Consider the following 56,405-nt stretch of genomic DNA (forward strand, 5'->3'; position numbering starts at 1 on the left):
GCCCGCTTGGCCTCCGACTTGGCTTGCTGGCGATCGCGGACGTACAGTCGACACAGATGTCGCCTGACGAACCGCGATCGCCAGCAAGCCGGCTCCTACAGGGATTGCGTTTCTTCAGTCGCTACCAACCCGCCCCACTCACTGCCGCCTGCACCAGCGGATGCAAATCCGCCCCCTGATGTTCCGTCTGCCAGGCCAGCAATTCCTTGCGCATGCTCGGCGCCCAGAACATCTGCAGGTGATTGCGCACGCTGAGCACCGCCTGTTGCTGATCCGGCTGGCTGGCAAAGTACTGGGCGATCTGGTTGGCCATCTTGATCAGGTTTTCAGTGCTCATCGGCGCACCTCGGCTTTATCACCACGGGCGTGACGGCGATCCTTGAGCAAGCGGTCCTGTTCTTCGCTGAACTCCTGGAAGCGCTTTTGCCACTCCGAAGGGTGATACACGCGGCTGACTTCCACTGCCGTGACCTTGTATTCCGGACAGTTGGTGGCCCAGTCGGAGTTGTCGGTGGTGATCACGTTGGCCCCCGATTCCGGGAAGTGGAAGGTGGTGTACACCACGCCTGGGGCGACCCGTTCGGTGATCCGCGCACGCAGCACTGTCTGCCCGGCGCGGCTGCCGATACCGACCCAGTCGCCTTCGTTGATGCCACGGCTTTCCGCGTCAGTCGGATGGATTTCCAAGCGATCCTCGTCGTGCCAGGCGACGTTTTCGGTACGCCGGGTTTGAGCGCCGACGTTGTACTGGCTGAGGATGCGCCCGGTGGTCAGCAGCAGTGGGTAACGGGTGTTGACCTTCTCCTCGGTCGGCACATAGCCGGTGAGCATGAATCGCCCCTTGCCGCGCACAAACTCCTCGATGTGCATGGTCGGCGTGCCGTCCGGTGCCGCGGCGTTGCACGGCCATTGCAGGCTGCCGTGGCGATCCAGTTCGGCGTAGCTGACGTTGGTGAAGGTCGGCGTCAGGCTGGCGATTTCATCCATGATTTGCGATGGATGTTTGTAGTTCATCGGGTAACCCAGGGCATTGGCCAGCGCCACCGTACCTTCCCAGTCAGCCTTGCCGCCCAGAGGGTCCATGACCTTGCGCACCCGCGAGATGCGCCGTTCGGCGTTGGTGAAGGTGCCGTCTTTTTCCAGGAACGAAGCGCCCGGTAAAAACACATGGGCGAACTTCGCGGTTTCGTTGAGGAAAATATCCTGTACCACCACGCACTCCATGGCCGACAGCGCCGCAGTGACGTGCTGGGTATTCGGATCGCTCTGGGCGATGTCCTCGCCCTGGCAATACAGGCCCTTGAAACTGCCGGCCAGGGCCGACTCGAACATGTTGGGGATGCGCAGGCCCGGGTCGGGTTGCAGGGTGACGTTCCACGCCTGTTCGAACTGCGCCCGTACCACCTCGTTGGAGATGTGCCGGTAGCCAGGCAACTCGTGGGGGAACGAGCCCATGTCACAGGAACCCTGAACGTTGTTCTGCCCCCGCAGCGGGTTCACGCCGACGCCTTCGCGGCCGATGTTGCCGGTGGCCATGGCCAGGTTGGCGATGCCCATGACGGCGGTGCTGCCCTGGCTGTGCTCGGTAACGCCAAGGCCGTAGTAGATCGCCGCGTTGCCGCCGGTGGCATACAGGCGCGCAGCGGCACGGATGTCGGCGGCGGGCACGCCGCAGATCGCGCCAAGCACTTCCGGCGAGTTTTCCGGCCGGCTGACGAATTCGCTCCAGTTGGCGAAATCACTGCCTTCGCAACGAGCGTCGATAAAGGCCTGGTTGAGCAGCCCTTCGGTGACGATCACATGGGCCAGGGCGTTGAGCATGGCGACGTTGGTGCCGGGGCGCAGCGCCAGGTGATATTCAGCGCGGGCGTGCACCGAGTCCACCAGATCGATGCGGCGTGGATCGATGACGATCAGCCGCGCACCTTCCCGCAAGCGGCGCTTGAGCTGGGAAGCGAACACCGGGTGCGCGTCGCTGGGGTTGGCGCCCATCACCAGGATCACGTCGGCCTGCATCACCGAGTCGAAGCTCTGGGTGCCGGCTGACTCGCCCAAAGTCTGCTTCAGGCCATAGCCGGTGGGCGAGTGGCAGACCCGCGCACAGGTGTCGACGTTGTTGTTGCCGAACGCGGCGCGCACCAGTTTTTGCACCAGGTAGGTTTCTTCGTTGGTGCAACGGCTGGAGGTGATCCCGCCAATGGAATCGCGGCCATATTTCTGCTGCAAACGGCGGAATTCGCTGGCAGCGTAGGTCACCGCCTCATCCCAGCTGACTTCCTGCCAAGGGTCGCTGATGTGCTTACGGATCATCGGTTTGGTGATGCGATCCGGGTGGGTGGCGTAGCCCCAGGCAAAGCGCCCCTTGACGCAGGAGTGGCCGTGGTTGGCCTGGCCGTTCTTGTCCGGCACCATGCGCACCAGCTGGTCGCCTTTCATCTCGGCGCGGAACGAGCAGCCTACGCCGCAATAGGCGCAGGTGGTGATCACGCTGCGCTCGGGCTGACCCAGCTCGACCACGCTTTTTTCCATCAGGGTCGCGGTCGGGCAAGCCTGCACACAGGCGCCGCAAGACACGCATTCCGAGTCGAGGAAGTTATCCCCACCCGCGGCCACCACCCGGGATTCGAAACCGCGCCCGGTAATGGTCAGGGCAAAGGTGCCCTGGGTTTCTTCACAGGCACGCACGCAGCGGTTGCAGACGATGCACTTGCTCGGGTCGTAGTCGAAGTAGGGGTTGGAAGTGTCCTTCACATCGGCCAGATGGTTGTCGCCTTCATAGCCATAACGCACCTCCCGCAGGCCGACCTGGCCGGCGACGGTTTGCAGCTCGCAGTTGCCGTTGGCCGAGCAGGTCAGGCAGTCCAGCGGGTGATCGGAGATGTACAGCTCCATGACGTTGCGCCGCAGGGTCGCGAGCTTGGGCGTCTGGGTGTGCACGCTCATGCCTTCAGTCACTGGCGTGGTGCAGGAGGCTGGATAACCGCGCATGCCGTCGATCTCCACCAGGCACATGCGGCAGGAGCCGAAGGCTTCCAGGCTGTCGGTGGCACAGAGTTTGGGAATGGTGGTGCCCAGCAGCGCAGCGGCGCGCATCACCGAAGTGCCTTCGGGAACGCTAATGCTGCGGCCGTCGATGTTCAGGGTGACCTGCACCTGGCTGTCGCGGGCAGGAGTACCCAGGTCAATGTCTGTGTTCGGGTCGAAGAGAGTGATCATTGCTCGGCCTCCGAGGGCAACAAGCCGAAGTCGGCGGGGAAGTGCTTGAGGGCGCTGGCGACCGGAAAGGACACCATGCCGCCCAACGCGCACAGCGAACCGTATTGCAGGGTGTCGCACAGGTCCTTGAGGATGATCACCTGCTCATCGCGACCGCTCGGGTCTTGCGCGGCCAGCAGCCGATCGATCACCTCCACGCCCCGGGTCGAGCCGATGCGGCACGGCGTGCATTTGCCACAGGATTCCTCGGCACAGAACGCCATGGCGAAGCGCGCCATGTGGGCCATGTCCAGCGTGTCGTCCGCCACCACCACACCACCGTGACCGAGCATCGCGCCGATGCCGGCGAACGCTTCGTAATCCAGCGGCGTGTCGAATTGCGCAGGAGGCACCCAGGCGCCAAGCGGGCCACCCACTTGCGCAGCCTTCAGCGGCCGACCACTGGCGGTGCCGCCGCCGTAGTCTTCCACCAGTTCGCGTAGGGTCAGGCCAAAGGCCCGTTCCACCAGACCGCCGCGACGCACATTGCCCGCCAGCTGGAAGGGCATGGTGCCCAGGGAACGGCCCATGCCGTAATCGCGATAGAACTGCGCGCCCTTGGCCAGAATCAGCGGTACCGAAGCGAGTGTCAGCACGTTGTGCACCAGGGTCGGCTGGCCGAACAGGCCCTTCAACGCAGGGATCGGCGGCTTGGCGCGGACGATCCCGCGCTTGCCTTCAAGAGAGTCCAGCAGCGCGGTTTCTTCACCGCAGATGTAGGCCCCGGCACCGACCCGCACTTCCATATCGAAGGCCTGGCCGCTGCCGCCGACATTGGCGCCGAGGTAACCGTTCGACCGGGCAATTTCCAGCGCGTTGCGCAGGATGGCCACGGCATCCGGATACTCCGAACGCACATAGATGTAGCCGTAGGTGGCGCCGACGCAGAGGCCGGCAATGGCCATGCCTTCGATCAGCAGGAAGGGGTCGCCTTCCATCAACATACGATCGGCGAAAGTGCCGGAGTCGCCTTCGTCGGCGTTGCACACGATGTACTTCTGCGCCGCTTCAGTCGCGCGCACCGTGCGCCATTTGATCCCGGCGGGGAAGGCTGCACCGCCACGGCCACGCAGGCCGGAGTCGAACACTGCCGATGCGGTCTGCTCGCCACCAATGGCGACGGCCCTGGTTAAACCTTCGAAACCGCCATGGGCTCGATAATCGTCCAGCGACAGCGGCCGAGTGATACCGGCGCGGGCGAACAGCAGGCGTTGTTGAGTCTTCAGATAGGGCAACTCTTCCACCAGGCCCAAGGCCAGGGGATGAGCGGATGAATCGCCTTTCAGGGCTTCGAGCACAGATGGCACATCAGCAGCCGTCAGCGGGCCAAAGCCGATACGACCTTGCGGGCTGTCCACTTCCAGCAACGGTTCCAGCCAATACAGCCCGCGCGAACTGGTGCGCTGCAGCTCCAGCGGCAGATGGCGTTCGTGGGCCTGAGTGATAAGCGCTGTCACCACTTCATCGGCCCCCACGGCACGGGCCAGCGAATCACAAGGCAAATAAAGAGTCGGCATCAAGCGTCCTCCCGGCAAGCATCAAGCAAGGCATCCAGACGCTCGGCACTGAGCCGCGCATGCACCCGACCATCCAGCTCCAGCGCCGGCGAACAGGCGCAAGCCCCCAGGCAATACACCGGGCGCAAACTGATGCTGCCGTCGGCGCTGCTGCCGTGGTCATCCAGTTGCAGCCGCTCGCGCAACTGCGCAGCCAACTGCTCGGCCCCACGACTCCTGCACGACTCGGCCCGGCACAGCCGCAGGATATGCCGCGCGGGCGGCGCGGTACGGAAGTCATGGTAAAAACTGATCACCCCACGCACCTCGGCCTGGCTCTGGTTCAGCGCATGGGCAATCTCGGGGACGGCGGCATCGGGGATGTACCCAATGCGCTCCTGAATATCATGAAGAATGGGCAACAGCGCACCCGCAGAGCCCTTGTGGCGCTCCAGCAGGCTGTTGACCAAAGGCAAGTGCATACTCTCATCAGGCATTCAGCAATCCTCACGGTCACGGACAAACCAGATGGTTGTCGGTCGTCCGAAAGTGTCGGCTGCGGCACTCACACCACGTCACGGCATCGTGGCAATTTCAGGCCGTTGGCCAGGGCACCCTTTGCGGGCATCTTGTTGTGCCCGGCACGGTCTTCGCCGCACCTCTACTGGGCATAAAGGGCAGCTTGCCACGCCGCTATTGATCCAACTGCACCAAAACGACGTGTTCGGTTCTGCCTACGACTCTCCATTAAGTCTAGATGAGTGAGGCGTAGGGCGTTCACTCACCGGCCTAATGCCCGGAGGGCTTGTCGATGGCTGATGTATAACAAGCATTAGAGGTGAGAAGAAGCATCAGAACCGTGGGCAATTCTACGGAGCAGATGCACTGATCCATTGCGCCGAAAGCCTTCCCCTCTGCCCCAAATACGAATAAACCCCGAAAACCTCGAGGCCAATCCCAAATCCCAGTCACCACACAAAACCCACTGTGGGAGCCAGCCTGCTGGCGATAGCACCAGCCCAACCACCACCAATTCTGAAGCTGCACCCCAAACCCACTCACACCGCGGCCAAACCATGTCCGCCAGCCCACCACACAAAACCCCTGTGGGAGCCAGCCTGCTGGCGATAGCGCCAGCCCAGCCACCACCAATGCTGAAGCTAGTCACTACCCCTCAACCTCCGCCACCACCCGCATGTGTGTCACCACAGCCAGTGTTCTATCTGAAGTCGAAGTTGACACAACCATCAGGCTCCCACGGCATCAACCCCAATCGCCCGCTCCTCTGGTCCTGGCTCAGTCCGGCATTACGTTCGGGCCTTCTTGTTCATGAGACACAGAAGTCGCCCAAACCAATCCCCTGTAGGAGCGAGCTTGCTCGCGAAAAACCCAAGGCAACCACCAATCGCGCTGAATGCCCAAGCCCCGCAACCAAACCCGTCCCCACAAACGTCATGCCCGACGCCTAAAACCCAGAACCTACCCTTCAGCCTCCGCCGCCCGCTTGGACATCGGCGCAACCATCCGATCCCGCTCCAGCACCTTCACCGCATCATCCACCAACGCCTTACTCATCGAAGTCAGATAATGCGCAGCCCAGGCGTGACGGTCGGTATCCCTGGCATAGGCAGCATCTTCAGTCAGCGTCTTGGCCAGAAACAGAAAATCAGAAGCCATCGACAACGCATCACCGAGCGGAACGCCGCGAGTGACGTGGAACAGTGGTTGATCGGAGCAGTAGATGGCGGGGGTTAAGCCGATGGTTTTGAGTTCAGATTGTTCGGTCATTGGCCACCTCCGAGAATGGAGAGGCAACGGGGGAGGGCGTTACACGATTGGGAATCGCATAGAGAGAAAAGCCAAATTTCAAACGGATTGATACTGCGCATTATCCAACTCCTTGATATGAGGGAGCTGCCACGTTCGTTACCACACGAATGGGTGACAGCTGTGCGCAGGGTGGTAAACCGGGTATCAAGGAAACCGGCACGCCCGAGGGCGTCCCACGCACAGCCGCCATAACTCACGCCGCAGGCATAAAAAAAGCGCCTGATGACGTGATTGGGGCGCTGTTGCGCCTTGAATAACTCGGGTTACCACACCCGGTCGCTGAATTGGCAGCGACGGTGGGAGGTTAGCGTGTGGGCTTCTTTGCTGCAACCTCCAACATATTCCGACGCTAGCTCCTTTTCGCCTGAGGTGGCTGGATAAAGCTGCAGAGAGAATATCCCAGGCATTTGAAAGGTCCTGCTAAGCAAGACCTTTTCAAAGATCGTTGCCCCGACGGAGGCTGTCGGGTTCATATGTTACGTGGCTTGCAGTCAGACTATGTCGTCAGGGACAGGCTGGTGGCTGCTGTCTGATTTCTGTATTTCAAGGCTCCACCTCGCAAGTATCGTCAGCACTTTTGGTTTGCTCACCTGTTTCTGGGTCAAACTCCCCTAGGTGCTTTCCGCGTTTGTTGTATTTCTCAACAGCTCCATGCTGGCTATCCCACTCGAAAATAATCCCATCTCTTGTCTTCCATCGGCGCGGCACTGCATCGGTTTGAAACGGTGCAGTCGAGCAATTGCCAAAGTCGCGCTCGAAACGCAGTAGACGATCCACTTAGGGTTTCCCGATTTCAAATCGGAGAGCTTGAGGCGATCCAGATCGGGTGTAGTGAATGCGTTCAGTGGCGATCTGTTCTGCTCTGGTGTCAGGCTAGCGTCACTCGATTAGGGCAAATCGCTGGCGCTGTACTTGCTCATACTCTCGCATTCATTCCGCTATGCCCGTACTCCGATGAACAGGTCTAGCTCCGTGGGCAATTGCATGTTTACTGCTGCGGCTATCGCTTGTGCTTGCTCGCTGGTTAGCAACCATTCCCCGTTTGGGCTCTCTTCCAAATTTTTCCAGCCGAGAATTCCCAATACAGCGAGTTCATGTTCAGGCTGAACGATGAGGTCGTATTTCAACGAGTCATCCTCGACATCGCCTTTTAAAAATCCACTAATCCATAAAAGCATAATTGACCTCCTATTCTATTTTGGTGTGGTTCTACCTGGCTTCGCCGGCTTGGTTTGTTCGCCCGTTTCTGGATCGAACTCGCCAAGGTGTTTTCCTTGAGGATCGTACATTTCCACTCCGCCGTGCTGGCTATCCCACTCGTATATTCGGCCCTTTCGGTCTTTCCAGCGGCTTCGCCTACCTCCACCACCCTGAACGCTGCTTCTGGATTTAACAGGAAATGTATCTGGGAAAGCAGGTAGCCCCGATGGCGGCTTGTGATACTTGATATCACCACCGCCAGCAGGTTTTGAAAATACCAAGTGCAACGAGTTAAGGCCGGTGTCTGCCGGAAACACCAGAATACAGTCGTCGGTTTCAACGTCCTCGCCACCTGGATAAACCTCGATCGCCGAGACTGAGTTTTCCGATATGGGGTGAACCAGGATGATGGGATCGCTGCTGCGTTGCTCAGGATGGACCAAAGGCGGGAGGGCCAGCTTGCGTACTTTGATTCCGCGCAGCTGCTCATGCGCGGAACCTGTGCGGGTTCGGCGTTTTTCGATGAATACGACTAGTTTGAATGGACGACAGAATGAAACAAAACGCTTCGGCTTTTTTTTGACCCACAAAAAAGCTCCAGACCCAACGGCCTGAGGCTTTCTAGTTTATACGTATGGTGCCTAGGCGAGCCTCTAACCTGAATCTTAACTAATTGTATTTAAAGGCTTCTCTATATTGCATGTTTTTGTGACATACACGTCGGCATACACCGTGCTCGCTGCCGGACCCTTTTCTGATCAATCCTTGATCGCTTTTCTTTGCTCCATTTCGAGCCACCGGCCAACTCCCTGGCACCAGTTAAATGTGATCGAGGCCAACCGGTGTAGCTCCGCGTGAGGTGTGAAAACCCACCTTGGTTTGGTCGGTTTGAAACGGAATTCTAAACAGCGAATTTCTCAGGTTTCAAACCGGAGTATTCAGGCGGTGCCGGATTGGTCGTTCTACAGGTCGCCGCTCGACAGGCTCACAACTACATGCGGGATTGTCCCGTATGTACCCTGTGCCTCATTCCGCCCGGATCAGCGCGACCAGGTGCGATTTGAAATGGAAGCCGGCCCACCTGGCCAAAGGTGCCTCAGAGACAGATTTCCGGTTTCAACCGGAGTACTCCAAGTGACCCAGATCGGGCGCCGTAACTGTCTCCAGCTGCGAGCTGTTCTGAATTGCTGTTGGGGGAAGCCAATTGGATGGTTAGGCTTCTACGCCAATGAATAAATCTAGATCGCGGGGCAGCCGCTCATTAATCACGGTCGCAATTCGCTGGGACTGGTCGCCAGTTAGCAACCATTCTCCTTCTGGGCTTTCTGCAAGGCTTTGCCACCCCATTACCTCTAACACAGCTTTTTCAAAGCCTGACTGCACGTCTAGCTCATATTTCAGCGAAGTATCGTCGCTGTCGCCCGCTAAAAAACCTGTGATGCATAGGTGCATGATTTTCCCCTAGATTACTTTGGCGTTGTTCTGCCTGGCTCAGCGTCTTTTGTCCGCTCTCCCGTCTCGGGGTCGAACTCTCCCAGATGCTTGCCTTGCTTGTCGTATAGCTCAACCCTACCGTTCTCAGAGTCCCATTCATAGATCCGGCCTTTGCGATCTTTCCAGCGTCTGCGCAAGCCGCCCCCGCCCTTTACAGCGTTCTTGGACTTGTCCTTCACGGCATCAGGGAAGGCCGTCAGTCCTTTGGGGGCCGGGTGATAGCTGTGGTCGCCGCCAATAGGTCGAGCGAACACCAGGTACAGTGAACTAAGGCCGGTGTTTGCCGGAAACACCAGAATACAGTCGTCGGTTTCAACGTCCTCGCCTGCCGGATATCCCTCGAGCACCGAGTCTGTGTTTTCCGGTATGGGATGAACCAGGATGATGGGATCGCTACTGCGCTGCTCAGGATGGACCAAAGGCGGGATGGCCAGCCGTCCGCTGGGTGTCCACAAAATAGTGATGCCGTTCAAATCCGCTTCGAGCACGGTTTTGGTGGCATTCCATTTGACCTGCACCGTGCGTACGGAATCGTCGCCAGAGGGGCCGGTATGAATGCCATAGACCTGTATCACGCCTTCGGCATCACGGCGAAACTGAAAGCGGACACGGGTAGGTGCGTGGCTTACCAGGCGCAGATCGTCGTCATTGTAGAGCGTCCCATCGCCCATCTGGGCGGGGAGCATCCCCGCAATGAACACTCCGGCAGGATTGCCGCGCAAGGCCCCACCTGAATCCGTGTTGCAGGATGCCGCTACCGGCTGTGCGCCCCAGCACCGCGTCGAAGCCTACCGCGAGTTTAATCGCCTCGATTGAAGAGGGGACAAGCATAGGCGCCACCAGCATGACCTTGCCAAAGTCTGAGGCGGGGACGCTGGCTGTACCGGGTTTGGTGCTGCACCAGTTTCCAGAGGCGCAGGACTTGGCAAACACCCGGTCGGTGCGCGGCTTTGGCTCCGGCCAAGGCTCTTTGGGGCGGATGTAGATCGGTTCAGGTTCGGGCGCTGGACTGCGCCTGTAGCCGCCGCCGGAGCGGATGGGGATGTCTGAAACCAGCAGCCAATCCCCTCTCCTGACCGCCTCGACAATCTCGCTGTCCTGGGTGATGTAGGTAGTTCGCAGAAGCTCAGCCAGCCCTTGCAGGGAGTACCTCCCGCACATCAGGGCGCTTCTAACTTTTCGGGCGGCCACATGCGGGTCTTCGACACGTAGCAAGCCCCTGTCAGATCTCCTTATCAAGCGCATTGCATTCCCTCGGATCAAGTCAGGCGGGACATTCTGAGAAGGGCGCGTCGTACCCAGCAACAAAAAGACTTTTGCGACATTTGTCCGAGTAGAGGGTTGGGGTACCGAGGAGGCCGCATGAACTTACCTCTCCCTACCTGATGATCGCTTTACCGATGGCGACGCAGGTGGTCGGTGGTGCCTATCTGGCGCTCGAGTTGAAAAGAGTTGAAAAGCAAAAAATAAATCTGTCCCCTTTTTTCACTTTTTTCAATCTGTCCCCTTTTTTCGCCGTCGACTCAGATACTCGATCCCGCGCAAGCACCTTCACTGCATCATCCGCCAACGCCTTACTCATCGAAGTCAGATAATTCGCAGCCCTGGTGTGGCGGTCGGTGTCCCTGGCGTTGGCGGCATCTTCGGTGAACGTCTTGGCCATGAAAATCCCCATTCCCCTTGGTAACGAATTTTGGTAGTTCTTTTAATTTAAGGAGGTTCACAAAATGCGCAGCATGAATCCGGCTGAAATTTATGGAAGGCCTACGTCAGCCAGTGAATCATCAAGCACTGAATAATCTGAATAGCTTGAAACCCGGCGCCAAAAAAAAGAGAATGGCCGAGTGCCATTACGGCATAATTTCTCCGCTGTCCACGCTTTAGGAACGGCAGTAGCGACATGGAGCGGTAGGGGGGGGCGCAAACAATGCTATCCGCAGCCCTGTGGATGAACCCTGGAAGGACCTGCTCTAGTAGGACAAGGACCATAAGGAATGATGATGTTTCGAGTATTAGCCATATTACTGGGTGCAATAGCTCTCCAAGGGTGTGCGACTCACACCGGCAAGCAGTGCGAGGATAATTTCACAACGTCCGGAAGTTTTCTGACTGGGAAATCGTTTACCACCACCTCTGAACTGCCTACCACAACTCCCTCTGTAGCCTTTACGAATGCTTACAAGATGCTGTTACGTGAAAGCTTCCACGTCGAGAGCGCCGATCCCAAACGCGGTGTGATTTCTGCGTATCAGAACGTCAATCTGAGCAGTAAGACGGCCCCCCTAAACGTCATAGTTGAACCGGTCGGTGAAGGTTCCAAGATTACGTTTGTATTTGCTGCTGCGGCTGGCCTCTATACGCCGGAATCCGGAGCTAGAGACAAATTCTGCGAGATGATCGGCCAGGTTACCCAATAAGTCTCCTGGAAATGGCTGCTGATCCATCGAGAGCAGGTATCCATATCTTATAGCAACCCAGCCAAGGCATTGATTGACGATGCTTTGTCCGGCTGCGTTGTGCCGATTCAAACTGGTGGCATACTCAAGTTATATTGAGATCGCTTAAAACAACACTGAATACGGTGTGAAACATCATAGGGAGTGGTAAATGAAAGGTAAGGTTCTCGAGTTTGACTCAACAAGCCGTAGTGGTGTCATCTCAGGCGATGATGGTAACCGTTACACATTTTCCGTCGCGCAGTGGAAAAGTACAATTCTACCTAAGGCGGGTAGCCGGGTGGACTTCTCCGCTGATAACGGAACGGCTGAGGCGATCTATCTGGAGAGTGTGTCTCTGACCGGAAACTCTAAAAAGATCCCCGCTGCGTTGCTCGCATTCTTTCTTGGCGCATTTGGAGCTCACAAGTTTTATCTTGGTTACACCTCGCAGGCAGTGATCATGCTGCTGGTGTTTCTGTTTGGATGGCTTTTGCTCGGCGTTCCTTCCTTCGTTATCGGGATCATTGCGTTTGTTGAATTTATCATTTATCTGACCAAGTCCGAAGAGGACTTTGAGCAAACTTATGTGGTAGGAAAAAAAGGCTGGTTCTAATCCGTAAGATAATGCCTTTATGGACATGTTAGTTCAGAGAGTCAGCTGAGTTCGCATGATGAATACCCGCCTCGGCGGGTGTTCTTCTTTCAGGTTTCTTGACTCAGGAGTCACTTTGTTGTTAGTGATATTGGAGGCTGCATATGGTGCAAAAAAAAGCGTGTTGAGCCCTGGTTAAAGAGGCAGAAGAAGGCAGTTATATAGTCCCGTGGTCAATTCTACGGAGCGTCCTCAATGGCTTCAGCGGTCATCGGTCCATCGGTGAATTGCTCGAGAAGCTCTTTTCGGGACTTCCGGGAGCTCTCGCAACGCGGGTTTCTTCTTGGTTGGCATACATGCACCTCTTACTCATGTTATGCCCGAACAAAAAAATTCTGACACCCCCATCCCCCTTCGTTCATTGAATGTCTTTCAGGTACGTACTTAGCGCGATTAGCGGGGCATGGAGCTCCTCCATCATCTGAATCCCGGCACATTCCCCCGCCAACCTCCCCAACTCCCGCCCCAACGGCTTATCCGCCCCCCCAACCGCGTCCAGCGCCAACCCCACACACTCACCCACCTTCACCTGAATCCCCTCAACATCCCCCCGGCGCACCAGCAACTCAAACACATCCCGCTGGTAATCACCCATGACCAGATCGTCACGCAAAATCGGGCTTGTATCTTCCGATTCGTAAGCCAGTTTGAGGGAGAAGAGGGCGACGGTTTCCAGGTGTAATTCCATGGGGGGAATCCTTGTGAAATGTTCCGGCGGTGCGGGGGCGTGGAAGGGCAAGGGGTAAAAGCATCGCCAGCAGGCTGGCTCCCACAGGGTGTGTGGGGTGTCAGGTGCTTTTCTTTAGGCGAAAAAAAAGGCCTTGCTAAGCAAGACCTTTCTTAATTTTGGTGCCCCGAGGGAGACTCGAACTCCCACTCCTTTCGAAAACGGATTTTGAATCCGCCGCGTCTACCAATTCCGCCATCAGGGCAATGGCCGCGGAGTATAGAGATGAGATAACCGTCGGTCAATCAGGTACATGGAGAATTTTTGATAATTCCGCTAGACTTCCCGGCCCTGCTAGACGAACCCCATCATGCGCGTTGCTGACTTTACCTTCGAGCTCCCTGATTCGCTGATCGCCCGCCATCCTTTGGCCGAGCGTCGCAACAGTCGCCTGTTGACCCTGGATGGGGTCAGCGGCGCCCTGGCACACCGTCAATTTACTGATTTGCTGGAGCATTTGCGCCCCGGCGACTTGATGGTGTTCAACAATACCCGGGTGATTCCGGCACGACTGTTTGGCCAGAAGGCTTCCGGCGGCAAGCTGGAAATCCTGGTGGAGCGGGTGCTCGACAGTCATCGCGTGCTGGCCCATGTGCGCTCCAGCAAGTCGCCCAAGCCCGGGTCGAAGATCCTGATCGACGGCGGTGGCGAGGCCGAGATGCTGGCGCGGCACGATGCGTTGTTCGAGCTGGGCTTTGCCGAGGAGGTGTTGCCGCTGCTCGACCGCGTCGGGCACATGCCGCTGCCTCCTTATATAGACCGCCCGGACGAGGGCTCGGACCGTGAGCGTTACCAGACCGTCTATGCCCAGCGTCTGGGCGCGGTGGCGGCGCCGACGGCGGGGCTGCATTTCGATCAGCCGCTGATGGAGGCGATTGCCGCCAAGGGCATCGAGACCGCGTTCGTGACCCTGCACGTCGGCGCCGGCACTTTCCAGCCGGTGCGCGTGGAGAAGCTCGAAGATCACCATATGCACACTGAATGGCTGGAAGTCGGCCAGGACGTGGTCGATGCGGTTGCTGCCTGCCGCGCCCGCGGTGGTCGTGTGGTGGCCGTGGGTACCACCAGCGTGCGCTCCCTGGAAAGTGCTGCGCGCGATGGCGTGCTCAAGCCGTTCAGCGGTGATACCGACATTTTCATCTACCCGGGCCGGCCGTTTCATGTGGTCGATGCCCTGGTCACCAACTTCCATTTGCCCGAATCCACGCTGTTGATGCTGGTTTCGGCGTTCGCCGGTTATCCCGAGACCATGGCCGCCTACAAGGCCGCCGTCGATAACGGATACCGCTTTTTCAGCTACGGTGATGCGATGTTCATCACGCGTAATCCTGCGCCGACTGCCCCTAAAGAATCGGGCCCAGAGGAAACTGTATGAGTCGCACCTGTCGTATGTCTTTCGAGCTGCTGGCCACTGATGGCAAGGCTCGTCGCGGTCGTTTGACCTTCCCGCGCGGTACCGTCGAGACCCCGGCTTTTATGCCGGTGGGCACGTACGGCACGGTCAAGGGCATGCTGCCACGGGATATCGAGGCGACCGGCGCTGAAATCATTCTGGGCAACACCTTCCACCTGTGGCTGCGCCCGGGCACGGAAGTGATCAAGAAGCACGGCGACCTGCACGATTTCATGCAGTGGAAAGGCCCGATTTTGACCGACTCCGGCGGTTTCCAGGTGTTCAGCCTGGGCGCCATGCGCAAGATCAAGGAGGAGGGCGTGACCTTCGCTTCCCCGGTCGACGGCGCCAAGGTGTTCATGGGCCCGGAAGAGTCGATGCAGGTCCAGCGCGACCTGGGCTCGGACATCGTGATGATTTTCGACGAATGCACGCCGTACCCGGCGGATGAAGACGTCGCCCGTATTTCCATGGAATTGTCCCTGCGTTGGGCCCAGCGCTCGAAAAACGCCCATGGCGAGAACACGGCGGCGCTGTTTGGTATCGTCCAGGGAGGCATGCACCAGGACCTGCGCATGCGCTCCCTGGAAGGCCTGGACAAGATCGGCTTCGACGGCCTGGCCATCGGCGGCCTGTCGGTGGGCGAGCCCAAGCACGAGATGATCAAGGTGCTGGATTACCTGCCGGGCATGATGCCGGCTGACAAACCTCGTTACCTTATGGGCGTTGGCAAACCGGAAGATCTCGTGGAGGGTGTGCGCCGCGGTGTGGACATGTTCGATTGCGTGATGCCAACCCGTAATGCCCGCAATGGGCATCTGTTCATCGATACCGGCGTGCTGAAGATCCGAAACGCGTTCCATCGCCATGATGATTCGCCGCTCGATCCGACCTGCGATTGCTATACCTGCCAGAACTTCTCCCGCGCTTACCTGCATCACCTGGACAAGTGCGGCGAAATGCTGGGAAGCATGCTCAATACCATCCATAACTTGCGTCATTATCAAGTGCTTATGGCTGGTTTGCGCGAGGCTATTCAACAGGGTACATTGGCCGCCTTTGTCGATGCCTTCTACGCCAAACGCGGGCTACCCGTGCCGCCTTTGGACTGAGTTTTCTGACCCCAAGATTCAACATTTGCAACTGGAGTGCTAAATGAGCTTTTTTATCTCTAATGCCATGGCTGACGCGGCTGCACCGGCAGCTGCCGGCCCAATGGGTGGCGGCTTTGAGTGGATTTTCCTGGTCGGCTTCCTGGTCATCTTCTACCTGATGATCTGGCGTCCACAGGCCAAGCGCGCCAAAGAGCAGAAGAACCTGCTGGGCAGCCTGCAAAAAGGTGACGAAGTTGTGACCACCGGCGGCATCGCTGGCAAGATCACCAAAGTGGCTGACGATTTCGTGGTTCTGGAAGTTTCCGACACCGTCGAAATGAAGTTCCAGAAAGGCGCCATCGCCGCCACGCTGCCAAAAGGCACGCTCAAAGCGATCTAAGTTTCAACTTCTACTCAATCGACGGGGCGCGCAAGGCGCCCCGCGTCATAAGCGGGCGGCGTGATGCTGAACAAATACCCTCTGTGGAAATACATTCTGATCCTGGCGGTGCTGGCGATCGGTCTGATTTATTCCGCTCCCAATCTTTATCCTGATGACCCGGCCATCCAGGTCAGCGGTGCAAGCACTGCGCTGCAGGTCAACCAGGCTGATCTGGATCGTGTGAGCGCAGCGCTCAAGGAATCCGGGATCAACGTCAAGGCTGCCACGCTGGCAGCGGGCGGCAAGGGCGGTCTGATTCGCCTGACCAAGGCTGAAGACCAGCTGCCGGCCAAGGACGTGGTGCGCAAGGCGTTGGGTGATGACTACGTCGTTGCACTGAACCTGGCACAAACCACCCCGCAATGGCTGCGCAACCTCGGCGCGCACCCGATGAAGCTGGGTCTGGACTTGTCCGGTGGTGTGCACTTCCTGCTCGAAGTGGACATGGACAAGGCTCTCGACGCACGCTTGAAAGTGTACGAAGGCGATGTGAAGAGCCTGTTGCGTAAAGAGAAATTGCGTTATCGCAGCCTGCCGCAACTCAATGGTGCCATTCAGCTGGGCTTCTCCGATGAAGACAGCCGTGAACAGGCCCGCGCTCTGATCCGCAAGAATTTCAACGATTTCGACATTGTTCCGGCCGACCTCAACGGTCAACCGGTGCTGCGTCTGGCGATGACCCCGGCCAAGCTGGCGGAAATCCGCGAATACTCCATCAAGCAGAACTTGACCACGGTACGTAACCGCGTCAACGAGCTGGGTGTTGCCGAACCGATCGTCCAGCGTCAGGGCGCCAACCGCATCGTGGTTGAGCTGCCGGGCGTGCAGGACACCGCGGAAGCCAAGCGTATCCTCGGCAAGACGGCCAACCTGGAGTTCCGTCTGGCCGCTGAGCCTGGCGCTTCGAAAGCCACTTCCGAAGAGTTCGAGTTCCGTGAAGGCAAGCGTCCTCCGGCGCTCATCGAGCGAGGCCTGATCATCACCGGTGACCAGGTGACTGACGCCAAGGCTGGTTTCGGCGAGCACGGCACGCCAGAAGTGAACATCCGCCTGGATGGCCACGGTGGCGAGCTGATGAGCCGCGCGACCCGTTCGAACGTCGGTCGCAGCATGGCGGTGATCTTCATCGAGCAGCGCCCGGTGACCACTTACACCAAGCAAGTGGTTGATGGCGTCGAGAAAGACGTCGCGGTGCAGTCGTTCAAGGAAGAGAAGAAGATCATCAGCCTGGCGACCATCCAGTCGCCGCTGGGCGCGCAATTTCGCATCACTGGCCTGAATGGCCAGGGCGAGTCGTCCGAACTGGCGCTGCTGCTGCGTGCCGGTGGCCTGGCCGCACCGATGTACTTTGCTGAAGAGCGCACCATCGGCCCGAGCCTGGGTGCGGACAACATCACCAAGGGTATCGATGCATCGCTGTGGGGCATGCTGTTCGTCTCGCTGTTCATCATCGCCATCTACCGCTTCTTCGGCATTATCGCCACCGTCGCGCTGGCAGTGAACATGGTGATGCTGCTGGCCCTGATGTCGCTGCTGGGGGCAACGCTGACCCTGCCGGGCATCGCCGGTATCGTGTTGACCATGGGCATGGCGGTCGACGCCAACGTGCTGATCTTCTCGCGGATTCGTGAAGAGATCGCCGCGGGCATGACCGTGCAGCGCGCAATCAACGAAGGCTTCGGCCGGGCATTCACCGCGATTCTCGACGCCAACCTGACTACTTTGCTGGTCGGCGGGATTCTCTTTGCCATGGGCACAGGCCCGGTCAAGGGCTTCGCAGTGACCATGTCCCTCGGGATCTTTACCTCGATGTTCACGGCCATCATGGTGACCCGCGCGATGGTCAACCTGATCTTCGGCGGACGTGACTTCAAGAAGTTGTGGATTTAAGGGGCTGCCATGTTACGTACAATCAACTTCATGGGCGTTCGCAACTTTGCGTTCGGCGTCACATTGTTCCTTACCGTGCTGGCCTTATTCAGCGTTGCCACCAAGGGCATGAACTGGGGCCTGGACTTCACCGGCGGTACGCTCATCGAGCTGACCTACGAGCGTCCGGCCGATGTCACCAAGGTGCGTGAACAGCTGGTTACTGCCGGCTATCACGAAGCCATCGTGCAGAACTTCGGTGCTACCACCGATTTGCTGGTGCGCATGCCGGGCGAAGACCCGCAACTGGGTCACCAGGTGGCCGAGGCCTTGCAGAAGGTCGGCGGCGAAAACCCGGCGACCGTCAAGCGCGTCGAGTTCGTCGGCCCGCAGGTGGGTGAAGAGCTGCGCGACCAGGGCGGCCTCGGCATGCTGATGGCGCTGGGCGGCATCCTGATCTACCTGGCGTTCCGCTTCCAGTGGAAGTTTGCGGTAGGTGCGATCGTTTCGCTGATCCACGACGTGATCGTGACCATCGGTATCCTGTCGTTCTTCCAGATCACCTTCGACCTGACGGTGCTGGCGGCGGTACTGGCGATCATCGGTTACTCGCTCAACGACACCATCGTGGTATTCGACCGGGTTCGTGAGAACTTCCGGGTGCTGCGCAAGGCCAACCTGATCGAGAACATCAACATCTCGACCACGCAAACCCTGCTGCGCACCATGGCCACTTCGATCTCCACCTTGCTGGCGATCGCGGCCCTGTTGTTCTTCGGTGGCGACAACCTGTTCGGCTTCTCCATCGCCCTGTTCATCGGGGTGCTGGCGGGTACTTACTCGTCGATCTACATCGCTAACGTGGTGCTGATCTGGCTGAACCTGAGCTCTGAAGATCTGATTCCTGCGGCCAACACCGAGAAGGAAGTCGACGACCGTCCTTGAAGGGCAATTCCTTCAGCGACGTAGTCCAAAAAAGGCGCGAGTTGAACTCGCGCCTTTTTTTATGCTCCAAGGCTGGGAGAAGCGCGGACAAGTGCCGCATGTGATGGTCAGGAGGTTCATGTGAACAAGTCGATGCTGGTTGGTGCGGTATTGGGTGCTGTCGGTGTAACTGCCGGGGGTGCTGTGGCCACCTACAGCCTGGTTAAAAATAACGGCCCCGAGTACGCGCAAGTACTCGCCGTTGAGCCGGTCAAGACACAAATCAAGACTCCACGTGAAGTGTGCAAGGATGTAGCTGTGACCCGGCAGGCGCCGGTGAAAGATCAACACCAGATCGCCGGTACGGTCGTAGGCGCGCTGGCAGGTGGTTTGCTGGGTAACCAGATCGGCGGTGGCACCGGCAAGAAGATTGCCACGGTTGCAGGCGCTGTCGGCGGTGGTTATGCCGGTAACAAGGTGCAGGAGGGCATGCAGGAGCGTGACACCTACACCACGACCCAGACCCGTTGTAATACGGTGAATGACATCAGTGACAAGGTCGTGGGTTACGACGTGCGTTATTCGCTGGATGGCAAGGAAGGCAAGGTGCGGATGGATCGTGACCCGGGGAATCAGATCCCTGTGGATAAGGAAGGCAAGTTGATCTTGTCGGAGAATCAGCAGGGGCAATGATCTGCTGGTAACGAGTTAAAAAAAGCGCCCTGCGGGGCGCTTTTTTGTGCCAAAAATTTATGCATCGCTGCAACCCCGCTGTAGGAGCGAGCTTGCTCGCGAAGAACCCAAGGGCGCCGCGTTTATCCAGAATTCACGCGTTATCGTTGACGACCTTCGCGAGCAAGCTCGCTCCTACAGTGAGGTTGTGGTGTTTTTGGGGGTGAATTGCAGGCATAAAAAAAGCACCCAGCAGGGTGCTTTTTCTGTCGCCGCAAGCTTAGCGCTTCAGCGAGGCCGGCAGGTGCGGCTGGATGGCCGTCAGCACTGCCTTGAAGCACTTGGTGTTGCCGGCAACGACGTGGCCTTTTTCAAGGAAGTCGTGACCGCCGGTGAAGTCGCTCACCAAACCGCCTGCTTCCTGGATCAGCAGGGCGCCAGCGGCCATGTCCCACTCGGACAGGCCCGACTCCCAGAACGCGTCGAAACGGCCGGCAGCCACGTAGGCCAGGTCCAGGCTCGCGGAACCTGCGCGGCGGATGCCGGCGGTCTGGCCTACCAGGGCGCGGAACATGCCCAGGTAGTTGTCGAGGTTGTCCATCTGGTCGTCACGGAACGGGAAGCCGGTACCCAGCAGGGCGCCGTCCAGGCTGGTGCGACCGCTGACGCGCAGGCGACGGCCGTTCAGTTGGGCGCCGCGACCACGGCTGGCGGTGAATTCTTCCTGGCGAACCGGGTCCAGGACCACGGCGTGTTCCAGGCGACCGCGGTATTTGCAGGCGATGCTGACAGCGAAGTGAGGAATGCCGCGCAGGAAGTTGGTGGTGCCGTCCAGCGGATCGATGATCCACAGGTACTCTTCGCCTTCGATGCCGCTGCCGGCGTGCAGGCCAGTCTCTTCACCCAGGATCGAGTGATTCGGGTAAGCCTTGCGCAGTGCGTCGATGATTTTCTGTTCGGCGGCGCGGTCCACCTCGGATACATAATCCTTGGCGTCTTTTTCGTCGACCTTGATGGTATCCAGGCGCTCGATGGAGCGGAAGATCAATTCACTGGCGCTGCGGGCGGCGCGCAGCGCGATATTCAGCATGGGCTGCATGGATGTGTCACCTAAGGTTGTTAAAGAAAGCCGGGCATTCTATCAGAAAGTTTCTACAGGAGAAGGACGACGTTCGCTTTCATGGCTTAACGGTAGCTACAGCTGTAAGATTCGGCTCCCGATTATCGTGTTCGAGAGCGCCTCCCTTGCTGCAAAACATTCGTATCGTCCTGGTCAACACCAGTCATCCGGGCAATATCGGCGGGGCTGCGCGTGCCATGAAGAACATGGGCCTGTCGCGCCTGGTGCTGGTTGAGCCGCGCCTGTTCCCGCACCACGAGGCCGATGCCCGCGCTTCCGGTGCCGGTGACATCCTTGAAAACGCGCAAGTCGTCGCCACCTTGGAAGATGCCCTGGTCGGTTGCAACCTGGTGCTCGGCACCAGCGCCCGCGACCGGCGCATCCCCTGGCCACTGCTCGATCCGCGCGAATGCGGCACGAAAGTGGTCGAGGAAGCCGGGCAGGGCGCCGAGATCGCCCTGGTGTTCGGTCGTGAAGATTCCGGCCTGACCAACGAAGAGCTGCAGCGATGTCATTATCACGTGCACATCCCATCAGACCCTGAGTTCAGCTCGCTGAACCTTGGGGCGGCGGTGCAGGTGTTGAGTTATGAAGTGCGCATGTCCTGGTTGACCGCCCAAGGGCAGCCGACCAAGGTCGAGAAGGAAGAAGTGGCATCGGTCAAAAGCGCTGAGCTGGCGACCATGGATGAACTGGAGCGATTCTATGAGCACCTGGAGCAAACCCTGGTGGCCATCGAATTTCTCGATCCGGAAAAGCCACGGCACTTGATGGCGCGCCTGCGCCGGTTGTACGGACGCAGCTCGGTCAGCCGGGCGGAAATGAATATTTTGCGTGGCATCCTCACGGAAACCCAGAAAGCGGCCCGTGGTGAGCTTCTTAATCGGAAGGATTAAAGATGTTTGAGCGTTTGCGTGAAGATATCCAGAGCGTATTCCATCGAGACCCGGCGGCGCGTAACGCTTTTGAAGTCCTGACCTGCTACCCCGGCATGCATGCCATCTGGATTCACCGTTTGTCGGCCATGCTGTGGCGCGCGGACCTGAAATGGCTGGCGCGGTTGGTGTCGAACTTCGGTCGCTGGTTGACCGGGATCGAGATTCATCCGGGGGCCAAGGTGGGTCGGCGTTTCTTCATTGACCATGGAATGGGCATCGTCATTGGTGAAACCGCCGAGATCGGCGATGACGTCACCATCTATCAGGGCGTGACCCTGGGTGGTACCAGCTGGAATAAAGGCAAGCGCCACCCGACGCTGGGTGATGGCGTGGTGGTCGGTGCCGGCGCCAAGGTGCTGGGTCCGTTCACTGTGGGGGCGGGCGCCAAGGTCGGCTCCAATGCCGTGGTGACCAAGGAAGTGCCGCCGGGCGCTACCGTGGTGGGGATTCCGGGGCGGATCATCGTCAAACCCGACCAGGAGCTGGACGCCAAGCGCAAGGCCATGGCCGAGAAAATCGGCTTCGATGCCTACGGCGTGACTGAAGACATGCCGGACCCGGTGGCGCGCGCCATCAACCAGCTGCTCGATCATCTGCAGGCGGTCGATGGGCGCCTGGAGGGGATGTGCGGGGCGTTGAAGGACCTGGGCAGTAATTACTGTGCGAAAGACCTGCCTGAGCTGCGCGAAGAAGACTTCGCCTGCGTAAAAGACAAAGATCAGAGTCAGGCCAGCTAGACCGCGTCGCCCTCTTCGCGAGCAGGCTGGCTCCCACAGGGAAATGCATTTCAAATGTGGGAGCCAGCCTGCTGGCGATGAACGATAACGCGCAATCGCTGGCTGTAACCACACAGCCTTTGCTATGATGCGCCCGCTCTTTTGCGGGTAAACCTGACTAAAGTACTAGGTCTTATAGTTGACTTAAATACTCGGGAATTGCATACTCGCCTCATTCCGAACTCCGTGGTAATTGTCCATGCGACTGACTACAAAAGGCCGATACGCCGTGACCGCCATGCTCGACCTGGCGTTGCACGCGCAGCACGGGCCCGTGTCCCTGGCCGATATCTCCGAGCGCCAAGGCATCTCCCTGTCCTACCTTGAGCAGCTGTTTGCCAAATTGCGCCGCAGCAATCTGGTGTCCAGCGTTCGCGGTCCGGGCGGCGGTTACCAGCTGTCTCGCGACATGCAAGGTATCCAGGTCGCCCAGGTGATCGATGCGGTGAACGAATCGGTCGATGCGACCAAATGCCAGGGCCAGGGTGATTGCCATCAAGGCGACACCTGCCTGACCCACCACTTGTGGTGCGATCTGAGCCTGCAGATTCACGAATTTCTGAGCGGTATCAGCTTGGCTGACCTTGTGACTCGCCGTGAGGTGCAAGAAGTAGCCCAGCGTCAGGATCAACGCCGTTGCAACAGCAAGGCGCCACGCCTGGACAAGATTGAAGCGTCCGCCGTCGAATGACAGCCAGAGAGCTAGCGGCACGCCAGCCAGCCTGATTTAGGAGATAGTCCATGAAATTGCCGATTTACCTTGATTACTCAGCGACTACCCCGGTTGATCCGCGTGTCGCGCAAAAGATGAGTGAATGCCTGCTGGTCGACGGAAACTTCGGTAACCCGGCGTCCCGTTCCCACGTGTTTGGCTGGAAAGCCGAAGAGTCCGTCGAAAACGCCCGTCGTCAGGTGGCCGACCTGGTCAACGCCGACCCGCGCGAAATCGTCTGGACCTCCGGTGCCACCGAATCCGACAACCTGGCAATCAAGGGTGCGGCACATTTCTATGCCACCAAAGGCAAGCACCTGATCACCACCAAGATCGAGCACAAGGCTGTCCTGGACACCATGCGCCAACTGGAGCGTGAAGGTTTCGAAGTCACCTACATCGAGCCTCGCACCGACGGCCTGGTCACTCCAGAGATGATCGAAGCCGAACTGCGCGACGACACCATCCTGGTGTCGGTGATGCACGTGAACAACGAAATCGGCACCGTCAACGACATCGCTGCGATCGGTGAACTGCTGCGTTCCAAGGGTATCCTGTTCCACGTCGACGCCGCTCAGTCCACCGGCAAGGTCGAAATCGACCTGCAGAAGCTGAAAGTCGACATGATGTCGTTCTCCGCCCACAAGACCTACGGTCCTAAAGGGATCGGCGCCCTGTACGTAAGCCGCAAGCCGCGCGTACGTATCGAAGCGACCATGCACGGCGGCGGTCACGAGCGCGGCATGCGTTCCGGCACCCTGGCGACCCACCAGATCGTCGGCATGGGCGAAGCGTTCCGTGTGGCCAAGGAAGACATGGCTGCCGAGAACGTGCGCATCAAGGCCTTGAGCGACCGTTTCTACAAACAGGTCGAGAACCTGGAAGAGCTGTACGTCAACGGCAGCCTGACTGCCCGCGTCCCGCACAACCTGAACCTGAGCTTCAACTACGTTGAAGGCGAGTCGCTGATCATGGCGCTCAAGGACCTGGCGGTTTCGTCCGGTTCGGCCTGCACCTCGGCGTCCCTTGAGCCTTCGTACGTACTGCGCGCCCTGGGCCGCAACGACGAACTGGCACACAGCTCGATCCGCTTCACCTTCGGCCGTTTCACCACCGAAGAAGAAATCGATTACGCCGCGCAGAAAGTTTGCGAGGCCGTTACCAAGCTGCGCGCTCTGTCGCCGCTGTGGGACATGTACAAAGACGGCGTCGATATCTCGAAGATCGAGTGGGCGGCACACTAAATATAGAAGCCGCCAGATACAGCTCCTGTAGCGACGCGGCGACTGACGCAGCGCAGCTACAGGGTCTCAAGAGCGGCCCTGATGAGTGAGGATTAGAATCATGGCTTACAGCGAAAAGGTCATCGACCACTACGAAAACCCGCGTAACGTCGGCAAGATGAATGCCGAAGACCCGGATGTTGGCACCGGCATGGTCGGCGCCCCGGCATGCGGCGACGTGATGCGCCTGCAGATCAAGGTCAACGAAGCCGGCATCATCGAAGATGCCAAGTTCAAGACCTACGGCTGCGGTTCGGCCATCGCTTCCAGCTCCCTCGCCACCGAGTGGATGAAGGGCAAGACCCTGGACGAAGCGGAAACCATCAAGAACACCCAGCTGGCTGAAGAGCTGGCCCTGCCGCCAGTGAAAATCCACTGCTCCGTGCTCGCCGAAGACGCCATCAAGGCCGCCGTTCGCGACTACAAGCAGAAGAAAGGCTTGATCTGACTTTCAGTTTTTGGCGACGAGTAAGGAGTCACCGATGGCTATCAGCATGACAGAAGCGGCTGCTCGACACGTGCGGCGCTCCCTCGACGGGCGCGGCAAGGGTGAAGGGATTCGCCTGGGTGTTCGCACCACAGGCTGTTCCGGCCTTGCCTACGTGCTGGAGTTTGTCGACGAGGTGGTTGCAGAGGACCAGGTGTTCGAGAGTCACGGCGAAAAAGTGATCATCGACCCCAAGAGCCTGGCCTACCTGGACGGCACCGAGCTCGATTTCGTCAAGGAAGGGTTGAACGAAGGCTTCAAGTTCAACAACCCCAACGTACGCGGTGAATGTGGCTGCGGCGAAAGCTTCAACATCTGAGGCTTGTCGTGGGTACTCCTTGTCATTTCGCTTTATTCGAGCTGCAACCGAGCTTCAATCTGGATCTCGACCAGCTGGCTACGCGCTACCGTGAGTTGGCGCGCAGTGTTCATCCGGACCGCTTTGCCGACGCTTCCGAGCGAGAGCAGCGGCTGGCGCTGGAGCAATCCGCGAGCCTCAACGAGGCCTACCAGACGCTCAAGAGTCCACCCAAGCGCGCGCGTTACCTGCTCGCCTTGAATGGTGGCGAGCTGCCGCTGGAGGTCACGGTGCATGATCCGGAGTTTTTGCTGCAACAGATGGAGTTGCGCGAAGAGCTCGAAGACCTGCAGGACAGCGCCGACCTCGATGGCGTTGCCGTCTTCAAGCGCCGCCTCAAGGCTGCCCAGGATGAACTGAACCAAAGCTTCGCAGCTTGCTGGAACGATGCCGCGCACCGCGAACAGGCCGAACGCCTGATGCGGCGCATGCAGTTCCTCGACAAGCTCACCTACGAAGTGCGCCAGCTGGAAGAGCGCCTCGACGATTAACCCAGTGCCGCTCCGGTCGCACGCCTGATATACAGATAAGTCCTGATAACGATGGCCCTACTGCAGATCGCCGAACCCGGCCAAAGTCCTCAACCGCACCAGCGTCGTCTGGCTGTGGGGATCGACTTGGGCACTACCAATTCGCTGGTCGCTGCATTGCGCAGTGGTCTTTCCGAGCCTCTGGCCGACGCGCAAGGGCAGGTTATCCTGCCGTCTGCCGTGCGTTACCACGCCGATCGCGTCGAAGTTGGCGAATCCGCCAAGCTGGCGGCCGCCACCGATCCCCTGAACACCGTGCTGTCGGTCAAGCGCTTGATGGGTCGTGGTCTGTCCGACGTCAAGCAGCTGGGTGACCAGCTGCCGTACCGCTTTGTCGGTGGCGAGTCGCACATGCCGTTCATCGAGACGATCCAGGGCCCGAAAAGCCCGGTTGAAGTGTCCGCCGATATCCTCAAGGTCCTGCGTCAGCGCGCTGAAGCGACGCTGGGTGGCGAGTTGGTAGGCGCGGTGATCACCGTTCCGGCCTATTTCGACGACGCTCAGCGCCAAGCCACCAAGGACGCGGCCAAGCTGGCCGGCCTCAACGTGCTGCGCCTGCTCAACGAGCCGACGGCAGCGGCGGTGGCCTACGGTCTGGACCAGCACGCCGAAGGCCTGGTCGCGATTTATGACCTGGGCGGTGGCACCTTCGATATTTCCATTCTGCGCCTGACCGGCGGTGTCTTCGAAGTGTTGGCTACGGGTGGCGACAGTGCCCTGGGCGGCGATGACTTCGACCATGCGATCGCTGGCTGGATCATCGAGAGCGCCGGCCTGTCCGCCGATCTCGACCCGGGCGCGCAGCGTCAACTGCTGCAAACCGCCTGCGCGGCTAAAGAAGCGCTGACCAATGCCCCGTCGGTGGAAGTGGTTCACGGCGACTGGAAAGCCGAGCTGACCCGCGCAGCCTTCGATGCGTTGATCGAGCCGATGGTCGCCCGCAGCCTGAAAGCCTGCCGCCGTGCAGTACGTGATTCCGGTGTTGAGCTGGAAGACGTGCATGCGGTGGTCATGGTTGGCGGTTCGACCCGCGTACCGCGCGTTCGCGAAGCGGTGGCTGAAGCCTTCGGTCGTCAGCCATTGACTGAAATCGACCCGGATCAAGTGGTGGCCATCGGTGCCGCGATCCAGGCCGATACCCTGGCCGGCAACAAGCGCGATGGCGATGAATTGCTGCTCTTGGACGTGATTCCATTGTCCCTGGGCCTGGAAACCATGGGCGGCCTGATGGAGAAGGTGATTCCTCGCAACACCACCATCCCCGTCGCTCGCGCCCAGGACTTCACTACTTACAAAGACGGCCAGTCGGCCATGGCGATCCACGTGTTGCAGGGCGAGCGCGAGCTGATCAGCGACTGCCGCTCCCTGGCGCGCTTCGAATTGCGCGGTATTCCGGCGATGGTCGCCGGTGCGGCGAAGATTCGCGTGACCTTCCAGGTCGATGCCGATGGTTTGCTCAGTGTTTCCGCCCGCGAGCTGGGTTCGGGTGTGGAAGCCAGCATCCAGGTCAAGCCATCCTACGGCCTGACCGACGGCGAAATCGCCAAGATGCTCAAGGATTCGTTCCAGCACGCCAACGACGACAAGGTTGCCCGCGTACTGCGTGAGCAGCAGGTCGACGCCCAGCGCCTGATCGAAGCGGTCCAGGCTGCACTTGAGGCCGACGGCGAGCGACTGCTCGACGCCGACGAGCGCCTGGTCATCGACCTGCAGGTGCAGGAGCTGGCCGAACTGATGAAAGGTACCGATGGTTTCGCCATCGAGCAGCAGACCAAGCGTCTGTCGCAAGTGACCGACGCCTTTGCTGCCCGCCGCCTGGACTCGACGGTGAAAGCCGCGCTGGCGGGGCGCAACCTGAATGAGATTGAGGAATAACGATGCCGCAGGTCATTTTTCTGCCACACGAAAAGTTTTGCCCGGAAGGCATGGTGGTGGAGGCTGAGACGGGTGTTTCCATCCTCGAACTGGCCCACGAACACCATATCGAGATGGAAAGTGCCTGCGGCGGCGTCTGCGCCTGCACCACGTGTCACTGCCTGATTCGCGAGGGTTTCGACTCGCTGGAAGAGGCTGACGAACTGGAAGAAGACTATCTGGATCGGGCCTGGGGGCTTGAGCCTGTGTCCCGCCTGGGCTGCCAGGCCAAGGTCGGCACCGAAGACCTGACCGTGGAAATTCCGAAGTACTCGCTCAACCACGCAGCTGAAGCACCGCACTGATTCAAGGAATTGTCATGAAACTCAAGTGGACTGATGTGCTGGAGATCGCGATCCAGCTGGCTGAAAGCAAGCCCGACGTGGACCCTATGTCGGTCAACTTCGTCGATCTGCGTAAATGGGTGATGGAATTGCCCGATTTCGACGACATGCCTGAACATTGTGGCGAAAAGATCCTGGAGGCCATTCAGGCCCACTGGATCGAAGAACGCGACTGAGCCACGCTGCAGGTTAGGCAATACCCAGGAACCCGCGTATAATTCGCGGGTTTAATTTTTCGCAAATTACCGTTTCTGGAGTTACACCATGGCTGTTCAACGTACTTTCTCCATCATCAAGCCTGACGCCGTTGCTAAAAACGTGATCGGCAAGATCACCACTCGCTTCGAAGACGCTGGCCTGCGCGTTGTAGCTTCGAAACTGAAGCAACTGTCCAAAGCCGAAGCCGAAGGCTTCTACGCTGAGCACAGCGAGCGCGGTTTCTTCGGCGACCTGGTTGCCTTCATGACCTCCGGTCCGGTTGTCGTTCAGGTTCTGGAAGGCGAAAACGCTATCGCTCGCAACCGTGAGCTGATGGGCGCTACCAACCCTAAAGAAGCAGCTGCCGGCACCATCCGTGCTGACTTCGCTGAATCGATCGACGCCAACGCCGTACACGGTTCGGACTCCGAAGCCGCTGCCGCTCGCGAAATCGCATACTTCTTCGCAGCTACTGAAGTAACCACTCGCTAAGCATTGGCTTAAGAGTGAAGGTGAATCCATGACTACATCGACTGTAAAAACCAACCTGCTGGGTCTGACTCAACAGGAAATGGAAAAATTCTTCGACTCAATCGGGGAGAAGCGTTTCCGTGCCGGTCAGGTAATGAAATGGATTCACCACTTTGGCGTCGATGATTTCGACGCCATGACGAACGTCAGCAAGGCCTTGCGCGAAAAGCTCAAGGCTGTTGCTGAGGTCCGTGGTCCGGAAGTGGTCAGCGAGGACATCTCCAGCGACGGCACCCGTAAATGGGTGGTGCGCGTGGCGTCCGGCAGCTGCGTCGAGACCGTGTACATTCCCCAGGGCAAACGCGGCACCTTGTGCGTTTCGTCCCAGGCAGGCTGTGCCCTGGACTGCAGTTTCTGCTCCACCGGCAAGCAAGGCTTCAACAGCAACCTCACCGCCGCCGAAGTCATTGGCCAGGTGTGGATTGCCAACAAATCCTTTGGCAGCGTCCCGGCAACCGTCGACCGTGCCATCACCAACGTGGTGATGATGGGCATGGGTGAGCCGCTGCTGAACTTCGACAACGTCGTCGCGGCCATGCACTTGATGATGGACGACCTGGGCTACGGCATTTCCAAGCGCCGCGTGACCCTGTCGACCTCCGGCGTGGTACCGATGATCGATGAGCTGTCCAAGCACATCGACGTCTCCCTGGCGTTGTCCCTGCACGCACCGAATGACGCATTGCGTAACCAATTGGTGCCGATCAACAAGAAGTATCCGCTTAAGATGCTCCTCGAGTCGTGCCAGCGCTACATGTCGAATCTCGGCGAAAAGCGCGTGCTGACCATCGAGTACACCTTGCTCAAAGACATCAACGACAAGGTCGAGCACGCGGTCGAGATGATCGAGTTGCTGAAAAACATCCCGTGCAAGATCAACCTGATCCCGTTTAACCCGTTCCCGCATTCCGGGTACGAGCGACCGAGCAACAACGCCATTCGCCGGTTCCAGGATCAGCTTCATCATGCCGGTTTCAACGTCACTGTCCGCACCACCCGTGGTGAAGACATCGATGCGGCCTGTGGTCAATTGGTAGGGCAGGTGCTGGATCGCACCCGTCGCAGCGAACGTTATATCGCCGTGCGTGAACTCAACGCCGACAACGATATGGCTTCGAACGCTGCGAAGTAATCAAGAGAGGATCTCCATGTCCCTGCGCTTTGCGCTGCTTTTGCTACTGGCCAGCCTCTGTGCTGGCTGTGTGCTTTCGGGCGACTACAACCCGATGAAGACCAGCAAAGGCCGTGACGAGGCGCGCGATGCCTACGTGCAACTGGGCATCGGGTATTTGCAACAGGGCATGACTGAACGCGCCAAGGTGCCCTTGAAGAAGGCGCTGGAGCTGGACGCCGCCGACCCGGACGCCAATGCGGCGCTGGGGTTGGTGTTCCAGGCCGAAATGGAGCCGGACCTGGCTGACCAGCATTTTCGCAAGGCGCTGTCTTCCCGCCCCGCCGATGCGCGAATCCTCAACAACTACGGCAGTTTTCTCTTCGAGCAGAAACGTTACAAGGAAGCCTACGAGCGCTTCGAACAGGCCGCCACCGATTCCCTGTATCCTGAGCGCTCCCGCGTGTTCGAGAACCTGGGCATGACGGCCTCGATGCTCGGCCAGCGCGAGTTGGCCCAGCAACAACTGGAAAAAGCCCTGCGCTTGAACCGACGACAGCCTCGGGCATTGCTGGAAATGGCTGAGTTGTCCTACGAAGACAGGCATTATGTGCCCGCGCGTGACTATTACGATCGTTTTAGCCTGCTTACCGAGCAAAATGCACGTAGTCTATTGCTCGGCATTCGCCTGGCCAAAGTGTTTGATGATCGCGACAAGGCCGCCAGTGCTGGCCTGCAATTAAAACGACTCTATCCCGGTACACCGGAATATCAGCAATACCTGTCGGAGCAATGATGAAAGCGGCGCATCCTGAAGTTGTAGCAGCGAATCGCGTTAACCCCGGTGAGACCTTGCGCCAGGCCCGCGAAAGCAATGGCTGGTCGCTGGCCGAAGTGGCCCTCAAGCTCAACCTTACCGTCAGCTCCCTGAGTAATCTGGAAGCCGGTGCTTTCGACAAGCTGCCGGGGCATACCTTTGCCCGCGGCTATATTCGCGCCTATGCCAAGTTGCTCGGCATGGACCAGGCCGTTCTGGTCCAGCAGTTCGACCAATCCACCGGTACCGATTCCAAGGGCAGCAATGTGCACAGCCTGGGCCGTATCGAAGAGCCCGTGCGTGTGTCCCATACCATCCTGCGCATTGTCAGCCTGTTGTTGCTGGTGGCCGTGGTGGGTGGCGGTTTTGTCTGGTGGCAGGACCAGACCTCGCAGCGCACCAAGGACCTGGTCAGCCTGAGCCCGGAACACGTTGAAGTCGAAGGCGCCGACGGCACCACCCAGATTCATCCGCTGGACGAGCCGGAAGACCAGGCTGTCGCAGAAGATCAGGCGGAAAACGCCACGGCCCTGGTATTGCCACAGGCTGAGACCTCGACCCCTGCATCGGCTGAAACGCCAGCGCCTGTTACGCCAGCTGCCGCTCCGATCGTCGCCACACCTGCAACGCCAGCCCCGGCGGTACCTGCGGCTGCGGCGCCGGTGGTGACTGCACCGGTTGCTCCAGCAGTGCCAGCGCCAACCGCTGCCGCTCCAGCTCCAGCAGCGCCTGCGGTTGCAGGTCAGGGCCAGGTGCAATTGCAGTTCACCGCCGATTGCTGGACCCAGGTGACCGACGGCGCCGGCAAGGTGCTGTTGAGCGGTCTAAAGCGTAAAGGCGATAGCGTATCCCTCAGTGGCAAGCCACCGTTTTCCGTACGCCTGGGTTATGCCCGTGGCGCGCAGGTCAGCTACAACGGCCAGGCGGTCAATGTCGCTCCGTTCACCAGTGGCGAGACTGCTCGCCTGAAGTTGGGTCAATAAGTCATGCACGGCGAATCTCCAATCAAACGTCGCGAATCGCGCAAGATCTGGGTCGGTAACGTTCCTGTTGGCGGCGATGCGCCCATCGCTGTGCAAAGCATGACCAACAGCGACACCAACGACGTCGCTGCGACCGTTGCGCAAATCAACCGCCTGGAAGCCGCGGGCGTCGATATCGTGCGGGTGTCCGTGCCGGACATGGACGCCGCCGAGGCTTTCGGCAAGATCAAGCAACTGGTCAAGGTACCGTTGGTTGCCGACATTCACTTCGACTACCGCATCGCGTTGCGCGTGGCCGAACTGGGCGTCGACTGCCTGCGGATCAACCCGGGCAACATCGGTCGTGAAGACCGCGTGCGCGCGGTGGTCGATGCCGCCCGCGATCGCGGCATTCCGATCCGTATCGGCGTCAACGCCGGCTCCCTGGAAAAAGACCTGCAGAAGAAATACGGCGAGCCGACCCCGGCCGCGCTGGTCGAATCAGCGTTGCGCCACGTCGAGCACCTTGAACGCCTGAACTTCCAGGATTTCAAGGTCAGTGTGAAGGCCTCCGACGTGTTCATGGCCGTCGAAGCCTACCGCTTGCTGGCCAAGGAAATCGTCCAGCCGCTGCACCTGGGGATTACCGAAGCCGGTGGTTTGCGTTCAGGCACAGTGAAATCTGCCGTGGGCCTCGGTATGCTGCTCGCCGAAGGGATCGGCGATACCATTCGCATCTCGTTGGCGGCTGACCCGGTCGAGGAAGTGAAAGTCGGCTACGACATTCTCAAGTCCCTGCACCTGCGTTCCCGTGGCATCAACTTCATCGCCTGCCCGAGTTGCTCGCGGCAGAACTTCGATGTGGTGAAAACCATGAATGAGCTGGAAGGGCGCCTCGAAGACCTGCTGGTGCCGCTGGATGTTGCGGTCATCGGTTGTGTGGTCAACGGGCCGGGCGAAGCCAAGGAAGCCCATATCGGCTTGACCGGCGGCACGCCAAACCTGATTTACATCGACGGCAAGCCGTCGCAGAAACTGACGAATGACAATCTGGTGGATGAGCTTGAACGCTTGATCCGCCAGAAAGCGGCCGAGAAGGTCGAAGCTGACGCAGCGGTTATCGCGCGCGGCTGAGCCCGATTGAAGAGCCGAATGAATTTAAGGATTTAATGTGAGCAAGTCTCTGCAAGCCATTCGTGGCATGAACGATATCCTGCCCGAACAGACCCCCCTGTGGCGTCATTTCGAAGGCACCGTTTCGCGTTTGCTGGATAACTACGGTTACAAGCAGATCCGCATGCCGATCGTCGAGTTCACCGAGCTGTTCAAGCGCTCCATCGGTGAAGTGACCGACATCGTCGAAAAAGAGATGTACACCTTCGACGACCGCAACGGCGACTCCCTGACCCTGCGTCCTGAAGGTACGGCAGCCTGCGTGCGTGCGGTGCTCGAACACGGCATCACCGGCGGTGGCCAGGTACAGAAACTCTGGTACATCGGCCCGATGTTCCGTCACGAGCGTCCGCAGAAAGGCCGTTATCGCCAGTTCCACCAGATCGGTGTCGAGGTGTTCAACCTCGACGGTCCGGACATCGACGCCGAGCTGATCGTGCTGACCTGGCGCCTGTGGGGCGAGCTGGGCATTCGCGATGCGGTCAAGCTCGAACTCAACAGCCTGGGCACCAGCGAATCCCGTGGTCGCTACCGTGAAGCGCTGGTCGAGTACCTCTCGGCGCATCTGGACAAGCTCGACGAAGACAGCCAGCGCCGCCTGAAAACCAACCCGCTGCGGGTTCTTGACACCAAGAACGCCGACACTCAAGCGGTACTGGTCGATGCGCCGAAAATGGCCGACTACCTCGACGAAGAATCCCGCGTGCACTTCGAGGGCCTCAAGGCTCGCCTGGACGCCGCCGGCATTCCTTATGTGATCAACCCGAAGCTGGTTCGCGGGCTGGATTACTACAGCAAGACTGTTTTCGAGTGGGTTACCGACAAACTTGGCGCCCAGGGCACCGTGTGTGCCGGTGGTCGTTACGACGGGCTGGTCGAGCAGATGGGCGGCAAGCCTACTGCGGGCGTCGGTTTCGCCATGGGCATCGAGCGTCTGGTGCTGCTGCTGGAAACCCTGGAGCAGATCCCTGAAGAGATCTCCCGTCAGGTCGACGTCTACCTCTGCGCCTTCGGTGAAGCCGCCGAGCTGGCCGGCCTGACCCTGGCCGAGCGCGTGCGCGACCAGTTGCCCAACCTGCGCCTGCAAGTCAATGCCGGTGCCGGCAGCTTCAAGAGCCAGTTCAAGAAAGCCGACAAGAGCGGTGCGCTGTTCGCACTGATCCTCGGTGACGACGAGATGGCCCAGCAAGTGGTAGGTTTCAAACCCCTGCGTGGCCAGGGCGAACAACAAAGCATTGCCTGGGACGCGCTTGCCGCTCACCTGGCCACCTGCGTCGTGCAGGGTTGAAGCTGTCTAAACAGCCGAATTAGCGATTAAGGAGTATTGGGGTGTCGAGTACCGAAGACGAACAGCTGGCGGATTTTAAGGAATGGTGGTCACGCAACGGCAAGCCCCTGGTTACCGGCGGCCTGTTGGCGCTGGTCATCGTGTTCGGTTGGCAGGCGTTCCAGAAGTATCAGAGCAACCAGTCGCAAGGCGCCTCGATGCTCTATCAGCAATTGCTCGAAACCACGCTGACCCCTGACGGCAAGCCCGATGCGGCGCGTGTTTCGGACCTGGCTGGCAAGCTCAACAGCGAGTTCGCCGGCAGCGCCTATGCGCAATACGGCAGTCTGTTCGTGGCGAAAGTCGCGGTCGACAGCGGCAAGCTCGATGACGCAGCCACCGAGCTGAAAGCCATCGTCGCCAAGCCAGCCAACCCGGCACTGGGCGAAATCGCCCGTCAGCGCCTGGCACAGGTATTGGCTGCACAGGACAAGGCCGATGAAGCCCTGAAACTGCTGGAAGGCGATGCCGACAAGGCCTTCCTGGCCACTCGCGAAGAACTCAAGGGCGACCTGCTGGTACAGCTGGGTCGTCCCGACGAAGCACACGCGGCGTATCAAAAAGCCAAGGCGGCACTGTCGGACGAAGCGGCGGTCGGTGGCCTGCAAATCAAGCTGGACGACCTGGCCAAAGGGGATGCGTGACGTGATTCGTTGGAAGCATGCAGCATTGCTGGCCCTGGCCATTTTGGCCGCGGGTTGCAGCAGCAACAGCAAGAAAGAATTGCCACCGGCCGAGTTGACCGACTTCAAGGAAGAAGTGGTCCTGCAAAAGCAGTGGAGTCGTTCGATCGGTGACGGTCAGGGCGAAACCTACAACATGCTGGTTCCGGCCATCGAAGGCGATACCATCTATGCCGCCGATGTCACCGGTGTAGTGATGGCGCTGGATCGCAGCAACGGCGACGTCAAGTGGAAGAAAGATCTCGAACTGCCTGTTTCCGGCGCCGTTGGCGTGGGTTACGGTCTGCTGACGGTTGGTACGCTCAAGGGTGAAATCGTTGCCCTGGACGCCATCAACGGCGAAGAGAAATGGCGCGCTCGCGTGTCCAGCGAAGTCCTCGCGCCGCCGGCCAACAATGGCGATGTGGTCGTGGTCCAGACCCAGGACGACCGTTTGATCGGTCTGGATGCCGCCACCGGCAACCAGCGCTGGTTGTATGACAGCACCCCGGCGGTGCTGACCCTGCGCGGTACCAGTGCACCGATCGTGACCAACCGCCTCGCCGTGGCTGGTTTTTCGACCGGTAAAGTGGTCGCTCTCGACATTTCCAACGGCGTGCCGGTGTGGGAACAGCGTGTAGCGATCCCGCAAGGTCGTTCGGAACTGGAACGCGTGGTCGACATCGACGGCGGCTTGCTGTTGTCCGGCGAGACGATCTACGTCGCCAGCTACCAGGGTCGCGTTGCGGCACTGGACCTGCAAAGCGGCCGTCAGCTGTGGCAGCGTGATGCTTCCAGCTACGCGGGTGTCGCCCAGGGTTTTGGCAGCGTCTACGTGAGTCTGTCTTCGGGCACCGTTGAAGGCGTCGACGAGCGTTCCACCACAGCCTTGTGGAGCAACGATTCGCTGGCCCGCCGCCAACTGTCGGCTCCGGAAGTGTTCTCCAGCTACGTTGCAGTGGGTGACCTGGAAGGTTACCTGCACCTGTTGAGTCAGGTGGACGGTCGATTCGTCGGCCGTGAGCGCATCGACAGCGACGGCCTGCGCGCGCGTCCGCTGGTGGTGGGTGACACGATTTATGTGTATGGCAACAGTGGCAAGCTGGAAGCCCTGACCATCAAGTAACGACTATGCTTGGGTTTTAACTGTAGGAGCGAGCTTGCTCGCGATGGGCGCCAACGAAAGCGGTGGCTTCCTGGATAAACGCGGTGTCCATGCGTTTTTCGCGAGCAGGGCTCGCTCCTACAGGTACGTGCCCTGGGATGGTCCCGAGCACCAGCCGCTGCCTCGCAGCGGCTTTTGTATTTTCTGAAATAACGAAGTGGAGAGCCGCATGGTTCCCGTAATCGCCCTGGTGGGCCGACCGAACGTCGGCAAGTCCACCTTGTTCAACCGCCTGACCAGGACTCGCGACGCCATCGTCGGCGACTTGTCCGGTCTGACCCGTGATCGCCAATACGGTGAGGCCAAGTGGCAAGGGCGTTCCTACATTCTGGTCGACACCGGCGGTATCTCCGGTGACGAGCATGGTATGGACGAAAAAATGGCCGAGCAGTCGCTGCTGGCCATTGAAGAAGCAGATGTTGTTCTATTCCTGGTAGATGCCAAGGCCGGTTTCACCGCCGCCGACCAGATGATCGCCGAGCATTTGCGCAAACGTAACAAGCGTTCCTACGTGGTTGCCAACAAGGTCGACAACATCGACCCTGACATGGCCCGCGCCGAATTCGCCCCGTTGGGCATGGGCCACGCGATCCCGATCGCCGGTGCTCATGGCCGTGGCATCACCCAGATGCTGGAAATCGCCCTGAGCGAGTTCCCGAAAGACGAAGAAGAGCCGGAAGAAGGCGAGGAAGAAATCGTTGCCGAAGGCGAGGAAGCCAAGCGCATTCCTGGCCCGAGCGAAAAAGACGGGATCAAGATCGCCATCATCGGCCGTCCGAACGTCGGCAAGTCGACCCTGGTCAACCGCATGCTCGGTGAAGACCGGGTCATCGTCTACGACCAACCCGGCACCACCCGCGACAGCATCTACATCCCGTTCGAGCGTAACGACGAGAAGTACACGCTGATCGACACCGCCGGCGTGCGCAAGCGCGGCAAGATCCACGAAGAAGTTGAAAAGTTCTCCGTGGTCAAGACGCTGCAAGCGATCAAAGACGCCAACGTGGTGATCTTCGTGATGGACGCCCGCGAAGGCGTGGTGGATCACGACCTCAACCTGTTGGGCTTCGCCATTGAATCGGGTCGTGCGCTGGTGATCGCGATCAACAAGTGGGACGGCATGACGCCGAGCGAGCGCGACTTCGTGAAGGTCGAGCTGCAACGTCGGCTGTTCTTCGTTGACTACGCCGACATCCACTTCATCTCGGCACTGCACGGCACTGGCGTGGGCAACCTGTACGCCTCCGTACAGAACTCGTTCAAGTCGGCTGTTACTCGCTGGCCAACCAACCGCCTGACCCAGATCCTGGAAGATGCGGTGGGCGAGCACGCGCCGCCGATGGTCAACAACCGTCGGATCAAGCTGCGTTACGCTCACCTGGGTGGTGCGAACCCGCCGATCATCGTGATCCACGGTAACCAGATCGAGAAAGTGCCGAAGTCGTACGTGCGCTATCTGGAGAACACTTACCGCCGCGTGCTGAAGCTGGTCGGTACGCCGATCCGCATCGAGTTCAAGGGCGGCGAGAACCCGTACGAAGGCAACAAGAACTCGCTGACAGACCGCCAGGTCAACAAGAAGCGTCGCTTGATGTCGCACCACAAGAAGGCCGACAAGAAGCGCCGCGACAAGCGTTGATTCAGGTTTTACCTGTGAGATTGAAAGGGCGCCGATGGCGCCCTTTTTCATGCCTGTCGTTTGGGCTATTCTCGGGCTCTCCCGCGCCGTCGTCTGAGCCGGGTGTAGAGCAGGGTTCCTCGATGATCACCAGTAAGCTGCCGAATGTCGGCATCACCATCTTCACTCAGATGTCTCAGCTCGCGGCGCAAACCGGGGCGCTCAACCTGTCCCAGGGCTTTCCCGATTTCGCTGCCCCGCAGGCCCTGTGCGATGCGGTCGGCCGGCATATCGCCAGCGGCCATAATCAATATTCGCCAATGACCGGGCTGCCGGTGTTGCGCCAGCAAATTTCGGTGAAGATCGCCCGCAGCTATGGCGTGCAAGTGGATGTGGATACCGAAGTGACGGTCACCCCTGGCGCGACCGAAGCGATTTTCTGTGCCATTCAGGCGGTTATCCACAGCGGCGACGAAGTCATCGTGTTCGACCCGGCATACGACAGTTACGAGCCCTCGGTAGAGCTGGCCGGCGGTCGTTGCGTGCATGTGCAACTGGGTCTGGACGATTTCAGTATCGACTTCGATAAGCTTGCCCAGGCACTGAGCCCGCGCACGCGGATGATTATTCTCAACAGCCCGCACAACCCCAGTGGTGCGCTGATCAGCCGTGCCGAACTCGACCAGTTGGCGGCCTTGATCCGTGATCGCGACATCTATCTGATCAGCGACGAGGTCTATGAGCACCTGGTGTATGACGGCGTGCCCCACGTCAGCGTGCTGGCCCATGAAGAGCTGTATCAGCGTGCATTCGTCGTCAGTTCGTTCGGCAAGACCTACCACGTTACAGGCTGGAAAACCGGCTATGTAGTCGCGCCACCGGCCCTGACGGCGGAATTGCGCAAGGTGCACCAGTACGTCAATTTCTGCGGCGTGACACCGCTGCAATATGCCTTGGCCGACTTCATGGCCGAACACCCGGAACACGTCGAGAAATTGCCGGCGTTCTACCAGGCCAAGCGCGATCTGTTCTGCGATCTGCTGGCGCCTTCGCGTTTCAGCTTCACCCGGGCGACCGGCACCTATTTCCAGCTGGTCGATTATTCGCAGATCCGTCCGGACCTCAACGATGTCGAGATGGCCCTGTGGATGACTCGCGAACATGGCGTGGCCAGTATCCCGATCTCTGTGTTCTACCAGACACCGCCAGAAGGCCAGCGCCTGGTGCGCCTGTGTTTTGCCAAACGAGAGGAGACCCTGCGTGAAGCAGCGGAAAAACTATGCGTGATCTGAGTGCGCTGCCGAACCTGACCGTTGCATTGATCCAGACCACCCTGGCCTGGCACGACCGCCAGGCCAACCTCGAGCATTTCGAGCCATTGCTTGAGCAGGCCCGCGGTGCTGACCTGATCATTCTGCCGGAGATGTTCACCACCGGTTTCTCCATGGAGTCCGAGACCCTTGCCGAGACGGAAAACGGCCCCACCAGCAAATGGCTGCGGGCACAGGCGGCCAAACTCGACGCGGTGATCACCGGTAGCGTGATCGTTCAGGCTGCTGACGGCAGCCACCGCAACCGCCTGTTGTGGGCACGGCCGGATGGCGAAGTGTGGCACTACGACAAACGCCACCTGTTCCGCATGGCCGGTGAACATAACCACTACACCCCCGGCGAACGCCAGGTGCAGTTCGAGCTCAAGGGCTGGCGAGTACGGCCGCTGATTTGCTACGACCTGCGCTTCCCGGTGTGGAGTCGCGATGCCCAGGACACCGACCTGTTGCTGTACACCGCCAACTGGCCGGGCGCCCGCCGCCAGCACTGGAACCGCTTGCTGCCGGCGCGGGCGATCGAGAACCTGTGTTATGTGGCGGCGGTCAATCGCATTGGCTCCGACGGCAAAGGTTTTGCTTATACCGGTGATAGCCAGGTGCTGGATTTCCAGGGGGAGACGTTGCTCAGCGCAGGGGAGGCGGATGGCGTGTTCAAAGTGGTACTGGAAGCTGCGCCACTGGCTGCTTACCGTGAACGCTTCCCGGCGAATCTGGATGCAGACACGTTCGAGTTCACCTGATATTCGCGGCGCCTGACAGGACCTCATCGCCAGCAGGCTGGATCCCACATGGGAAAGGCGATCTCCCGTGGGAGCCAGCCTGCTGGCGATGGGGCCAGAACAGGCAGCACAAGACCAGCAGGCAAAAAAAGGCCCCGGAGGTTTCACTCCGGGGCCTTTTGTATTTCAGCGAAGGCTGATTACGCCGCTTTCGCTTCCGGCTGGCTCAACGAGCGGTTCAGCGCGCTGAACAGGGCCTTGAAGCTGGCGGTGGTGATGTTTTCATCGATGCCCACACCGTGTACCGCACGTTCGCCGTTCACGCGCAGCTCGATGTAGGCAGCCGCCTTGGCATTGGTGCCCGCGCCGATGGCGTGTTCGTTGTAGTCCATGATTTCCACTGGGATCGGCAGGCCGGCCACCAGCGCTTCCAGGGCGCCGTTGCCCTTGCCGCGCCAGTGCAGGTTGGTTTCGCCCTGGCCTTTGCTGGCCACTTCCACTTCGACGGCGCTGTTGCCGTTTTCTTCCTGCAGGCGATGGCTGACCAGCGCGTACGGGGTGTTGGCTTGCAGGTACTCGCTGATCAACAGCGAGTGGATCTGCTTGGCGGTCATTTCCAGGCCCAGGCGATCGGTTTCACGCTGCACGACCTGGCTGAACTCGATCTGCATGCGACGCGGCAGGCTGATGCCGTACTCCTGTTCCAACAAGTAGGCGATACCGCCCTTGCCCGACTGGCTGTTGACGCGGATGACCGCCTCGTAGCTGCGGCCGATGTCGGCCGGGTCGATCGGCAGGTATGGCACTTCCCACAATGCATCGGATTTCTGCTGGGCAAAGCCCTTGCGGATCGCATCCTGGTGCGAGCCGGAGAACGCGGTGTGTACCAGGTCGCCGACGTACGGGTGACGCGGGTGCACCTGGATCTGGTTGCACTCTTCGACGACTTTGCGCACGCCGTCGATGTCGGAGAAGTCCAGCTGCGGATCGAGACCCTGGGTGTACATGTTCAGGGCCACGGTCACCAGGTCGACGTTACCGGTACGCTCGCCGTTGCCGAACAGGCAGCCTTCGACACGGTCGGCGCCGGCCATCAGGCCCAGTTCGGTGGCGGCAACGCCAGTACCACGGTCGTTGTGGGTGTGCAGGCTGATGATCACGCTGTCACGACGATTGATGTGACGGCCGAACCATTCGATCTGGTCGGCATAGATGTTCGGGGTCGCGCATTCGACGGTGGCCGGCAGGTTGAGGATCATCTTGTGCTCGGGCGTCGGGTTCCAGACCTCGATCACTGCGTCGCAGACTTCCTTGGCGAATTCCAGTTCTGTGGCGCTGAAGGTTTCCGGCGAGTACTCGAAGGTCCACTCCGTGTCCGGCTGCATGGCCGCGTACTTGACGAACAGCTTGGCCGCGCTGACGGCGATTTCCTTGATCCCGTCCTTGTCCTGGTTGAAGACAATGCGGCGGAAGGAAGGGGAGGTCGCGTTGTACAGGTGAACGATGGCTTTCTTCGCCCCGCGCAGGGATTCGAAAGTACGCTCGATCAGGTCTTCACGGCCCTGGGTCAACACCTGGATGGTGGTGTCGTCCGGGATGTGGCCGCCTTCGATTAGGGTGCGCACGAAGTCGAAGTCGGTTTGCGAGGCGGCCGGGAACGACGCTTCGATTTCTTTAACGCCGACCTGCACCAGGGTTTTCCAGAAGCGCAGCTTCTTGACGGCGTCCATCGGTTCGATCAGCGACTGGTTACCGTCACGCAGGTCGGAACTGCACCAGATCGGCGCGGCGGTGATGGTCTTCGACGGCCAGGTGCGGTCCGGGATATCGATGGTCGGGAACGCGCGGTATTTCGAAGACGGGTCTTTGAGCATGCTCATCGGGAAATCCTTATTGTGTGGGCCGAAAAAAGGCGGCCTGCCGGTGGATCAATATGTTCTTGGAGTAACGCTGGGATGAGGTGCCGCGATTCAGCCCGGCAGTCGTGCACTGACAAGGCACAAACTGCGGTGCTGACGAAGCTGAATGAGGGTGTGAGAGGTTTTCATGCCTTCAACCCTAACCGCGGGGGGGAAGGATGGCAAGCGGTCGAAAAAAATTGAGAGGAATCCTCTTCAGCGCAACTGTAACGAGATTTTATTGCGGGAAACTCCGGTGATCATCAGGTTGCTTGCGCAAGGCTTGAGCGATGCGCAATCGAAGGATTGAGCGCCGGTTGTTGGCGGCGGGGCTATTCTTAAAGCCTCGACTGGCAAACAGGAGTCGGTGATGAACGAGTACGATTGGAAGCTGTATGGCGTATTGCGACCGGTGGCCCATGAGCGGATGTGCACCCGGATCATGTCCGACGTCGAAAAGATCGTGCTGGACAAGAGCGTTGCTCCCTATGAGCGGATCGATGCAAGCGAGGAATTGCTCAAGGCTGGGCAAAAAGAACTGTATTGGGCGTTTGGCGTGTTCAGGTTTTCACGTCATGAAGCGCGGTCGCATTTGCTGGGGCTGTGTGCGCGGGAGTTGATCACGGCCGAGGAGCTGAGCGGTTTTTCGCCGGAAACCCAGGAGTGGGTCAAGCACTGCCTGGCGGACCGGGAGGCCCATGGGATTGAGGATCTGGATGCGGAATAAATGGTCGCCTGTGATGCCGCCATCGCGAGCAAGCTCGCTCCCACAGTGGATCGGGTGAGCACAGATATTGTGTACGCCGTATATACCCTGTGGGAGCCAGCCTGCTGGCGAAGAGGCCATCAGCCTCACCCAATAACTAAGGCTGAAACGCCCCAATGAAAATCGCCGGATCCACCCGTGCATCATTCAAGCTGACATTCCAATGCATATGCGGCCCTGTCGCCCGGCCGGTCGCTCCGACTTTACCCACCACGCCACCGCGAGCCAGTTGCTGGCCAACCTTCACGTCAATCTTCGACATGTGGCAGAACATGCTGATGAAACCCTGGCCATGGTCGACAAACACCGTGTTGCCATTGAAGAAATAGTTGCCGATCAGGATCACCTTGCCCGCGGCCGGGGTCTTGATCGGCGTACCGGCTGGCACGGCGAAATCCAGGCCCGAGTGAGGATTGCGCTCTTCATCGTTGAAGAACCGGCGCACGCCGAACTTGCTCGACAGCGGGCCGTTGACCGGTTTGTCCAGCAGCAGGTTGCTCGGTGTGTTCGGGCTGAACGTGCGGTAGGCGGCGATCTGCTCCGCCAGTTCTCGCTCGATGCGCTTGAGATTGTCCGGGTCAGGATTGACCTGCTGAGTGTTTTTCAGGGTGATGCGCTGTTCCGGGTACTTCTTGTTGCCGACAGTGAAGCCCAGGCTGCGCCCGCCGCTGCTGATGGACTGTGCGCCCGGCTTGACGGTCAGCGGCACGCCGACGATGGCCAGCCAATTGTTCTGTTCCTTGATCACCAGCACCGGCTTGCCCTGGTAGCTGGCTTTCGGCGCTTGCGCGGCACTGCCCAGGTCGACTACCGCCACGCCGCCCGGCACCGGTTTGTTCAGCAGGCGGGTGATGTAGCTGTCGGCGTGGGCGTTGAAGGTCAGGCACAGCAACAGCAGTGGAGCTAGAAAGCGGGGCATGGATCAATCCAGTAAAGAAAGGGTGACGGGCGTCAGGTGATTGTCTTCGACCCGCACGTGCAGTTCGCCTTCACCCAATTTGGCCTTGAGGCGCTGGCCCGTGTGGGTCTGTTCGGCGCTGCGGATCGCCTGGCCACGCTCGTCGAGCAAGATGCTGTAGCCACGGCCGAGGGTTGCCAGGGGGCTGACCACGTGCAGCGTCTGCATCTGGCTCTGCAGTTGCAGGCGACGGCTTTTCAGGCCCTCGCGGATGGCGCGGGGCAGGCGTTCGGCGAGGCTGTCGAGACGTTGGCGCAACATCGCCAATTGCCGGCCAGGATGTTGCCCGGCCAGGCGGGTTTCCAGGCGGATGAGCCGTTCGCGACGAGTGTTGAGGCTACGCTCGAAGGCGCGGCGCATGCGCATGTCCAGGTCATCCAGGCGTTGCGCTTGCTGGCGCAGGCGTTCGCCGGGGTGGCGCAGGCGGCGAGAGATGCCTTCCAGGCGCAGCCGGTCGCGCATCAGGCGATCGCGCATGCGCATCACCAGGCGGCGATGCAGGCTTTCGACGCGGCGCACGAGGTCGCTGGAATCCGGAGCGAGCAATTCGGCGGCGGCCGATGGCGTGGGCGCGCGAACGTCAGCGACGAAGTCACTGATGGAGACGTCGGTTTCGTGGCCGACGGCGCTGACGATCGGCGTCACGCAGGCATCTACCGCGCGGGCCACGGCTTCTTCGTTGAAGCACCAGAGGTCTTCCAGCGAACCGCCGCCCCGGGCCAGGATCAACGCGTCGAAGCCGCGGGCATCCGCCAGTTTCAGGGCGCGAACAATCTGCGCGGTGGCTTCACGGCCCTGCACGGCGGTGGGGATCAGAGTCAGTTGCACCTGCGGCGCGCGACGGCGGAACACGCTGATGATGTCGCGGATGACCGCGCCGGTGGGCGAGCTGACGATGCCGATGCGCTGTGGATGCGCCGGTAGCGGCACTTTGCGCTCGGCGCTGAACAGGCCTTCGGCGCTGAGTTTTTCCTTCAAGGCGTCGAACGCCAGGCGCAACGCGCCATCACCGGCCGGCTCCACGGTATCGAGGATCAGCTGGTAATCGCCGCGTCCCTCGAACAACGAGACCTTGCCCCGTACCTTGACCGCCAGGCCATCCTTCAAGGCTTGGCGCACCCGCGCGGCGTTTTGCCGGAAGAGTGCGCAACGCACTTGGGCACCGCTGTCCTTGAGGGTGAAATACACATGGCCCGACGCCGGGCGGGCGAGGTTGGAGATTTCGCCTTCGACCCAGATGTTGCTGAATACGTCTTCAAGCAACACCCGCGCGCGGCCGTTGAGCTGGCTGACGGTGAGGACTTCGCGGTCCAGGCCGAGTCTTGCAAAGGGATCTTTAATCATGGGGCGCATGATAAAGGCAATCTCCTGCCCAATGCACGACCCCCCTTGCAGGAGCTGCCGCAGGCTGCGATCTTTTGATGTTGTTTTTAAGAGCCAAAGATCGCAGCCTGCGGCAGCTCCTACAGGGATGAGTAGAAATGTTGGTTGATTTGTTGGGTCAATGGAATTTTGGGGCGGTGGATTGGTTGGTAATTGGGGCGGGCATCGCCCTGGCCTACATCGTCTTTGGCATTGCGGGCTTTGGTACGGCGCTGGTGGCCGGGCCGATTTTGATCCTGTTCATGCCACTGTCGAAAATCGTGCCCTTGCTGGTGTTGCTGGATTTTGTCGCGGCATTCGGCAACCTGTTGCCCTCGCGGCGTGATGTGGCCAAGCCTGAGCTGTTGCGACTACTGCCGTGCATGGCCATGGGCTGCACGCTGGGCGTGATCTTCCTGTTAACCCTCAAGTCCGATCTGTTGCTGTTGTTGATGGGGCTGTTCATCAGTGCCTATGCCATCTACAGCCTGTGGGTCAAAACCCGTCCGGCGCAATTGTCTGCCGCCTGGGCAGTGCCGATGGGCACCGTGGGCGGGATGTTCGGCGCGTTGTTTGGCAGTGGCGGCTTTCTCTACGCGATCTATTTGAACAGCCGGCTGCCCAAGGAGGCGGCCCGGGCGACCCAGAGTGCGCTGATCAGTTGCAGCACGGTGGTGCGCCTGAGCCTGTTCATTGTCGCAGGCGTCTATGCCGAGCTACCCTTGTTGGTGCTGGCGCTGTGTTTGCTGCCGGCCATGGCGCTGGGCCTGTGGATCGGTGGCCGGTTGACCATGAAGTTGTCGCGCGAGGCGTTCATCCGGCTGGTGACCTGGCTGGTCCTGGCCAGCGGCATCGCCTTGATCGTGCGTTACTTGAGTACTTGACCTGTGAATCCCCGGGCTTAAGCTGCCCGGCTTCTTTCAAAGCGTTGCAGCAGGCCGGCCCATGAATTCCCAAAGCATCATTGTCCCGAAAATTTCCACGCTGGCGGTGCACGAGCCCCGGGCCCGGGCGATCGTGCGTTGGCTGGTGCGCAAGAACATCATCGACGAAGAGCTGACCACCTGCGGCCGCACCGGCAATCGCATGGCCCACGCCATCGGCGAGGGTGCCCGGGATGTGGTCCTGCACCCGCAAGCCCTGCCGTTCGGCGAGCCGATCAATGGCCTGGAGATCGTCACCAAGCGCTGCATCTATACACCGGCCAAGGGATTTCTTGGCGAGGCCGGTTGTGCCGAGTGTCGCAAGGAGGTCGGCGAAGCGCTGTTCGAAAGCCTCGAAGACTGGATGCCCGGGCGTACCGATAATTTCACTTGCCCGGAATGCGGGCACGAAGACGACATCAACGGCTTCCTGTACCTGCAGGAATGCGGCTTTTCCAACCTGGGGTTCATTTTCAACAACTGGGCCGAGGCGGGGTTCAAGCAGAGCTTTCTCGACGAGTTTGCCGATTGGCTGGATCAGCCGGTGAGTTGGATCAAAGTCGAACTGTAATTCTGATCAACACCGATCTCTGTAGGAGCTGGCTTGCCAGCGAATGCGGTGTGTCAGACAGACCGTATTGCCTGATTCGCTGGCAAGCCAGCTCCTACAAGAAATCCATGCAAAATACCCGTCGATCACCGTATCGATAATAGACAGAGTTTTACATTGAACCCGAGGGGGTGTCTGACTATAATGGCGCGCTTCCATTTTCCCGCTCGGGAGCCCCCGCGATGCTGCGTATCAGCCAAGAAGCTCTGACATTCGACGACATTCTCCTAGTGCCCGGTTATTCCGAGGTGCTTCCTAACGAAGTCAGTCTCAAGACCCGCCTTACCCGTGGCATCGAGCTGAATATTCCACTGGTTTCCGCCGCCATGGACACCGTCACTGAGGCCCGTCTGGCAATCGCCATGGCTCAGGAAGGTGGTATCGGTATCATCCACAAGAACATGACCATCGAGCAGCAAGCTGCCGAAGTGCGCAAGGTCAAGCGTTACGAAGCCGGTGTGGTCAAGGACCCGATCACCATCGAGGCCGACGCCACCGTGCGCGAGTTGTTCGAACTGACCCGCATGCACAACATCTCCGGCGTTCCGGTGTTGCACAATGGCGACCTGGTCGGCATCGTGACCTCCCGTGACGTGCGTTTCGAGAATCGTCTGGAAGCCACTGTCCGTGAAGTGATGACGCCTAAAGAGCGTCTGGTCACGGTCAAGGAAGGCGCCGACAAGAACGACGTTCGCGAGTTGCTGCACAAGCACCGCATCGAACGCGTGCTGATCGTCGACGACAAATTCGCCCTCAAAGGCATGATGACCGTCAACGACATCGAAAAAGCCAAGGCTTACCCGCTGGCCAGCAAGGACGATCAAGGTCGTCTGCGCGTGGGTGCTGCAGTCGGTACCGGTAAAGACACCGGTGACCGCGTTGCCGCGCTGGTCGCTGCCGGCGTTGACGTGGTGGTGGTCGACACCGCCCACGGTCACTCCAAAGGCGTGATCGACCGCGTTCGCTGGGTCAAGCAGAATTTCCCTGAAGTGCAGGTGATCGGCGGCAACATCGCCACCGGCGCAGCGGCCAAGGCCCTGGCCGAAGCTGGCGCTGATGCGGTCAAGGTCGGTATCGGCCCTGGCTCGATCTGCACCACTCGTATCGTCGCCGGTGTCGGCGTCCCGCAAATCAGTGCCATCGCCAACGTCGCCGCCGCCCTTGAAGGCACTGGCGTACCGTTGATCGCCGACGGCGGCATCCGTTTCTCCGGTGACCTGTCCAAGGCCATCGTAGCCGGTGCTTCCTGCGTGATGATGGGCTCGATGTTCGCCGGTACCGAAGAAGCGCCGGGCGAGATCGAACTGTTCCAGGGCCGTTCGTACAAGGCTTACCGCGGCATGGGTTCGCTGGGCGCCATGTCCCAGGCCCAGGGCTCCTCCGACCGTTACTTCCAGGACTCCTCGGCAGGCGCCGAGAAGCTGGTTCCGGAAGGCATCGAAGGCCGTGTGCCGTACAAGGGCACCCTGAGCGCCATCATCCATCAACTGATGGGCGGCCTGCGTTCCTCGATGGGCTACACCGGCAGTGCCGACATCGAAGAGATGCGCACCAAGCCTGAGTTCGTGCGGATCACCGGCGCTGGCATGGCCGAGTCCCACGTCCACGACGTGCAGATCACCAAGGAAGCGCCAAACTACCGCGTAGGTTGAGCCTTCAAGCAACACATCAAGCAACCGGGGCTGTTTTATTCAGCCCCGAGTTGTTTCTGAATCACGACTGTTTCCGAATTTTTTAGACGAGACTGAATCATGGCCCTCGACATTCACGCCCACCGCATCCTGATCCTCGACTTCGGTTCCCAGTACACCCAGCTGATCGCCCGCCGCGTGCGTGAAATCGGCGTGTACTGCGAACTGCACCCGTTCGACATGGATGACGAAGCGATTCGCGAATTCGCGCCAAAAGGGATCATCCTCGCCGGCGGCCCCGAGTCCGTACACGTAGCCGACAGCCCTCGCGCACCGCAAGCGGTGTGGGACCTGGGCGTACCGGTCTTCGGTATCTGCTACGGCATGCAGACCATGGCCGAACAACTGGGCGGCAAGGTTGAAGGTTCCGAGCTGCGTGAGTTCGGTTATGCCCGCGTAGACGTGGTCGGCAAGAGCCGCCTGCTCGACGGCATCGAAGACCACATCGACGCCGACGGCCTGTTCGGCCTCGACGTGTGGATGAGCCACGGTGACAAAGTTACCCGCATGCCGGAAGACTTCCACATCCTGGCCAGCACCCCGAGCTGCCCGATCGCCGGCATGTTCAGCGACGAGCGCCGTTACTACGGCGTGCAGTTCCACCCGGAAGTGACCCACACCAAGCAGGGCGGTCGCATCCTGTCGCGCTTCATCCTCGACATCTGCGAGTGTGAAGCCCTGTGGACCCCTTCGAAGATCGCTGAAGACGCCATCGCCCAGGTTCGCGCCCAGGTCGGCACCGACAACGTCCTGCTCGGCCTGTCCGGCGGTGTGGACTCGTCCGTGGTTGCCGCGCTGCTGCACAAGGCCATCGGCGACCAGCTGACCTGCGTATTCGTCGACAACGGCCTGCTGCGCCTGCACGAAGGCGAGCAAGTGATGGCCATGTTCGCCGAGAACATGGGCGTCAAGGTGATCCGCGCCAACGCCGAGGAGCAGTTCCTCGGTAACCTGGCCGGCGAAGCCGACCCGGAGAAGAAGCGCAAGATCATCGGCCGTACCTTCATCGACGTGTTCGATGCCGAATCCTGCAAGCTGGACAACATCAAGTACCTGGCCCAGGGCACCATCTACCCGGACGTGATCGAGTCGGCTGGCGCGAAAAGCGGCAAGGCCCACGTGATCAAGTCGCACCACAACGTGGGCGGCCTGCCGGAAGAGATGAACCTCAAGCTGGTCGAGCCACTGCGCGAACTGTTCAAGGACGAAGTCCGTCGTCTGGGCCTGGAACTGGGCCTGCCGTACGACATGGTCTACCGTCACCCGTTCCCGGGCCCGGGCCTGGGTGTGCGTATCCTCGGCGAAGTGAAGAAGGAATACGCCGACCTGCTGCGTCGCGCCGACCACATCTTCATCGAAGAGCTGCGCAAGGCCGACTGGTACCACAAGGTCAGCCAGGCATTCGTGGTGTTCCAGCCGGTGAAATCGGTTGGCGTGGTCGGCGATGGCCGTCGTTACGCCTGGGTCGTGGCCCTGCGTGCCGTGGAAACCATCGACTTCATGACCGCGCGTTGGGCACACCTGCCTTACGAACTGCTGGAAACCGTATCCGGGCGCATCATCAATGAAATCGAAGGCATCTCCCGCGTCACGTATGACGTGTCGAGCAAGCCGCCAGCGACCATTGAGTGGGAGTGATCCCGCACCCGCCCTGATGGGGTGAGCGCAGGATGAAAAGCCGTGTGAACGCGAGTTCACGCGGCTTTTTGCATTGAAGCAGGCCCTGCCTGCGGCCCGTCGTCACGCCCGCTTTGCTGTTGCTTTCGCAACTGCGGGTGTATCGTATTCGCCTTTTGCGGCCCCCGGGCCTGTCGTTGATACGTGAGGTAGTTGAGTTCATGTCCTTTACCCGTCGCCAAATCCTCGGTGGCCTGGCCGGTCTTGTAGTCGTTGGTGTCGGTGCGGGGGGCGCGTCGCGGTACTGGTTGGGCAAGAGGGCCGACGCTGATGCGGGCCACGACTATGAACTGATCGCCGCGCCGCTGGACGTCGAGCTGGTGGCCGGGCACAAGACCCCGGCCTGGGCGTTCGGCCCGTCGGCACCGGGCACCGAGTTACGCGCGCGTCAGGGTGACTGGTTGCGTGTGCGCTTCATCAACCACCTGACGGTCGCCACCACCATTCACTGGCACGGCATCCGCCTTCCGCTGGAAATGGACGGCGTGCCTTACGTGTCGCAGTTGCCGGTGTTGCCGGGGGAATACTTCGATTACAAGTTTCGCGTGCCCGACGCGGGTAGCTACTGGTATCACCCGCACGTGAACAGTAGCGAAGAGCTCGGTCGTGGCCTGGTCGGCCCGCTGATTATCGAAGAACGCGAACCCACCGGTTTCAAGTATGAAAAGACCTTGAGCCTGAAGAGCTGGCATGTGGACGATGTTGGCAATTTCGTCGAATTCAGCATTCCCCGTGAAGCCGCCCGTGGCGGTACGGCGGGGCGCCTGGCGACCATCAATGGTGTGCCGCAGGCGGTGATCGACTTGCCCGCCGGGCAGATCACCCGTGTACGCCTGCTCAACCTCGACAACACCTTGACCTATCGCCTGAACATTCCCGGCGTCGAAGCGCAGATCTATGCGCTGGACGGCAACCCCATCGAACCGCGGCCGATGGGCAAGGAATACTGGCTGGGCCCTGGGATGCGCATTTGCCTGGCGATCAAGGCGCCGCCGGCCGGTGAAGAGTTGTCGTTGCGCAATGGCCCTGTACGCCTGGGCACGTTCCGCTCGGTGGCCAATAGCGACGCTCCGACCCAATGGCCACCCGCGCTACCCGCCAACCCGATTGCCGAGCCGGACCTGGCCAATGCCGAGAAACTCAACTTCAATTTCGAATGGGTCGGCTCGGTCTCGGTCAATGTCGACAACGGCAAGCCGCCGAGCCTGTGGCAGATCAACGGCAAGGCCTGGGACATCACCGACAAGACCTGCGCCGACCGCCCGATCGCCAAGCTCGAGAAGGGCAAGAGCTACATTTTTGAATTGAAAAACATGACTCAGTACCAGCACCCGATTCACCTGCACGGCATGAGCTTCAAGGTGATTGCCTCGAACCGGCACAAGGTCATTCCGTACTTCACCGACACTTACCTGCTGGGCAAGAACGAGCGCGCGCAGGTGGCGCTGGTGGCGGATAATCCGGGTGTGTGGATGTTCCATTGCCATGTGATCGACCACATGGAAACCGGCCTGATGGCCGCTATCGAGGTGGCGTGATGCGTCAGATACGTCCCGCCGCCATCATCGACCGCAGCCGTGACCGCGACTTCATGCGTGAAGCCTTGACGCTGGCGGCCCAAGGCGCTGCCTTGGGCGAAGTGCCGGTCGGCGCCGTGCTGGTGCAGGATGGTGAAATCATCGGCCGTGGCTTCAACTGCCCGATCAGCGGCAGCGATCCCAGTGCCCACGCCGAGATGGTCGCGATCCGTGCTGCCGCCCAGGCCGTCAGCAACTATCGCCTGCCGGGCAGCACCCTGTATGTGACGCTGGAACCCTGCAGCATGTGTGCCGGGTTGATCGTGCATTCGCGGATAACGCGGGTGGTGTATGGCGCGCTGGAGCCGAAGGCGGGGATTGTGCAGAGCCAGGGGCAGTTTTTTACCCAGGGATTTCTCAACCATCGAGTGTTGTATGAAGGCGGGGTGTTGGCGGAGGAGTGTGGGGCGGTTTTGAGCGAGTTCTTCAAGGCTCGCAGAGCCAAATCTTCAGACTGAACACTGAACTAATGTGGGAGCGAGCAAGCCCGCTCCCACATTTTGATCTCCATTGATCTGGACAATGGGTTACTTGCGAGCGACGATCACCGCCCGCATCGGCGCCGGCAGGCCTTCGATGGTCTTGCTGTGATCCTCGGGATCAAGGAAGTCACTCAGCGACTGATACTTCATCCATTCCGTGCCGCGCTGTTCCTCGATCGTGGTCACGCTCACGTCCACGCATTTCACATCGCTGAACCCGGCGCGCCGCAACCACAACTCCAGTGCCGGCACCGACGGCAGGAACCAAACATTGCGCATCTGTGCGTAGCGGTCTTCCGGCACCAGCACCTGATGTTTGTCACCTTCGACCACCAGGGTCTCCAGCACCAGTTCACCGCCCTTGACCAGGCAATCCTTCAGCGCCAGCAAATGCTCGATCGGCGAGCGGCGGTGATAGAACACGCCCATGGAAAACACCGTGTCGAAACCTTCGAGGTTCGGTGGCAGGTCTTCGAACGGGAAGGGCAGGTGCCAGGCATTGGGCTCTGACAAGTAACGATGAACCGCCTGGAACTGGCAGAAGAACAACCAGTTCGGGTCGACGCCGATCACGCTGTCCGCACCGGCGCCAAGCATGCGCCACATGTAATAGCCGTTGCCGCAGCCGACATCGAGGATGCGCTTGCCTTTCAGATCCAGGTGCGGGGCGACCCGCGACCATTTCCAGTCCGAGCGCCACTCGGTGTCGACGTGCACGCCGAACAGATCGAACGGGCCTTTGCGCCACGGCGACAAGCCCATCAGCGCGGTGCGCATCTGCGCCCGAGTAGCGCCGTCGCAATCAGTGTCCAGTTTCAAACCGTTCAACAAGTCGATTTCACTTGGCTGGATCTGCGGCAAGGCATCCAGCGCGCTTTGCCAGCGCTCCAGGTCGCCATGGCCCTTTTCCATTTTCTTGTCGAGTTGCTGCTGCAGGGTGTTGGCCCATTCGGCCAGCGGCGTGCCAGCCAGGCGGCGAGCGAGGGGAGACAGATCAATCATGGCAAGGCAATCAACGAGGCAAAGTTAAGACACTGGAACCACGGCACGACTTTCGAGAACCCGGCGGCCAACAGGCGTTCGCGGTGTTCTTCGAGGCTGTCGGGCTTCATGACGTTTTCGATGGCGCTACGCTTCTGGGCGATTTCCAGTTCGCTGTAGCCGTTGGCGCGCTTGAAGGCGACGTGCAGGTCGGTGAGCAGCGCGTGCTCCTGCTCGTCTTCAAAACGCAGTTTCTCCGAGAGAATCAGGGCTCCACCGGGCAACAGCGATTGATGGATGCGCGACAGCAACGCGGTACGCTGATCCGGAGCGATAAATTGCAGGGTGAAGTTCAAAGCCACCACCGAGGCAGGTTTGAATTCGAGGGCGAGGATGTCGCCTTCGATTACTTCCACCGGCAGCAACTCCTGGAACATCGAGTCCTGGCCGTTCAGATATTCGCGGCATCGCTCGACCATCGCCGCGGAGTTATCCACAGCGATAACGCGACAACCCTCGGTGCGCACATGCCGACGCAGCGCCTGGGTCACCGCGCCCAGGGACGAACCGAGGTCGTAGAGCACGCTATTGGGCTGGGCGAATTGCGCGGCGAGCACACCGAGGTTTTCGACGATGGTCGGGTAACCCGGCACCGAGCGCTTGATCATGTCCGGGAACACCCGCACCACGTCCTCGTTGAACGCGAAGTCAGGCACCTGGGCCAAAGGCTGGGCGAAAAGGCGATCGGATTCTTTGCTCACGGCGGTTCCGGCGGTGGATGTGGAAAAGGCCGGCATTTTAGCCAAGTTGGCGCGGGGATGCGCGGGTTGTCTGATAAACCGAAGGGGCTGGCCTCAGAATCTTTCCGTCTGTGATATTGCTATCGCGAGCAGGCTGGCTCCCACAGGTTGATCACCGTCCCCTGTGGGAGCGAGCCTGCTCGCGATGGGGTCAACGCGGTTTCTGCTCGAACGCCGATGCGGTGATGCCCCATTGCCCCAGCCAATAGCTGAGGATGATCACGTACGCCGCGGCCTCGAATGGCATGACAAACCGACTGATGCCAATCACGCTGTCGGAAAACACAAACGCCACGGCCCCGGCTGCGGCCAGCAGCGCCGAGCGCTTGGGCACATCGGTGCCGAGACGGGCCAGCGCACGCCAGAGCATGGCGCTGATGGCCAGGCCGTAAACGATCACCGGAATCAGCAATGGCCCCAGCCCGTGGGAGATCAGGATTCCCAGCAACACCACGCCGACGCCAAGGGCCAGGATCAGCGGCAAAAGCGCCAGCCGCCTGCAGTCACTCAAATACGCTTTCAAATACGCCAAATGGGCGATCAAAAACGCCCCGAGGCCAAACACAAACAAATCCCCCGGCCAGGCCAGCAACACGTCGCCGAGCAGGGAGAAAATCAAGCCAAGGCTGATCCAGCGCCGATACTCGCTGGGCGGTGCGTCGTGCAACCAGCCGAGCAGGGCCAGGACAGGCAGCGGCTTGACCAGCAGGCACAGCAGGGCTGCGTGCACGCTGAGGCCGTAGAGAAAAGTCACTGCGCCCATCAGCGCCAGAATCAGCCAGCCCACGGTCAGTTGACCGAAATGGCGCAGTCGAAGGCATCCACCGGCAGCACTTCCGGTGCCCAGGGTTGTTGCGAGGTCAGGCGTAAACGTCCCGTGCCCGTGGCGAAGGCCTGGAATCGCCAGGTCGAAACACCGGCAGCGCCAACGACGCCGGCATCTTCCGGGTTGCTATAGACCTCTGGGCTGAGCGCGCGCAATACGCCACCGGCCGAATCCTGGATCGACCAGCGATAGCCCGTGGTTGGATTGCTCGGCAGGGTCAGGATCAGGTTTTGCCCGCTGGTGAGTTTTACCGGGCATTCGCTTTGTTTTTCCACGGTCACGTTGTGCGCAGGTTGCGTGGCGCAAGCGGCCAGCAAGGCGAGTGCGAGGGGGAGAAACAGGCGGGTGGGGGACATAGGGTAAGTGGCTCCGGTGTTCACGACGAACGGCGAGCATAACCGAGATGAGACAAATTGTGACCAGAGCCCTCTTGATGAAAATGCTAATGCATCGGGCTCTGGTACCAAGGATAAAAGCGAAGCTGAACAAATATTTATTCGCTGACGTCGATATAACCATTAATTACGCCAATGCTGAACAGCAATGTAAAAGTTATTCGATAATTTTTAGTGGAGTGATTTAGCTGAGCGTTGAATGTTCCGCTTTGGGCGTATGTGATGTTGTTCCCATCCAGGAAATAAACCTGACCGAGTTCCTTTTGATGCTCGAACGGTCGATCGCCGGGCGGTGTGGAGGGGTCGATGCCCAAATTAAAAAACACCCAATTTTGACCGCTACGGTTAATGCCTTCAATCATTAACCACTCGCCACTGCGCCAAATGTGAACGTCTTCGCTTCTAAAATAATCGTCCCCGTTACTACGTGTTGCATTGCAGTAGCCGGTAACCATTGTTTTTGCACAAGTTTCCTGATTTTCCATGATCCGATTTCCTCGTATTGATTGGCATTGTTGAACATCCGAACTGATCAGGAAATTAGGCAATAACGTCGAGCTCACCTTCAATCGCGGAACTTTGGCCACCAAACATTAACGTAAACGTTAATTTGTAATGTTTGGTAGTAGTGTTTAGGTCTGCATTAAAGCTGCCGGAGTAGGCATGCATTAAGGACGAGTCAGATTTGTATATAACCTCCTTCAGCAGTTTTCCTCGCTCAAATTGCTGTTCGCCGGTGGGGGTTTGGGAGTCGATCAGCACATCGATGCTTCTGTAATTTGGGCTGTGGGAATCTATAAAGCCACTGATTACTATGTTGTTAGCTTCATTGCTTATAAAAATTTCGGTCGCGTTAAATATTTCTTCGCCATTTTGCATGGCTCGAAAATACCCACTGGCTTTAGTCCTGGTTTCGTTAGTCGCCATGTTGTGATCGTCCTTTGATGATTGTCAGATAGTCGAAGGAATATGTTAAGCGCTGAGAAGTCGGCTGGGTACTGTCATATCTGTCAGTTTTTTATAACAAGTCGCGATAATTAATTATGGTTCGCAGGTGAACGGTCAGAGTTTAATTCTGGCCACGTCAGTGTGCGACTGGGCAATATCTTCGTCAAAGGCGCAAACCCTCTGACGAAATTGTCGGTGAGCTTTTGGCAAATAGATATCAAAAGCACGATCTTTTGGCGGTGTTCTTTTCACTAGCTTTGAAAATAGCAAGTATTTCTCAGGAGCCGACGCTGGTATACAACTCTTCGGATATGAACTCGTCGCAATCTTGAATGGGGGCATTCAAATAGTTGTTCTGACAGCACTGGCGGAATTTTATCTCTACGTTAAAGTGGCTGTCGACAAGACTTCTTCGTTGCTGGATGTAACCGCCCGGTCGTCAGTGGCCCAGCATTCACAACGACTGGCGAGCAAAACTGAAGAAGACAAATTTGACCAGAGTCACCTAGTACAAAATGCTGGCGCATGGGGCTCTGGTGCGAGGGGTCAAATCGAAGTGGGTCAGGGATTATTCAGTGACGTCGACGTCACCTTGAATTTCGCCATAGCTAGGGAAAGACAAATTAAAAGTAATTTGATACTTTTTTGTGGCGTTGTTGAGGCGGGCCTCGAACGTTCCGCTCTGCGCATATACATCTTTCCCGTCCGGGGCGGCGTAGCGAACACGGCGCAGGTACTCCCCTCCAGGCAGAAACACTTGTTCGCCACTCTGGGTAAAGCGGTTAATGGTCAAGAAAATACCACTCCAACCTGGAAAACCCAAATTTTTAGTCCCTTGAATCTCCAGCCATGTTGCATCGGGGTGCACGTCAACTCTGTCACTTTGAAATATCATATCTTCGCCTCTTTTGGCGTTGATATAGCCATTGGCTTTTTTTGAAGCAGGATT

58 protein-coding genes, 1 tRNA gene and 1 pseudogene (1 of these 60 running past the window's edge) are annotated in these 56,405 nt (G+C 59.4%); 36 read left to right on the forward strand and 24 right to left on the reverse strand.

Annotated features, from left to right (window positions below):
* Positions 1–121 precede the first annotated feature (121 nt).
* From ACYP2Q_RS28830 to ACYP2Q_RS28880, 11 genes and pseudogenes are all read right to left on the reverse strand, one after another.
* Positions 122–337, reverse strand: a complete 216-nt coding sequence (locus tag ACYP2Q_RS28830) for a formate dehydrogenase subunit delta (protein ID WP_459733574.1) — start codon at positions 335–337, stop codon at positions 122–124.
* Positions 334–3,216, reverse strand: coding sequence for a formate dehydrogenase subunit alpha (gene fdhF / locus ACYP2Q_RS28835; RefSeq protein ID WP_459733575.1), 2,883 nt, complete (start codon positions 3,214–3,216; stop codon positions 334–336). Before fdhF ends, ACYP2Q_RS28830 begins: the two co-directional genes overlap by 4 nt.
* Positions 3,213–4,772, reverse strand: a complete 1,560-nt coding sequence (locus ACYP2Q_RS28840) for a formate dehydrogenase beta subunit (RefSeq protein WP_459733576.1) — start codon at positions 4,770–4,772, stop codon at positions 3,213–3,215. Before ACYP2Q_RS28840 ends, fdhF begins: the two co-directional genes overlap by 4 nt.
* Complete coding sequence (locus tag ACYP2Q_RS28845; protein WP_459733577.1) at positions 4,772–5,248, reverse strand: formate dehydrogenase subunit gamma; 477 nt, start codon at positions 5,246–5,248, stop codon at positions 4,772–4,774. The genes ACYP2Q_RS28840 and ACYP2Q_RS28845 overlap by 1 nt, the downstream gene beginning before the upstream one ends.
* Before the next feature lie 982 nt (positions 5,249–6,230).
* Entirely contained in the window at positions 6,231–6,539 is a 309-nt protein-coding gene (locus tag ACYP2Q_RS28850) for a DUF3077 domain-containing protein (protein ID WP_459733578.1), read from the reverse strand.
* 585 nt (positions 6,540–7,124) lie between these two features.
* Positions 7,125–7,283: pseudogene (locus tag ACYP2Q_RS28855) on the reverse strand (colicin E3/pyocin S6 family cytotoxin); the annotation flags it as partial.
* 236 nt (positions 7,284–7,519) lie between these two features.
* Entirely contained in the window at positions 7,520–7,759 is a 240-nt protein-coding gene (locus ACYP2Q_RS28860) for a pyocin S6 family toxin immunity protein (protein ID WP_459733579.1), read from the reverse strand.
* A 15-nt stretch (positions 7,760–7,774) separates the two neighbouring features.
* Complete coding sequence (locus ACYP2Q_RS28865; protein ID WP_459733580.1) at positions 7,775–8,371, reverse strand: colicin E3/pyocin S6 family cytotoxin; 597 nt, start codon at positions 8,369–8,371, stop codon at positions 7,775–7,777.
* A 622-nt stretch (positions 8,372–8,993) separates the two neighbouring features.
* On the reverse strand, positions 8,994–9,233 hold the full coding sequence (locus ACYP2Q_RS28870; protein WP_459733581.1) for a pyocin S6 family toxin immunity protein: 240 nt from the start codon (positions 9,231–9,233) through the stop codon (positions 8,994–8,996).
* Positions 9,234–9,247: 14 nt separating this feature from the next.
* Complete coding sequence (locus ACYP2Q_RS28875; protein ID WP_459733582.1) at positions 9,248–9,997, reverse strand: colicin E3/pyocin S6 family cytotoxin; 750 nt, start codon at positions 9,995–9,997, stop codon at positions 9,248–9,250.
* 704 nt (positions 9,998–10,701) lie between these two features.
* Positions 10,702–10,938, reverse strand: a complete 237-nt coding sequence (locus ACYP2Q_RS28880) for a DUF3077 domain-containing protein (protein WP_459733583.1) — start codon at positions 10,936–10,938, stop codon at positions 10,702–10,704.
* A gap of 331 nt (positions 10,939–11,269) precedes the next feature.
* Here ACYP2Q_RS28880 and ACYP2Q_RS28885 point away from each other — a divergent pair, with 331 nt between their 5' ends.
* Together ACYP2Q_RS28885 and ACYP2Q_RS28890 are read left to right on the forward strand one after the other, a co-directional pair.
* Complete coding sequence (locus ACYP2Q_RS28885; protein ID WP_459733584.1) at positions 11,270–11,692, forward strand: hypothetical protein; 423 nt, start codon at positions 11,270–11,272, stop codon at positions 11,690–11,692.
* Positions 11,693–11,882: 190 nt separating this feature from the next.
* On the forward strand, positions 11,883–12,326 hold the full coding sequence (locus tag ACYP2Q_RS28890; RefSeq protein WP_459733585.1) for a TM2 domain-containing protein: 444 nt from the start codon (positions 11,883–11,885) through the stop codon (positions 12,324–12,326).
* A gap of 397 nt (positions 12,327–12,723) precedes the next feature.
* Here ACYP2Q_RS28890 and ACYP2Q_RS28895 read toward each other — a convergent pair whose 3' ends face one another.
* Together ACYP2Q_RS28895 and ACYP2Q_RS28900 are read right to left on the reverse strand one after the other, a co-directional pair.
* Complete coding sequence (locus ACYP2Q_RS28895; RefSeq protein ID WP_459733586.1) at positions 12,724–13,053, reverse strand: hypothetical protein; 330 nt, start codon at positions 13,051–13,053, stop codon at positions 12,724–12,726.
* A 159-nt stretch (positions 13,054–13,212) separates the two neighbouring features.
* Positions 13,213–13,297: transfer RNA gene (locus tag ACYP2Q_RS28900), tRNA-Leu, on the reverse strand.
* Between the two features lie 105 nt (positions 13,298–13,402).
* Here ACYP2Q_RS28900 and queA point away from each other — a divergent pair.
* The 6 genes from queA to ACYP2Q_RS28930 all read left to right on the forward strand — a co-directional run bounded on the left by queA (position 13,403) and on the right by ACYP2Q_RS28930 (position 19,507).
* Positions 13,403–14,467 carry a tRNA preQ1(34) S-adenosylmethionine ribosyltransferase-isomerase QueA gene (gene queA, locus ACYP2Q_RS28905; RefSeq protein ID WP_459733587.1) on the forward strand — a complete coding sequence of 355 codons (1,065 nt, stop codon included), beginning with the start codon at positions 13,403–13,405 and terminating at the stop codon, positions 14,465–14,467.
* 14 nt (positions 14,468–14,481) lie between these two features.
* Positions 14,482–15,597, forward strand: a complete 1,116-nt coding sequence (tgt, locus tag ACYP2Q_RS28910; protein ID WP_274077280.1) for a tRNA guanosine(34) transglycosylase Tgt — start codon at positions 14,482–14,484, stop codon at positions 15,595–15,597.
* Positions 15,598–15,640: 43 nt separating this feature from the next.
* On the forward strand, positions 15,641–15,979 hold the full coding sequence (gene yajC / locus ACYP2Q_RS28915) for a preprotein translocase subunit YajC (protein WP_003185175.1): 339 nt from the start codon (positions 15,641–15,643) through the stop codon (positions 15,977–15,979).
* A gap of 63 nt (positions 15,980–16,042) precedes the next feature.
* Positions 16,043–17,911: a protein translocase subunit SecD gene (secD, locus tag ACYP2Q_RS28920; protein ID WP_459733589.1), complete on the forward strand. Its 1,869-nt coding sequence runs from the start codon at positions 16,043–16,045 to the stop codon at positions 17,909–17,911.
* Between the two features lie 9 nt (positions 17,912–17,920).
* The gene (gene secF / locus ACYP2Q_RS28925) at positions 17,921–18,835 is read left to right on the forward strand and encodes a protein translocase subunit SecF (protein ID WP_459733590.1); all 915 of its coding nucleotides are present in this window, start codon (positions 17,921–17,923) and stop codon (positions 18,833–18,835) included.
* Positions 18,836–18,955: 120 nt separating this feature from the next.
* Positions 18,956–19,507 (forward strand): glycine zipper 2TM domain-containing protein, encoded by a 552-nt coding sequence (locus ACYP2Q_RS28930; RefSeq protein WP_459733592.1) that lies wholly within the window; start codon positions 18,956–18,958, stop codon positions 19,505–19,507.
* A gap of 259 nt (positions 19,508–19,766) precedes the next feature.
* On the opposite strand, the gene suhB is transcribed toward ACYP2Q_RS28930, so the two are convergent.
* Complete coding sequence (gene suhB / locus ACYP2Q_RS28935; protein ID WP_034150845.1) at positions 19,767–20,585, reverse strand: type III secretion system regulator SuhB; 819 nt, start codon at positions 20,583–20,585, stop codon at positions 19,767–19,769.
* 146 nt (positions 20,586–20,731) lie between these two features.
* Between suhB and trmJ the strand changes: the two genes are divergently transcribed.
* The 21 genes from trmJ (at position 20,732) to ACYP2Q_RS29040 (ending at position 39,583) form a co-directional block, all read left to right on the forward strand.
* Complete coding sequence (gene trmJ / locus ACYP2Q_RS28940; RefSeq protein ID WP_459733593.1) at positions 20,732–21,502, forward strand: tRNA (cytosine(32)/uridine(32)-2'-O)-methyltransferase TrmJ; 771 nt, start codon at positions 20,732–20,734, stop codon at positions 21,500–21,502.
* 2 nt (positions 21,503–21,504) lie between these two features.
* Entirely contained in the window at positions 21,505–22,281 is a 777-nt protein-coding gene (gene cysE, locus ACYP2Q_RS28945) for a serine O-acetyltransferase (RefSeq protein ID WP_046820397.1), read from the forward strand.
* A gap of 238 nt (positions 22,282–22,519) precedes the next feature.
* Positions 22,520–23,011, forward strand: coding sequence for a Fe-S cluster assembly transcriptional regulator IscR (gene iscR, locus ACYP2Q_RS28950; protein ID WP_007903581.1), 492 nt, complete (start codon positions 22,520–22,522; stop codon positions 23,009–23,011).
* A gap of 50 nt (positions 23,012–23,061) precedes the next feature.
* Positions 23,062–24,276 (forward strand): IscS subfamily cysteine desulfurase, encoded by a 1,215-nt coding sequence (locus ACYP2Q_RS28955; protein ID WP_459733594.1) that lies wholly within the window; start codon positions 23,062–23,064, stop codon positions 24,274–24,276.
* A gap of 100 nt (positions 24,277–24,376) precedes the next feature.
* A complete protein-coding gene (gene iscU / locus ACYP2Q_RS28960; protein ID WP_046820395.1) occupies positions 24,377–24,763 on the forward strand; it encodes a Fe-S cluster assembly scaffold IscU in 387 nt (128 codons plus the stop codon).
* Positions 24,764–24,797: 34 nt separating this feature from the next.
* Complete coding sequence (iscA, locus tag ACYP2Q_RS28965; RefSeq protein WP_003227904.1) at positions 24,798–25,121, forward strand: iron-sulfur cluster assembly protein IscA; 324 nt, start codon at positions 24,798–24,800, stop codon at positions 25,119–25,121.
* A gap of 8 nt (positions 25,122–25,129) precedes the next feature.
* Entirely contained in the window at positions 25,130–25,651 is a 522-nt protein-coding gene (hscB, locus tag ACYP2Q_RS28970) for a co-chaperone HscB (protein WP_046820394.1), read from the forward strand.
* A gap of 51 nt (positions 25,652–25,702) precedes the next feature.
* Positions 25,703–27,565 carry a Fe-S protein assembly chaperone HscA gene (hscA, locus tag ACYP2Q_RS28975; RefSeq protein WP_459733595.1) on the forward strand — a complete coding sequence of 621 codons (1,863 nt, stop codon included), beginning with the start codon at positions 25,703–25,705 and terminating at the stop codon, positions 27,563–27,565.
* Between the two features lie 2 nt (positions 27,566–27,567).
* Positions 27,568–27,909, forward strand: a complete 342-nt coding sequence (fdx, locus tag ACYP2Q_RS28980; protein ID WP_459733596.1) for an ISC system 2Fe-2S type ferredoxin — start codon at positions 27,568–27,570, stop codon at positions 27,907–27,909.
* Positions 27,910–27,923: 14 nt separating this feature from the next.
* Positions 27,924–28,124, forward strand: a complete 201-nt coding sequence (iscX, locus tag ACYP2Q_RS28985; RefSeq protein WP_007973999.1) for a Fe-S cluster assembly protein IscX — start codon at positions 27,924–27,926, stop codon at positions 28,122–28,124.
* An 88-nt stretch (positions 28,125–28,212) separates the two neighbouring features.
* The gene (ndk, locus tag ACYP2Q_RS28990; RefSeq protein ID WP_024014216.1) at positions 28,213–28,638 is read left to right on the forward strand and encodes a nucleoside-diphosphate kinase; all 426 of its coding nucleotides are present in this window, start codon (positions 28,213–28,215) and stop codon (positions 28,636–28,638) included.
* A gap of 28 nt (positions 28,639–28,666) precedes the next feature.
* Positions 28,667–29,809, forward strand: coding sequence for a dual-specificity RNA methyltransferase RlmN (gene rlmN / locus ACYP2Q_RS28995; RefSeq protein WP_459733597.1), 1,143 nt, complete (start codon positions 28,667–28,669; stop codon positions 29,807–29,809).
* A gap of 16 nt (positions 29,810–29,825) precedes the next feature.
* Positions 29,826–30,584 (forward strand): type IV pilus biogenesis/stability protein PilW, encoded by a 759-nt coding sequence (pilW, locus tag ACYP2Q_RS29000; RefSeq protein WP_459733598.1) that lies wholly within the window; start codon positions 29,826–29,828, stop codon positions 30,582–30,584.
* The gene (locus ACYP2Q_RS29005) at positions 30,584–31,588 is read left to right on the forward strand and encodes a RodZ domain-containing protein (RefSeq protein ID WP_459733600.1); all 1,005 of its coding nucleotides are present in this window, start codon (positions 30,584–30,586) and stop codon (positions 31,586–31,588) included. Before pilW ends, ACYP2Q_RS29005 begins: the two co-directional genes overlap by 1 nt.
* A gap of 3 nt (positions 31,589–31,591) precedes the next feature.
* Positions 31,592–32,701 carry a flavodoxin-dependent (E)-4-hydroxy-3-methylbut-2-enyl-diphosphate synthase gene (gene ispG, locus ACYP2Q_RS29010; RefSeq protein WP_003185136.1) on the forward strand — a complete coding sequence of 370 codons (1,110 nt, stop codon included), beginning with the start codon at positions 31,592–31,594 and terminating at the stop codon, positions 32,699–32,701.
* Positions 32,702–32,738: 37 nt separating this feature from the next.
* Entirely contained in the window at positions 32,739–34,028 is a 1,290-nt protein-coding gene (hisS, locus tag ACYP2Q_RS29015; RefSeq protein WP_459733601.1) for a histidine--tRNA ligase, read from the forward strand.
* A 41-nt stretch (positions 34,029–34,069) separates the two neighbouring features.
* A complete protein-coding gene (locus tag ACYP2Q_RS29020) occupies positions 34,070–34,711 on the forward strand; it encodes a tetratricopeptide repeat protein (protein ID WP_459733602.1) in 642 nt (213 codons plus the stop codon).
* Entirely contained in the window at positions 34,704–35,855 is a 1,152-nt protein-coding gene (gene bamB / locus ACYP2Q_RS29025; RefSeq protein ID WP_459733603.1) for an outer membrane protein assembly factor BamB, read from the forward strand. The genes ACYP2Q_RS29020 and bamB overlap by 8 nt, the downstream gene beginning before the upstream one ends.
* Positions 35,856–36,063: 208 nt before the next feature.
* The gene (der, locus tag ACYP2Q_RS29030; protein WP_274077259.1) at positions 36,064–37,533 is read left to right on the forward strand and encodes a ribosome biogenesis GTPase Der; all 1,470 of its coding nucleotides are present in this window, start codon (positions 36,064–36,066) and stop codon (positions 37,531–37,533) included.
* A 122-nt stretch (positions 37,534–37,655) separates the two neighbouring features.
* On the forward strand, positions 37,656–38,804 hold the full coding sequence (locus ACYP2Q_RS29035) for a pyridoxal phosphate-dependent aminotransferase (RefSeq protein WP_459733604.1): 1,149 nt from the start codon (positions 37,656–37,658) through the stop codon (positions 38,802–38,804).
* A complete protein-coding gene (locus ACYP2Q_RS29040; protein ID WP_459733606.1) occupies positions 38,792–39,583 on the forward strand; it encodes an amidohydrolase in 792 nt (263 codons plus the stop codon). Before ACYP2Q_RS29035 ends, ACYP2Q_RS29040 begins: the two co-directional genes overlap by 13 nt.
* Positions 39,584–39,762: 179 nt before the next feature.
* Here ACYP2Q_RS29040 and leuA read toward each other — a convergent pair whose 3' ends face one another.
* On the reverse strand, positions 39,763–41,442 hold the full coding sequence (gene leuA, locus ACYP2Q_RS29045; protein ID WP_274077256.1) for a 2-isopropylmalate synthase: 1,680 nt from the start codon (positions 41,440–41,442) through the stop codon (positions 39,763–39,765).
* A 388-nt stretch (positions 41,443–41,830) separates the two neighbouring features.
* Between leuA and ACYP2Q_RS29050 the strand changes: the two genes are divergently transcribed.
* Positions 41,831–42,187, forward strand: coding sequence for a hypothetical protein (locus ACYP2Q_RS29050; RefSeq protein ID WP_459733607.1), 357 nt, complete (start codon positions 41,831–41,833; stop codon positions 42,185–42,187).
* Between the two features lie 136 nt (positions 42,188–42,323).
* Here the strand turns inward: ACYP2Q_RS29050 and ACYP2Q_RS29055 are convergent, their stop codons facing one another.
* Entirely contained in the window at positions 42,324–43,145 is an 822-nt protein-coding gene (locus tag ACYP2Q_RS29055; RefSeq protein ID WP_459733608.1) for a peptidoglycan DD-metalloendopeptidase family protein, read from the reverse strand.
* Positions 43,146–43,148: 3 nt separating this feature from the next.
* The gene (gene xseA, locus ACYP2Q_RS29060) at positions 43,149–44,528 is read right to left on the reverse strand and encodes an exodeoxyribonuclease VII large subunit (RefSeq protein WP_459733652.1); all 1,380 of its coding nucleotides are present in this window, start codon (positions 44,526–44,528) and stop codon (positions 43,149–43,151) included.
* A gap of 137 nt (positions 44,529–44,665) precedes the next feature.
* Here xseA and ACYP2Q_RS29065 point away from each other — a divergent pair, with 137 nt between their 5' ends.
* The 6 genes from ACYP2Q_RS29065 to tadA all read left to right on the forward strand — a co-directional run bounded on the left by ACYP2Q_RS29065 (position 44,666) and on the right by tadA (position 51,482).
* A complete protein-coding gene (locus tag ACYP2Q_RS29065) occupies positions 44,666–45,430 on the forward strand; it encodes a sulfite exporter TauE/SafE family protein (protein WP_459733609.1) in 765 nt (254 codons plus the stop codon).
* Positions 45,431–45,491: 61 nt separating this feature from the next.
* A complete protein-coding gene (locus tag ACYP2Q_RS29070) occupies positions 45,492–46,040 on the forward strand; it encodes a sugar ABC transporter ATPase (protein WP_459733610.1) in 549 nt (182 codons plus the stop codon).
* A gap of 221 nt (positions 46,041–46,261) precedes the next feature.
* Positions 46,262–47,731 (forward strand): IMP dehydrogenase, encoded by a 1,470-nt coding sequence (guaB, locus tag ACYP2Q_RS29075; protein WP_459733611.1) that lies wholly within the window; start codon positions 46,262–46,264, stop codon positions 47,729–47,731.
* 99 nt (positions 47,732–47,830) lie between these two features.
* A complete protein-coding gene (guaA, locus tag ACYP2Q_RS29080) occupies positions 47,831–49,408 on the forward strand; it encodes a glutamine-hydrolyzing GMP synthase (RefSeq protein ID WP_459733613.1) in 1,578 nt (525 codons plus the stop codon).
* A 200-nt stretch (positions 49,409–49,608) separates the two neighbouring features.
* On the forward strand, positions 49,609–50,985 hold the full coding sequence (locus tag ACYP2Q_RS29085; RefSeq protein ID WP_459733614.1) for a multicopper oxidase family protein: 1,377 nt from the start codon (positions 49,609–49,611) through the stop codon (positions 50,983–50,985).
* Positions 50,985–51,482 carry a tRNA adenosine(34) deaminase TadA gene (gene tadA / locus ACYP2Q_RS29090; protein ID WP_459733615.1) on the forward strand — a complete coding sequence of 166 codons (498 nt, stop codon included), beginning with the start codon at positions 50,985–50,987 and terminating at the stop codon, positions 51,480–51,482. Before ACYP2Q_RS29085 ends, tadA begins: the two co-directional genes overlap by 1 nt.
* Positions 51,483–51,551: 69 nt before the next feature.
* On the opposite strand, the gene cmoB is transcribed toward tadA, so the two are convergent.
* From cmoB to ACYP2Q_RS29125, 7 genes are all read right to left on the reverse strand, one after another.
* A complete protein-coding gene (gene cmoB / locus ACYP2Q_RS29095) occupies positions 51,552–52,508 on the reverse strand; it encodes a tRNA 5-methoxyuridine(34)/uridine 5-oxyacetic acid(34) synthase CmoB (protein WP_459733616.1) in 957 nt (318 codons plus the stop codon).
* Positions 52,505–53,284 carry a carboxy-S-adenosyl-L-methionine synthase CmoA gene (cmoA, locus tag ACYP2Q_RS29100; protein WP_459733617.1) on the reverse strand — a complete coding sequence of 260 codons (780 nt, stop codon included), beginning with the start codon at positions 53,282–53,284 and terminating at the stop codon, positions 52,505–52,507. The genes cmoB and cmoA overlap by 4 nt, the downstream gene beginning before the upstream one ends.
* 154 nt (positions 53,285–53,438) lie before the next feature.
* On the reverse strand, positions 53,439–54,074 hold the full coding sequence (locus ACYP2Q_RS29105) for a lysoplasmalogenase (protein WP_459733618.1): 636 nt from the start codon (positions 54,072–54,074) through the stop codon (positions 53,439–53,441).
* A 2-nt stretch (positions 54,075–54,076) separates the two neighbouring features.
* On the reverse strand, positions 54,077–54,469 hold the full coding sequence (locus ACYP2Q_RS29110; RefSeq protein ID WP_459733620.1) for a protease inhibitor I42 family protein: 393 nt from the start codon (positions 54,467–54,469) through the stop codon (positions 54,077–54,079).
* Between the two features lie 137 nt (positions 54,470–54,606).
* Positions 54,607–54,993 carry a hypothetical protein gene (locus ACYP2Q_RS29115; RefSeq protein WP_459733621.1) on the reverse strand — a complete coding sequence of 129 codons (387 nt, stop codon included), beginning with the start codon at positions 54,991–54,993 and terminating at the stop codon, positions 54,607–54,609.
* Positions 54,994–55,048: 55 nt separating this feature from the next.
* A complete protein-coding gene (locus ACYP2Q_RS29120; RefSeq protein ID WP_459733622.1) occupies positions 55,049–55,435 on the reverse strand; it encodes a hypothetical protein in 387 nt (128 codons plus the stop codon).
* Between the two features lie 589 nt (positions 55,436–56,024).
* Positions 56,025–56,405 carry the 3' portion of a hypothetical protein gene (locus ACYP2Q_RS29125; protein WP_459733624.1) on the reverse strand. Its footprint extends 15 nt past the window's final position, so 381 of the gene's 396 nt are visible here — the last part of the coding sequence; its start codon lies off the right edge, out of view — the gene reads right to left on this strand; it ends in the stop codon at positions 56,025–56,027.

The sequence above is a fragment of the Pseudomonas sp. MHK4 genome, from assembly GCF_054600775.1.

Coding starts and splice junctions, on each gene's coding strand:
- ACYP2Q_RS29050 (WP_459733607.1), top strand. CDS start 41,831: ATGAACGAGTACGATTGGAAGCTGTATGGCGTATTGCGACCGGTGGCC.
- ACYP2Q_RS29005 (WP_459733600.1), top strand. CDS start 30,584: ATGAAAGCGGCGCATCCTGAAGTTGTAGCAGCGAATCGCGTTAACCCC.
- yajC (WP_003185175.1), top strand. CDS start 15,641: ATGAGCTTTTTTATCTCTAATGCCATGGCTGACGCGGCTGCACCGGCA.
- fdx (WP_459733596.1), top strand. CDS start 27,568: ATGCCGCAGGTCATTTTTCTGCCACACGAAAAGTTTTGCCCGGAAGGC.
- pilW (WP_459733598.1), top strand. CDS start 29,826: ATGTCCCTGCGCTTTGCGCTGCTTTTGCTACTGGCCAGCCTCTGTGCT.
- ACYP2Q_RS29035 (WP_459733604.1), top strand. CDS start 37,656: ATGATCACCAGTAAGCTGCCGAATGTCGGCATCACCATCTTCACTCAG.
- secF (WP_459733590.1), top strand. CDS start 17,921: ATGTTACGTACAATCAACTTCATGGGCGTTCGCAACTTTGCGTTCGGC.
- guaB (WP_459733611.1), top strand. CDS start 46,262: ATGCTGCGTATCAGCCAAGAAGCTCTGACATTCGACGACATTCTCCTA.
- iscU (WP_046820395.1), top strand. CDS start 24,377: ATGGCTTACAGCGAAAAGGTCATCGACCACTACGAAAACCCGCGTAAC.
- ACYP2Q_RS28870 (WP_459733581.1), bottom strand. CDS start 9,233: ATGCACCTATGCATCACAGGTTTTTTAGCGGGCGACAGCGACGATACT.
- queA (WP_459733587.1), top strand. CDS start 13,403: ATGCGCGTTGCTGACTTTACCTTCGAGCTCCCTGATTCGCTGATCGCC.
- ACYP2Q_RS29070 (WP_459733610.1), top strand. CDS start 45,492: ATGAATTCCCAAAGCATCATTGTCCCGAAAATTTCCACGCTGGCGGTG.
- cmoB (WP_459733616.1), bottom strand. CDS start 52,508: ATGATTGATCTGTCTCCCCTCGCTCGCCGCCTGGCTGGCACGCCGCTG.
- ACYP2Q_RS28880 (WP_459733583.1), bottom strand. CDS start 10,938: ATGGCCAAGACGTTCACCGAAGATGCCGCCAACGCCAGGGACACCGAC.
- ACYP2Q_RS28890 (WP_459733585.1), top strand. CDS start 11,883: ATGAAAGGTAAGGTTCTCGAGTTTGACTCAACAAGCCGTAGTGGTGTC.
- xseA (WP_459733652.1), bottom strand. CDS start 44,528: ATGATTAAAGATCCCTTTGCAAGACTCGGCCTGGACCGCGAAGTCCTC.
- ACYP2Q_RS29085 (WP_459733614.1), top strand. CDS start 49,609: ATGTCCTTTACCCGTCGCCAAATCCTCGGTGGCCTGGCCGGTCTTGTA.
- ACYP2Q_RS28850 (WP_459733578.1), bottom strand. CDS start 6,539: ATGACCGAACAATCTGAACTCAAAACCATCGGCTTAACCCCCGCCATC.
- ACYP2Q_RS29055 (WP_459733608.1), bottom strand. CDS start 43,145: ATGCCCCGCTTTCTAGCTCCACTGCTGTTGCTGTGCCTGACCTTCAAC.
- ACYP2Q_RS28895 (WP_459733586.1), bottom strand. CDS start 13,053: ATGGAATTACACCTGGAAACCGTCGCCCTCTTCTCCCTCAAACTGGCT.
- ACYP2Q_RS28955 (WP_459733594.1), top strand. CDS start 23,062: ATGAAATTGCCGATTTACCTTGATTACTCAGCGACTACCCCGGTTGAT.
- ACYP2Q_RS29040 (WP_459733606.1), top strand. CDS start 38,792: ATGCGTGATCTGAGTGCGCTGCCGAACCTGACCGTTGCATTGATCCAG.
- ndk (WP_024014216.1), top strand. CDS start 28,213: ATGGCTGTTCAACGTACTTTCTCCATCATCAAGCCTGACGCCGTTGCT.
- ACYP2Q_RS29115 (WP_459733621.1), bottom strand. CDS start 54,993: ATGGAAAATCAGGAAACTTGTGCAAAAACAATGGTTACCGGCTACTGC.
- ispG (WP_003185136.1), top strand. CDS start 31,592: ATGCACGGCGAATCTCCAATCAAACGTCGCGAATCGCGCAAGATCTGG.
- iscX (WP_007973999.1), top strand. CDS start 27,924: ATGAAACTCAAGTGGACTGATGTGCTGGAGATCGCGATCCAGCTGGCT.
- hscA (WP_459733595.1), top strand. CDS start 25,703: ATGGCCCTACTGCAGATCGCCGAACCCGGCCAAAGTCCTCAACCGCAC.
- cysE (WP_046820397.1), top strand. CDS start 21,505: ATGTTTGAGCGTTTGCGTGAAGATATCCAGAGCGTATTCCATCGAGAC.
- tgt (WP_274077280.1), top strand. CDS start 14,482: ATGTCTTTCGAGCTGCTGGCCACTGATGGCAAGGCTCGTCGCGGTCGT.
- ACYP2Q_RS28830 (WP_459733574.1), bottom strand. CDS start 337: ATGAGCACTGAAAACCTGATCAAGATGGCCAACCAGATCGCCCAGTAC.
- ACYP2Q_RS28860 (WP_459733579.1), bottom strand. CDS start 7,759: ATGCTTTTATGGATTAGTGGATTTTTAAAAGGCGATGTCGAGGATGAC.
- ACYP2Q_RS28885 (WP_459733584.1), top strand. CDS start 11,270: ATGATGATGTTTCGAGTATTAGCCATATTACTGGGTGCAATAGCTCTC.
- leuA (WP_274077256.1), bottom strand. CDS start 41,442: ATGAGCATGCTCAAAGACCCGTCTTCGAAATACCGCGCGTTCCCGACC.
- fdhF (WP_459733575.1), bottom strand. CDS start 3,216: ATGATCACTCTCTTCGACCCGAACACAGACATTGACCTGGGTACTCCT.
- ACYP2Q_RS29110 (WP_459733620.1), bottom strand. CDS start 54,469: ATGTCCCCCACCCGCCTGTTTCTCCCCCTCGCACTCGCCTTGCTGGCC.
- ACYP2Q_RS29120 (WP_459733622.1), bottom strand. CDS start 55,435: ATGGCGACTAACGAAACCAGGACTAAAGCCAGTGGGTATTTTCGAGCC.
- ACYP2Q_RS28845 (WP_459733577.1), bottom strand. CDS start 5,248: ATGCCTGATGAGAGTATGCACTTGCCTTTGGTCAACAGCCTGCTGGAG.
- secD (WP_459733589.1), top strand. CDS start 16,043: ATGCTGAACAAATACCCTCTGTGGAAATACATTCTGATCCTGGCGGTG.
- cmoA (WP_459733617.1), bottom strand. CDS start 53,284: ATGCCGGCCTTTTCCACATCCACCGCCGGAACCGCCGTGAGCAAAGAA.
- rlmN (WP_459733597.1), top strand. CDS start 28,667: ATGACTACATCGACTGTAAAAACCAACCTGCTGGGTCTGACTCAACAG.
- bamB (WP_459733603.1), top strand. CDS start 34,704: ATGCGTGACGTGATTCGTTGGAAGCATGCAGCATTGCTGGCCCTGGCC.
- iscA (WP_003227904.1), top strand. CDS start 24,798: ATGGCTATCAGCATGACAGAAGCGGCTGCTCGACACGTGCGGCGCTCC.
- suhB (WP_034150845.1), bottom strand. CDS start 20,585: ATGCAGCCCATGCTGAATATCGCGCTGCGCGCCGCCCGCAGCGCCAGT.
- ACYP2Q_RS29065 (WP_459733609.1), top strand. CDS start 44,666: ATGTTGGTTGATTTGTTGGGTCAATGGAATTTTGGGGCGGTGGATTGG.
- tadA (WP_459733615.1), top strand. CDS start 50,985: ATGCGTCAGATACGTCCCGCCGCCATCATCGACCGCAGCCGTGACCGC.
- ACYP2Q_RS28840 (WP_459733576.1), bottom strand. CDS start 4,772: ATGCCGACTCTTTATTTGCCTTGTGATTCGCTGGCCCGTGCCGTGGGG.
- guaA (WP_459733613.1), top strand. CDS start 47,831: ATGGCCCTCGACATTCACGCCCACCGCATCCTGATCCTCGACTTCGGT.
- iscR (WP_007903581.1), top strand. CDS start 22,520: ATGCGACTGACTACAAAAGGCCGATACGCCGTGACCGCCATGCTCGAC.
- der (WP_274077259.1), top strand. CDS start 36,064: ATGGTTCCCGTAATCGCCCTGGTGGGCCGACCGAACGTCGGCAAGTCC.